This window comes from Christiangramia sabulilitoris, assembly GCF_007050985.1.
In the GTDB taxonomy this organism is placed as follows: Bacteria; Bacteroidota; Bacteroidia; order Flavobacteriales; family Flavobacteriaceae; genus Christiangramia; species Christiangramia sabulilitoris.
This window is the reverse complement of sequence record NZ_VHSF01000003.1, coordinates 171,718-229,388: the sequence shown is the minus strand read 5'-3', so window position 1 is coordinate 229,388 and position 57,671 is coordinate 171,718. Positions and strand designations below refer to the sequence as shown.

The 57,671-nt window shown below is 39.9% G+C and carries 37 protein-coding genes and 1 tRNA gene (2 of these 38 only partly in view); 15 read left to right on the top strand and 23 right to left on the bottom strand.

From position 1 onward, the window contains the following. Together rlmN and FGM01_RS11220 are read left to right on the top strand one after the other, a co-directional pair. Window positions 1-403, top strand: partial view of a dual-specificity RNA methyltransferase RlmN gene (rlmN, locus tag FGM01_RS11225; protein WP_143411268.1) — the 3' portion only. It extends 641 nt beyond the left edge of the window; the window shows 403 of its 1,044 coding nt (coding positions 642-1,044); its start codon lies off the left edge, out of view; it ends in the stop codon at window positions 401-403. Window positions 404-461: 58 nt separating this feature from the next. Next, the gene (locus tag FGM01_RS11220) at window positions 462-1,439 is read left to right on the top strand and encodes a polyprenyl synthetase family protein (protein ID WP_143411267.1); all 978 of its coding nucleotides are present in this window, start codon (window positions 462-464) and stop codon (window positions 1,437-1,439) included. 42 nt (window positions 1,440-1,481) lie between these two features. Here FGM01_RS11220 and FGM01_RS11215 read toward each other — a convergent pair whose 3' ends face one another. From FGM01_RS11215 to FGM01_RS11200, 4 genes are all read right to left on the bottom strand, one after another. Beyond that, entirely contained in the window at window positions 1,482-1,727 is a 246-nt protein-coding gene (locus FGM01_RS11215; RefSeq protein ID WP_143411266.1) for a hypothetical protein, read from the bottom strand. A gap of 77 nt (window positions 1,728-1,804) precedes the next feature. Further along, window positions 1,805-2,002 (bottom strand): hypothetical protein, encoded by a 198-nt coding sequence (locus tag FGM01_RS11210; protein WP_243735794.1) that lies wholly within the window; start codon window positions 2,000-2,002, stop codon window positions 1,805-1,807. Window positions 2,003-2,086: 84 nt separating this feature from the next. Beyond that, on the bottom strand, window positions 2,087-2,863 hold the full coding sequence (locus FGM01_RS11205) for a TIGR03915 family putative DNA repair protein (RefSeq protein WP_143411264.1): 777 nt from the start codon (window positions 2,861-2,863) through the stop codon (window positions 2,087-2,089). Next, window positions 2,863-4,122: a putative DNA modification/repair radical SAM protein gene (locus FGM01_RS11200; protein WP_143411263.1), complete on the bottom strand. Its 1,260-nt coding sequence runs from the start codon at window positions 4,120-4,122 to the stop codon at window positions 2,863-2,865. Before FGM01_RS11200 ends, FGM01_RS11205 begins: the two co-directional genes overlap by 1 nt. Window positions 4,123-4,393: 271 nt before the next feature. Between FGM01_RS11200 and FGM01_RS11195 the strand changes: the two genes are divergently transcribed. From FGM01_RS11195 to FGM01_RS11180, 4 genes are all read left to right on the top strand, one after another. Beyond that, window positions 4,394-4,843: a GatB/YqeY domain-containing protein gene (locus tag FGM01_RS11195; protein ID WP_143411262.1), complete on the top strand. Its 450-nt coding sequence runs from the start codon at window positions 4,394-4,396 to the stop codon at window positions 4,841-4,843. Window positions 4,844-4,892: 49 nt separating this feature from the next. Further along, a tRNA-Arg gene (locus FGM01_RS11190) sits at window positions 4,893-4,966 on the top strand. Between the two features lie 786 nt (window positions 4,967-5,752). Beyond that, entirely contained in the window at window positions 5,753-9,616 is a 3,864-nt protein-coding gene (locus FGM01_RS11185; protein WP_143411261.1) for a T9SS type A sorting domain-containing protein, read from the top strand. Window positions 9,617-9,805: 189 nt separating this feature from the next. After that, entirely contained in the window at window positions 9,806-10,168 is a 363-nt protein-coding gene (locus tag FGM01_RS11180; RefSeq protein ID WP_143411260.1) for a hypothetical protein, read from the top strand. 50 nt (window positions 10,169-10,218) lie between these two features. Here FGM01_RS11180 and FGM01_RS11175 read toward each other — a convergent pair whose 3' ends face one another. The 10 genes from FGM01_RS11175 to tamL form a co-directional block, all read right to left on the bottom strand. Then, the gene (locus FGM01_RS11175; RefSeq protein WP_143411259.1) at window positions 10,219-11,214 is read right to left on the bottom strand and encodes a YpdA family putative bacillithiol disulfide reductase; all 996 of its coding nucleotides are present in this window, start codon (window positions 11,212-11,214) and stop codon (window positions 10,219-10,221) included. Beyond that, window positions 11,201-11,863: a ribulose-phosphate 3-epimerase gene (gene rpe, locus FGM01_RS11170; RefSeq protein WP_143411258.1), complete on the bottom strand. Its 663-nt coding sequence runs from the start codon at window positions 11,861-11,863 to the stop codon at window positions 11,201-11,203. Before rpe ends, FGM01_RS11175 begins: the two co-directional genes overlap by 14 nt. Before the next feature lie 107 nt (window positions 11,864-11,970). After that, window positions 11,971-13,407 carry a phytoene desaturase family protein gene (locus FGM01_RS11165; RefSeq protein ID WP_143411257.1) on the bottom strand — a complete coding sequence of 479 codons (1,437 nt, stop codon included), beginning with the start codon at window positions 13,405-13,407 and terminating at the stop codon, window positions 11,971-11,973. After that, window positions 13,407-14,258 carry an SDR family oxidoreductase gene (locus FGM01_RS11160; RefSeq protein ID WP_143411256.1) on the bottom strand — a complete coding sequence of 284 codons (852 nt, stop codon included), beginning with the start codon at window positions 14,256-14,258 and terminating at the stop codon, window positions 13,407-13,409. The genes FGM01_RS11165 and FGM01_RS11160 overlap by 1 nt, the downstream gene beginning before the upstream one ends. 194 nt (window positions 14,259-14,452) lie before the next feature. Continuing rightward, window positions 14,453-15,316 carry a sigma-70 family RNA polymerase sigma factor gene (locus FGM01_RS11155; RefSeq protein WP_143411255.1) on the bottom strand — a complete coding sequence of 288 codons (864 nt, stop codon included), beginning with the start codon at window positions 15,314-15,316 and terminating at the stop codon, window positions 14,453-14,455. A gap of 325 nt (window positions 15,317-15,641) precedes the next feature. Next, window positions 15,642-17,879: a polyribonucleotide nucleotidyltransferase gene (locus tag FGM01_RS11150; protein ID WP_143411254.1), complete on the bottom strand. Its 2,238-nt coding sequence runs from the start codon at window positions 17,877-17,879 to the stop codon at window positions 15,642-15,644. A gap of 210 nt (window positions 17,880-18,089) precedes the next feature. Next, window positions 18,090-18,359 (bottom strand): 30S ribosomal protein S15, encoded by a 270-nt coding sequence (gene rpsO, locus FGM01_RS11145; protein WP_143411253.1) that lies wholly within the window; start codon window positions 18,357-18,359, stop codon window positions 18,090-18,092. 111 nt (window positions 18,360-18,470) lie between these two features. After that, window positions 18,471-19,328 carry an acetyl-CoA carboxylase, carboxyltransferase subunit beta gene (accD, locus tag FGM01_RS11140; protein WP_143411252.1) on the bottom strand — a complete coding sequence of 286 codons (858 nt, stop codon included), beginning with the start codon at window positions 19,326-19,328 and terminating at the stop codon, window positions 18,471-18,473. Window positions 19,329-19,409: 81 nt separating this feature from the next. After that, a complete protein-coding gene (gene fbaA / locus FGM01_RS11135) occupies window positions 19,410-20,477 on the bottom strand; it encodes a class II fructose-bisphosphate aldolase (protein WP_143411251.1) in 1,068 nt (355 codons plus the stop codon). Window positions 20,478-20,521: 44 nt separating this feature from the next. Further along, the gene (gene tamL / locus FGM01_RS11130) at window positions 20,522-23,086 is read right to left on the bottom strand and encodes a translocation and assembly module lipoprotein TamL (RefSeq protein ID WP_143411250.1); all 2,565 of its coding nucleotides are present in this window, start codon (window positions 23,084-23,086) and stop codon (window positions 20,522-20,524) included. Between the two features lie 37 nt (window positions 23,087-23,123). Here tamL and FGM01_RS11125 point away from each other — a divergent pair, with 37 nt between their 5' ends. Then, a complete protein-coding gene (locus FGM01_RS11125) occupies window positions 23,124-23,849 on the top strand; it encodes a TrmH family RNA methyltransferase (RefSeq protein ID WP_143411249.1) in 726 nt (241 codons plus the stop codon). A gap of 4 nt (window positions 23,850-23,853) precedes the next feature. Here FGM01_RS11125 and porT read toward each other — a convergent pair whose 3' ends face one another. Together porT and ubiE are read right to left on the bottom strand one after the other, a co-directional pair. Further along, entirely contained in the window at window positions 23,854-24,561 is a 708-nt protein-coding gene (gene porT, locus FGM01_RS11120; RefSeq protein WP_143411248.1) for a type IX secretion/gliding motility protein PorT/SprT, read from the bottom strand. Window positions 24,562-24,565: 4 nt separating this feature from the next. Then, the gene (gene ubiE, locus FGM01_RS11115; RefSeq protein WP_143411247.1) at window positions 24,566-25,294 is read right to left on the bottom strand and encodes a bifunctional demethylmenaquinone methyltransferase/2-methoxy-6-polyprenyl-1,4-benzoquinol methylase UbiE; all 729 of its coding nucleotides are present in this window, start codon (window positions 25,292-25,294) and stop codon (window positions 24,566-24,568) included. A 133-nt stretch (window positions 25,295-25,427) separates the two neighbouring features. Here ubiE and trkA point away from each other — a divergent pair, with 133 nt between their 5' ends. Both trkA and FGM01_RS11105 read left to right on the top strand, forming a co-directional pair. Next, window positions 25,428-26,777 carry a Trk system potassium transporter TrkA gene (trkA, locus tag FGM01_RS11110; protein WP_143411246.1) on the top strand — a complete coding sequence of 450 codons (1,350 nt, stop codon included), beginning with the start codon at window positions 25,428-25,430 and terminating at the stop codon, window positions 26,775-26,777. Then, the gene (locus FGM01_RS11105) at window positions 26,777-28,273 is read left to right on the top strand and encodes a TrkH family potassium uptake protein (RefSeq protein WP_143411245.1); all 1,497 of its coding nucleotides are present in this window, start codon (window positions 26,777-26,779) and stop codon (window positions 28,271-28,273) included. Before trkA ends, FGM01_RS11105 begins: the two co-directional genes overlap by 1 nt. A gap of 77 nt (window positions 28,274-28,350) precedes the next feature. Here FGM01_RS11105 and FGM01_RS11100 read toward each other — a convergent pair whose 3' ends face one another. Beyond that, window positions 28,351-29,538: a pyridoxal phosphate-dependent aminotransferase gene (locus tag FGM01_RS11100; protein ID WP_143411244.1), complete on the bottom strand. Its 1,188-nt coding sequence runs from the start codon at window positions 29,536-29,538 to the stop codon at window positions 28,351-28,353. Between the two features lie 158 nt (window positions 29,539-29,696). On the opposite strand from FGM01_RS11100, the gene rsmG reads away from it, so the two are divergent. Then, entirely contained in the window at window positions 29,697-30,326 is a 630-nt protein-coding gene (gene rsmG / locus FGM01_RS11095; protein WP_143411243.1) for a 16S rRNA (guanine(527)-N(7))-methyltransferase RsmG, read from the top strand. 1 nt (window position 30,327) lies between these two features. On the opposite strand, the gene FGM01_RS11090 is transcribed toward rsmG, so the two are convergent. The 3 genes from FGM01_RS11090 to pruA all read right to left on the bottom strand — a co-directional run bounded on the left by FGM01_RS11090 (window position 30,328) and on the right by pruA (window position 50,015). Further along, complete coding sequence (locus FGM01_RS11090; protein ID WP_143411242.1) at window positions 30,328-37,827, bottom strand: LamG-like jellyroll fold domain-containing protein; 7,500 nt, start codon at window positions 37,825-37,827, stop codon at window positions 30,328-30,330. A gap of 135 nt (window positions 37,828-37,962) precedes the next feature. After that, complete coding sequence (locus FGM01_RS11085; RefSeq protein ID WP_143411241.1) at window positions 37,963-48,072, bottom strand: Ig-like domain-containing protein; 10,110 nt, start codon at window positions 48,070-48,072, stop codon at window positions 37,963-37,965. 299 nt (window positions 48,073-48,371) lie between these two features. Next, a complete protein-coding gene (pruA, locus tag FGM01_RS11080; protein WP_143411240.1) occupies window positions 48,372-50,015 on the bottom strand; it encodes an L-glutamate gamma-semialdehyde dehydrogenase in 1,644 nt (547 codons plus the stop codon). Window positions 50,016-50,157: 142 nt separating this feature from the next. Here pruA and FGM01_RS11075 point away from each other — a divergent pair, with 142 nt between their 5' ends. Beyond that, window positions 50,158-50,877, top strand: a complete 720-nt coding sequence (locus FGM01_RS11075) for an NRDE family protein (RefSeq protein WP_143411239.1) — start codon at window positions 50,158-50,160, stop codon at window positions 50,875-50,877. Here FGM01_RS11075 and apaG read toward each other — a convergent pair. Genes apaG through FGM01_RS11060 form a run of 3 tightly spaced genes read right to left on the bottom strand, consistent with a single transcriptional unit; the run spans window position 50,862 to window position 53,635 of the window. After that, window positions 50,862-51,248 (bottom strand): Co2+/Mg2+ efflux protein ApaG, encoded by a 387-nt coding sequence (gene apaG / locus FGM01_RS11070; protein WP_143411238.1) that lies wholly within the window; start codon window positions 51,246-51,248, stop codon window positions 50,862-50,864. The two genes, FGM01_RS11075 and apaG, sit on opposite strands and share 16 nt — an antisense overlap. A 2-nt stretch (window positions 51,249-51,250) precedes the next feature. Then, the gene (locus tag FGM01_RS11065) at window positions 51,251-52,369 is read right to left on the bottom strand and encodes a DUF3667 domain-containing protein (RefSeq protein ID WP_143411237.1); all 1,119 of its coding nucleotides are present in this window, start codon (window positions 52,367-52,369) and stop codon (window positions 51,251-51,253) included. Between the two features lie 12 nt (window positions 52,370-52,381). Next, window positions 52,382-53,635 carry a type IX secretion system plug protein gene (locus FGM01_RS11060; protein WP_143411236.1) on the bottom strand — a complete coding sequence of 418 codons (1,254 nt, stop codon included), beginning with the start codon at window positions 53,633-53,635 and terminating at the stop codon, window positions 52,382-52,384. Between the two features lie 160 nt (window positions 53,636-53,795). On the opposite strand from FGM01_RS11060, the gene FGM01_RS11055 reads away from it, so the two are divergent. The 4 genes in view from FGM01_RS11055 to FGM01_RS11040 are tightly spaced (at most 14 nt apart) and all read left to right on the top strand, a layout consistent with a single transcriptional unit that may run on beyond the window. Then, window positions 53,796-55,139 (top strand): Na(+)-translocating NADH-quinone reductase subunit A, encoded by a 1,344-nt coding sequence (locus FGM01_RS11055; RefSeq protein WP_143411235.1) that lies wholly within the window; start codon window positions 53,796-53,798, stop codon window positions 55,137-55,139. A gap of 14 nt (window positions 55,140-55,153) precedes the next feature. Continuing rightward, window positions 55,154-56,344: an NADH:ubiquinone reductase (Na(+)-transporting) subunit B gene (locus FGM01_RS11050; protein WP_143411234.1), complete on the top strand. Its 1,191-nt coding sequence runs from the start codon at window positions 55,154-55,156 to the stop codon at window positions 56,342-56,344. 2 nt (window positions 56,345-56,346) lie between these two features. Then, entirely contained in the window at window positions 56,347-57,090 is a 744-nt protein-coding gene (locus tag FGM01_RS11045; RefSeq protein WP_143411233.1) for a Na(+)-translocating NADH-quinone reductase subunit C, read from the top strand. A 2-nt stretch (window positions 57,091-57,092) separates the two neighbouring features. Continuing rightward, window positions 57,093-57,671, top strand: the 5' portion of a protein-coding gene (locus FGM01_RS11040; protein ID WP_143411232.1) for an NADH:ubiquinone reductase (Na(+)-transporting) subunit D. The gene runs 168 nt beyond the window's last position; only the first 579 of its 747 coding nucleotides appear in the window; its start codon is at window positions 57,093-57,095; its stop codon lies off the right edge, out of view.

Genomic DNA, 57,671 nt, shown 5'->3' with positions numbered 1-57,671 from the left:
GATCAAACTGGCTGTTTCACTACATTCCGCAAGGAACGAGGTGAGAACCCAGATCATGCCCTTTAATGAAACCTTTCCCTTAGAGGATCTCAAAGAGTCCCTGGAATACTGGTATTCGAAAACTAAAAGCAGGATCACCTACGAGTATATCGTCTGGAAGGATATTAATGATACCCGGGAAGATGCACAAGCCCTGGTGAAATTCTGTAAATATGTGCCTTGCAAGGTGAATCTTATTGAATATAATCCTATTGATGACGGGAATTTTCAGCAGGCAGCCTCTGCTGCTACGAATATGTACCAGGATATGCTGGAAAGAAATGGTATCACGGTTACGGTAAGGCGATCCAGAGGCAAGGATATTGATGCAGCCTGCGGACAACTGGCGAATAAATCTGCCTGATTTCGATGATGCCAGATTGGACAAACCTTCGGTTTAAATATGTATATTTACGCCCTTTATGAAGGTTATTTCCCAAATAAAACTTCCGGTGGAAAAAGAGATGGAACTTTTCGAGAAAAAGTTCTTCGAATCCATGTCCTCGAAAGTCGCTCTTCTTAACAGGATCACCCATTATATAGTAAACCGTAAAGGCAAGCAAATGCGGCCCATGTTCGTTTTTCTGGTGGCCAAAATGGTTTCAGACGGAAAAGTGAATGAACGTACCTATCGCGGGGCTTCAGTGATCGAACTTATTCATACAGCTACTTTGGTGCATGATGATGTGGTGGATGACTCAAACCGCAGGAGAGGATTTTTCAGCATCAATGCTTTATGGAAAAATAAGATCGCAGTGCTGGTGGGAGATTATCTGCTTTCCAAAGGTTTATTACTTTCTATAGATCATAATGATTTTGACCTGCTGAAGATCATTTCGGTAGCGGTAAAAGAGATGAGTGAGGGGGAATTGCTACAGATCGAAAAGGCCAGGCGTCTTGATATTACAGAAGAGGTCTATTATGAGATCATAAGACAGAAAACTGCTACCTTAATAGCTGCCTGTTGCGGTCTGGGAGCAGCTTCGGTAAAACCAGAAAGCGATGAAGTACCTACTATGAGAAAATTTGGAGAACTCATAGGAATGGCATTTCAGATTAAAGATGACCTTTTTGATTATGGGACCGAAAAAATAGGAAAGCCTACGGGAATTGATATAAAGGAGCAAAAAATGACCCTTCCACTTATCTATACATTGAATAATGTTTCACAAAAAGATAAGGACTGGTTGATCAATTCAGTAAAAAATCACAATAAGGACCGGGGCAGGGTAAAGGAAGTTATTCGGTTTGTAAAGGATAACGGTGGATTGGATTATGCGGTTAAACGCATGAAACAATTTCAGCAGGAAGCTCTTGAGATCCTTAAACGATATCCTGAATCTGAATATCGTGATAGTCTTGAATTGATGGTTAATTATGTAATAGATCGAAAAAAATAAAAGCGAAGTAAAACTTCGCTTTATAATTACTTCGCCACCCGACTAAATAGCATCATCTGCAGCTTCTTCACCATTTACATCATCTGTCTGGTGAATTTCTTCATCGATCTCTTTCTCGAGCTTTTCAGCGCCTTTTTTAATTTTTTCTCCTGCTTCCCTGGCTCCAGATTCAATATCCTCGCCAATCGCTTTTGCAGCTTCTTCTGTTTTTTCCTGGGTAGTTTCCCGGCAGGAATAAATAGACATGCTCAAAATAGCAGACATACATAAAATCAACAATTTTCTCATTTTGATCAATTTATTAGGGTTATTAACTAAAAAAAGCCATTCAGAGAATGGCTTTTTTTTATTAAGAAAGGAAATGATTACATATCATCATCTTCGTTCATATCATCAGTTCCTTCTACTTCTTCTTCCATTTCAGTCTCTACTTCCTCACCGGCAGCTTCGATTTCGTTTTCAGCATCGTTAGCAGCTTCTTCTACGTTTTCTTCCATAGATTCTACAGTATCTTCTGCATTCTCTTCGGTAGTTTCTCTACAAGAATAGATTGAAAGGGACATTGTTGCAACAGCAAATAGTAAAAATAATTTTTTCATTGTTAAAATGTTTAATTAGTTGAAGACACAAAGTTAAACAAATTTTAATTATGCAAAAGGACTCTTTTCACTTAAATATTTCCAATATCTCTTAGGGACATGTTGCACGTGAAGGCGCATATTTACTCGGCTTTTGATATTTGTCGAGTCAAAATATTCTTTCCATAATTTCTGAAAATAAATTTCTCCTGCCTCAAAGTACTCCGGATTTCCGCCGGAAATGCCAATATCTTCCGGCAATTCCATCGATACATATTCTGTTTTATAGAGGTCGTAATAGAGTCCTATTTTCCTTTTTATATCATAGATCAGCCATTTCTGGTCTGCATACCGGCTTTTAAAATGTTTAAGGATGATAGGTAATACATTGAAATCTGGTTCTATAATGGCGAAATAGATATCATCTTTTGTTAACCTGAAACGTACGAAGGCTTCCATACGATGTTTTTCCCTGCCTACCTGCTTGGCGATATTTGAAATGTAAAGCACAGAAGGATGCGAATAATCTGTGTCCACCTTTTCTTTAGTAGAAAAAATATAACTGATCATATTATATAGCTTCATCTCGATGCCCGGGGCTTCGCTGAGGAATGCCCAATTGATCCTGGTCATGGTATTGGTGGAAACCTTAGCTTTTAAACCTTTTAATACCCTTAGCGCCTTCTGCTCGTCTGCTATGATGATCTGCGTTTCGCTAAATAGCTGTTGCTGGTCCTCACCTGCCGGGACGATCTCCACGACCTGCAGTTTCTGTTCATACCCTGTAAATATACAGGTGAGAAATCCCTGGAAACTTCCATCGTATTTAAGAACTGTTCCGGTCATTAGAATAAACTTAATTGCGGGCTAAGATCTGTTCTGAATTTGCTATGCGAGGTTTTTAAAATCAGCTGTTTTAAATGCTCACTCGATAAATCACGTAGCTCTTTCTCCCTTGAATCACAGGTAATGAAATATTTCGCCCGGTTCGTGGATATACCGATCTTTTGGAGGTGTTCCCAGTTTAATTTTCTGAATTTCCTGGCCTGTACGATCTTATTAGCAGATTTTAATCCAATTCCAGGCACTCTCAGTAATTGTTGCTTTTCTATCCGGTTAACATCCATCGGAAACAGGTGTCTGTTACGCAGGGCCCAGCTTAATTTGGGATCTATCTCCATATCCAGGTGCATATTCTGATCATTAAGTAATTCCCGGATATCAAAACCATAGAATCGCATTAGCCAATCTGTCTGATATAATCTGTTTTCCCTTAGCATGGGAACCTGTGTTCCGATAGCCGGCAACCTTGGATCTGTACTAATTGGAACGTATCCCGAATAGTAAACCCTTTTCATATTATAGTTTTTATAGAAGAATGCTGATGAGTACATGATATCTCGGTCACTTTCACCAGTAGCGCCTACGATCATTTGAGTACTTTGCCCTGCGGGCGCGTATTTAGGAGTGCTTTTGATAAGCTTTGATTCTGCTTTGTATTGAATGATCTCATTCTTTACCTTTTCCATAGGTTTCATGAAATCCTCATGTTTTTTATCTGGCGCAAGAAGTTTAAGGCCAGATTTTGTAGGGATCTCGATATTCACACTTAGCCTGTCTGCATATAATCCTGCTTCACGCATGAGCTCGTCGCTGGCTCCGGGAATGCTTTTCAGGTGAATATACCCATTGAAATTTTCCTCCAGCCTGAGTTTTTTTGCAACGCTTATCAATCTCTCCATGGTATGATCTGGACTTTTAAAAATTCCCGAACTTAGAAAAAGACCTTCAATATAATTACGACGGTAAAAGCTAATGGTAAGATCTACAACTTCCTGAACCTTGAAAGCCGCTCTCTTAATATCATTGCTTTTCCGGGTCACGCAATAGGCACAATCGAAGATACAGTGATTGGTAAGCAAGATCTTTAATAAAGAGACACAGCGACCATCCTGGGTATAGGAATGGCAAATACCCATCCCACTGGAATCTCCCAGGCCTTTTTTAGTGTTTGTTCTCTTGCTACCACTACTCGAGCAGGAAACATCGTATTTAGCGGCATCTGCAAGAATATTGAGTTTTTCTTTAATTCGATCGAAATCCATAAAATTGGAATTTTTCCAAAATTAGGAATAATTCCTATTTAATAATAAGTTTTAATCAAAAGGTTTTGATGCATTTCGAATTTTAAATAGCATTTTCAAATTTAAACTGTGCTCATTAATCTATTTGAAATGGAAATTCCTGGTTTTGTTATTAGGATTGGACCTATAAACGGTTATACTTCAGGAGGCCATAATTCCTTAATTATGCAATTAATAATTAGTAGTAAATTCGTCAGGAAAATTTTATCTTCGCACCAATAAATTTGCAACTATGAGTTTACAGGAAAAGGTAATGGTCGAAATGAAAGCGGCTATGCGAGCTAAAGATAGTATGAAACTTGAGGCTTTAAGAGCTGTTAAAAGTGCAATATTACTTGCTGCTACTGAAACTTCCTCTAAAGACGGTCTAACCGAAGATGAGGAAAATAAACTTCTGCAAAAACTGGTTAAACAGCGCAAGGATAGTGCTCAGATATATAAGGAGCAGGGTAGAGAGGATCTTGCTGAACCTGAATTGCAACAAGCTGCCGTAATTGAGCAATTTCTTCCTGAGCAATTGAGTGAGGCAGAAATCGAGGCAGAGGTTGAAGAGATCATTGCTGAAACCGGAGCCTCAGGAATGCAGGATATGGGCAAAGTAATGGGAATGGCCAGTGGAAAATTAGCCGGTAGAGCTGATGGAAAAACCATTTCTGGAATTGTACGAAAAAAATTAGCGTAAATAATTGTTATCACATTGAGCGCAGTCGAAATGTGAATTTTAAATAAAAGGCCCCGTGGCGCAACTGAATAGCGCATCAGATTTCGGCTCTGAGGGTTGCAGGTTTGAATCCTGCCGGGGTCACGAATAAATCAAAAAGCAAGCGAAATCATAAAGCTTGCTTTTTTGATTTTGTGGCTGTTTGATTTTCAAAGCGGAGCTTTGCAGGATGCGCGAAGCGAATCCTTAAGTTTGAGTTTCTTCGAAAACATCTTTTATTGAGAGCTGCTTTGCAGGATGCGCGCAGCGACTCCTGAAGTTTGAGTACTTTAGGACAAACCCATCGCCATATAGATTAAAAAGCAGACTAAATCAGAGCTTTTAAGACAGACAATGCTAGTTCTGCCTAAGATTATAATGACGAAAAATAGGGGAAAACCCTTATAAATTAATTTTATTCAGCGGCTTAATTTGGTAAGTCCTATTAACCAATAAGTTATGATTCAGGATTATAGTCATATTTACCGGAATATTATACTAGCTCTTAGTGTGGTTCTGGCCGTGTATATTGTGTTTAAATATCTTACCTGACCGGGCACTTTTTTCCGGAATACCTTCTTTACCACCCGAAAAAGGTGGTATATTCTTATAATATTAATCTAGGACCGCCCTTTAAATTTTTAAAATCATTTCAATTAGATGTTTTTTTACCTGGTTTACAATGGATTACGTTTTTTACCGATAAAAAATTACAATTCTTCGAAAAATCTTTTTTTTTACTTTAAACAAAACTATATAATTTGTTAATTGCCTAGTGGTCAATGTATTGAAATATATTGATTCAACTAACCAGATTTCTCGATACCTACACCCTGGATACCTTATCCCTACTGGTATTCGCAACAAGTTTTCAATTTAAACCAGTTTATTATGAAGAGTTTTTTACCTCTGACAGGTAAAACTGTAGGATTAGTTTTCCTTACATTTTCCCTGCTTTTTAATGTGAATTTAGGTGTTGCTCAGACTGTTACATCTGACAAGGATGATTATTCTCCCGGTGAAACTGCTATTGTAACAGGGGCCGGCTGGACCGGTGATACCACGGTTACTGTACATTTCTACGAAGATCCGGAGTATGATCATGACCACGATTATCATAATTATCCTGTGAATCCAGATGGTACTTGGGAAATCCAATTTCCAATTGAGGAAAGACACATTGGGGTAGAATTTACCGTTGAGGTGATTGGGGACCAGTCCGGCTCTACAGCGAGTACAATTTTTACGGATGGGAATATTAGGATTGATACAAATTCAGGTCAAGTAACTGTTAATTTTGTAAGATATAATTCTAATAATTGTACCGGTACAATACTCAATAGTGGTTCCGGAAATGCAAATCCTAGCACTACTAATAATAATTTTCAGTTTGTGGGAAATGGCGAGACTATTAAGTTGACAGCTCCTGCCACAAATTCGTTAGGACAGTCATTTCAAAATTGGGCATCTGCTAATGGTAGTGCGAGTTTTGTAATCGTTGGAGGTGATCCAAAAGTTATATGTGTGCAAGGAACAAATGGGCAGGGGGCGATTAAACTTGAAATAAATTATAATGTTTCCTGTACTCAACCTAATATTAATTCAGTAAACAGTTGTGTTGGTGGGGATATAACCTTTACGCAAACAGATGGGAATCCAGGAGGTACATGGTCGGTGACTGGAGGTGGAAGTATAAATTCCTCAACAGGTGTTTTCTCCCCCTCAACTCCAGGATGTTTCTCTGTGACTTATTCTACAACAGGAGGATGTTCTGATACCAAGTCTTTTGTAGTCTTTCCTTCGGCTCCGGCAGCCCCGGTAGTCTCAAATACCTGTAATTCTTCACTGTCGATTCCGGAACTACCCACCGTTTCCGGTTTCACAGCCCAGTATAGCTTTGATAATGGTTCTACTTGGAGTACCACTCGTACATCTACTTCAACCACTGCCAGTTGTTATTCGATGAAAACTCGCTTTGTGTTAACCAATGCTTGTGGGGCTAATGCCGCTAATACAGCAGCACCTTGTGCAGCATCCCCAACGGGTAATGCAATAATCTTCCCGGCAAAACCTGCTGTACCAGTAGTGGCCAATACCTGTAATTCAGTATTGACCATCCCTGCCCTGACTTCTGTAACGGGTTTTACACCTCAGTATAGTTTTAATGATGGATCTACCTGGAGTACTTCCAATACTTCCACTTCAACCACTCCTGGTTGCTATTCAATGAAAACCCGATACGTTTTTAATGGGTCTTGTGGGTCGACCAGTACATCTGCTCCGGCAGCCTGTAGTTCGTCAGATACCGGAAATGCTGTGATTTTTCCGAATGCGCCACCGGCGCCTACAGTTAATGAGGGTTGTGGAACCATTAGCGTAACTGCGCCAACCTCTGTTACTGGATTTAATATTCAATATTCTTTTGATAATGGTGTTAACTGGGGAGCCAATACTCCGCCAACCGACGATAATTGTAGCGGGTATAATATAAGAACTAGGTATGTTTTGGCATCAGCCTGTGGCTCTACCGCAGCCGGGGCTGTAAGCACTATTGCGTCGTGTGCTGCTTCTCCCGCTACCAATAGGGTGGTGGATAGCACGATTCCAACGGCAGATGTCTTAACGGATATCAATGTGGAGTGTTTTTCAGATATTCCTGATGCTGATATTAACGATGTAACCGGTGAGACCGATAACTGTGATGGACCTGTTACCGTCGCCTTTGTAGGGGATGATATTACCTCTGCTACCTGTGATGGAGATGCAGTGACCGTGATCAGGACTTATAGCCTGACCGATTGTAGCGGTAACACCACCAATATTACGCAAACGATCAATGTGGATAATGTGACCCCTCCAACGGCAGATGTCTTAACGGATATCAATGTGGAGTGTTTCTCAGATATTCCTGATGCTGATATTAACGATGTAACCGGTGAGACCGATAACTGTGATGGACCTGTTACCGTCGCCTTTGTAGGGGATGATATTACCTCTGCTACCTGTGATGGAGATGCAGTGACCGTGAYCAGGACTTATAGCCTGACCGATTGTAGCGGTAACACCACCAATATTACGCAAACGATCAATGTGGATGATGTGACCCCTCCAACGGCAGATGTCTTAACGGATATCAATGTGGAGTGTTTCTCAGATATTCCTGATGCTGATATTAACGATGTAACCGGTGAGACCGATAACTGTGATGGACCTGTTACCGTCGCCTTTGTAGGGGATGATATTACCTCTGCTACCTGTGATGGAGATGCAGTGACCGTGACCAGGACTTATAGCCTGACCGATTGTAGCGGTAACACCACCAATATTACGCAAACGATCAATGTGGATGATGTGACCCCTCCAACGGCCACTCCACCTGCAGATATAATAGGTCTTCAGTGTATCGCTGATATACCTGTTGCCGATATCGAAGCTATCACTGACGAAGCTGACAATTGTGGTGGCGCTGTTATTGTAACGGTCACCGCCACCAATAATGGAGGAGCTGGATGTAATGGTGATCCGTATGTTGTTACCAGAACTTATACTTTAAAGGATTGTAGTGGTTTGACCACAGATCTTGTTCAGACCATTACGGTCGAAGATTCTACAGCTCCAAATTTGGATCCCATAGAACCATTAAACCCTGTAGCAGTAAATACCCCTTTCACCATACAAGCTCCTTCCACCGGAGATAATTGTTCAGGGTTAACAGTGACATGGTATTTCGATTCAGATGGAGATATAACAGATCCATCAGACGCAGAATTTGATGAGCCAGGTAGTTTCAATGGTAGTTTTGTTCAGGGTAATTTTGATTCAAGTATTTTTGAAACTTTAGAAAATCCAACAGGAACAGGAGTGTATAGTGTAATGCTTGTTATTTCAGATGATTGTGGTAATGAAACTGTAGAATTTTACGATTATCTTGTTATCTACGATCCATCCGGAGGTTTTGTTACCGGAGGAGGATGGTTCTATTCCGATCCTGAATTTCTGATAAACAACCCTGATAATAAAGAAGGTAAGGCTAATTTCGGTTTCAATGCCAAGTATAAATCTGGTAGGAATAACACAACCGAGGTAGATGGACATACAAACTTCCAGTTTAAAGAAGGCGACTTCCATTTTAAAAGCTCGTCTCACGAAGATATGTCGTTAGTGATATCTGGAGATTTTAAAGCTACATATACCGGTGTTGGAACCATCAATAATGATCCTGAACTATTTAATTTTAGGGTAACCGTGATAGATGCTGAAAAAACACCTAATCATGATATTGATTTATTTAGGATAAAAATTTGGAATAATACCCAGGGAGTAGTATATGATAATAATATCAATACGAACGTTAGTGAAAATGCTGATCCTTCCACGGAAATTGACGGCGGTTCAATAGTTATCCATAAACCTAAAGGCGGTGGAAAAACTAAAACAATGGAATCAACAGAGAAAACACAGGCTCAAACTACTGAACCTGAGGTGGCAGATAATCTGAATTCCCTGGAAGTTGCACCGAACCCGATGGTTACTTATACTGATATAAGATTCAGTTTAAAAGCAAGAGTCAAGGCAGATCTGTTCATCTTCGATATGAATGGAAGACAGCTAAGCACCCTGCACTCGGCCATGGTGGATGCTAATGAAGTAATACAGGTGAGATTTGACCGGGGCAGCCTGCCAAGCGGAGTTTATATCTGCAAGCTGGTGACCGGAGATGGACAAAGTTATGAGAGACAAATCGTAATCGATTAAAATGAGTGAAAAGTCCGGGTAAATTAGCCCGGACTTTTTTATTTATCTTAATCTAAATTTAAAAGTCTTAACCGCGCTGGAGAATTTTATGTTTTTTTAAGCCTTAGCGTTAAAACTTTTACAAATAGTATGCGGAAGAGAGCGATACTTATAAATTAGCCAGATAAGTAATTAAACAATCTAACAACTATGGCAGCTTATTTTAATTCAAATCAGCTTAGAGATTCTTTGCAGCAATTAGTGAAGATGTATATAGACGAATGCAAGGAATGTAAGACCTTATCCCAGGATTGTATAGATCTTTTAAGGCACAATTTCCTGGCAGAATATGTTGTCTATAATAAATCAAATAACAGTATCGAAATCGGGATTAATAAGTCCGACAAATTTGATGGCTATCCCGAAATTGAAGCTTATAGCTTTCCATTAGAGGATGTAGGAAAGAAAGTAGATTACTCCTTTAAAAATAACCATGAAGACCTGGAATTTTATGGGAAACTTATTGGTAGAAGAAAAGGTATAGGATCTAATTCAGTAGTTTTGTTGGACTAAATAAATTAAGCATCAACAAAAAGCCGTTCTTTTTTATAGAACGGCTTTTTTTATGAATGCTTTACAGTTTTACAGGAACTAATATGTTCCATGATCAAACTGGCGTGAACTCTTGAGTTCTCAATAAACCACTTATGGGTTTCTACTCCGCCACAAATTACTCCAGCGAGATAAATTCCCGGGATATTCGTTTCCATGGTTTCTTCGTCATATTCCGGTATTTTCCTGCCATCATCAGATAGTTTGATCCCTATATCCTGGAGGAATCCGAAATTAGGACGGTAACCGGTTAATAATAATACGAAATCATTTGGAAGAATTTCTTCTCCCTCCGGAGTGTTTAATATCACTTCGTTTTCTTTGATTTCTTTTAGAGTGGAATTGAAGTATGCCTTAATACTACCTTCTTCGATACGATTTATAACATCTGGTCTTACCCAATATTTTACTCTTTCTCCAATTTCAGGTTTTCTAACGATCATGGTCACCTCACCACCTTTTCTATAGATCTCCAGTGCAGCATCTACTGCAGAATTACTCGCTCCAACTACTACAGTTTTTTGAGTCGCATAGTAATGTGGATCATCATAATAGTGAGAAACTTTTGGAAGATCTTCGCCCGGAACCTTGAGGTAATTAGGTATATCGTAAAATCCGGTGGCCACTATGACATTATTTGCAGTATATTCTGCTTTCGTGGTTTTCACCAGATGGATTTGCTCAGCTTTGGTCTCTACCGCTGTAACTTTTTCAAACAAATGAATGTTTACCTTATTATTCGTAGCAATTCTGCGGTAATATTCCAGTGCTTCACGTTTTCCCGGTTTTGGATTATTGCTGATAAATGGAATATTATCTAACTCCAACTTTTCTGAAGTAGAAAAGAAGGTCATATTAGTAGGATAGTGGTAAAGCGAATTCACCAGGCAGCCTTTCTCCAGTATAACATATGATAGACCTTTTTTCTCTGCTTGCAGCGCACAGGCAATCCCAATTGGTCCGCCACCTATAATTACAACTTCATATTTGTTATCAGGAGTTTGCAACTTGCTTCAGGTTTTTAATGGTTTTAAGCTGATCATCAGATTTAAATACAAAACTACCTGCTACCAGGGCATCAGCACCGGCATGAGCCAGTTCAGCCGCATTTTTATCGGTTACGCCGCCGTCTACTTCAATCAGGGTTTCGGCATTATTTTCAGTAATAATCTCTTTCAATCGCTTAACCTTATTATAGGTATTTTCAATAAAGCTCTGGCCTCCAAATCCAGGGTTTACACTCATGATCAGCACCAGGTCGATATCATTTATAACATCTTTTAAAAGCTCTACACTGGTATGTGGATTTAATGCGACACCAGCTTTCATACCTTCAGCTTTAATGGCTTGTATGGTACGGTGCAGGTGAGTGCAGGCTTCATAATGCACAGTAAGTATATCTGCACCTAAATTCGCGAAATCTTTTATATATCTGTCTGGATCGATGATCATTAAATGAACATCGATGGTCTTGGTTGCATGTTTGGTAATAGCCTGTAGAACCGGCATTCCGTAAGAAATATTCGGTACGAAAACCCCATCCATGATATCTATATGAAACCAGTCGGCTTCACTCTTATTTACCATTTCGGTGTCGCGTTGTAAATTTCCGAAATCGGAAGCCAGCATAGAAGGGGCAATTAGTGTTTTACTCATAGTTGTTTTGTTGTTATGCTGTAAAAATAGTAAGAAAAAAAGGTTTACCTGTTGCTTTCATTATAAATGGGAAGTATGATTCAATTGTAACTATTGATAAGCATGATTCAGATTCGTTTGGATTTATCCAGGAATTTGAAGGCAGATCTTGCTGCATGGTATCCACACATGCCATGCACTCCTCCGCCGGGTGGAGTGGAAGAGGAGCAAATAAAAATTTTGGGATTTGAAGTAGCATATGGATCTAACTTAGCCACTGGCCTCGTGAACAGTTGGGTAATATCCTGTTTGCCGCCATTTATATCTCCGCCTATTATATTTGGATTAAAGTGTTCTAACTGCCTGGTTGTATAAGTGTTTCTTGCAAGTATTATTTTCCTGAAACCCGGGGCAGCTTTTTCAATCTGGTCTTCTATTGCCGCAGTTTGATCTGCAATGTTACCATTAGGTACATGACAATATGCCCAGGCGGTTTGTTTTCCTACTGGTGCACGGGTTGTATCAAATACAGAATTTTGGGCCAGCAATACATACGGAATATTATTTAATCTGTTGGCGTGAATATCGCTTTCAGATTTTTCAATTTCCTCTGTACTGTACCCAATATGTACGGTGCCAGATCTGCGGCATTTATCATTTAACCAGGGAATAGGTTCTTCCAGTGCCCAGTCGATCTTAAAAACACCGGCACCGTAATTATATTTCTGCAGCCTTTTTTTATAGGTTGATGATAATTCTATATTCTTTATGCTGAGAATTTGCCGGGGTGTAAGGTCAAAGAGATAAGAATCTGATTCAGGGAGCTGTTTAAGGTCTGATATTTTTTCGTTCAACCTGATTTCCCCTCCCAAAGATTTGTAATACGAAATGAGGGCATTAGTTAAACCGGAGGCTCCGCCTTCTGGAAATGGCCATCCATATTTGTGAGCCATGATACTTAATACTAAACCAAAAGATGCTGAAGCAATATTTGTCAACGGCAATGTGGAGTGGGCTGCAGCTCCATAAAAGAATAATTTAGTTTTTTCTTTTTTAAAATTATGATTAGCGAAAAACCTGGCAGATGGAAAAGCCCTCAGGCCAAATTTCAGGAATTCAACCGGATCGTCTGGCCAGGTTAAGGGACCCAACAGGTCCTTTTCGATCTTTGGCCAGGACTTCGTAAGCGATTCAAATAAATGTATATACGATGCAGCATCCTCGCCTAACTGGTCTGCAGTAGCCTTTATATCCCGGTAGCACGCGACGGCACCTCCATCTGACAAAACCTGCGTATAGGGTATTTCCGGAAAGATCCATTTTAGTCCATGATCTTCCAGGGGTAATTTTCTCAGAAATGGTGAGGCATAAGCCATTGGATGAATCGCAGATCCAATATCATGTTTAAATCCTGCCAGGGTTAATTCTTCAGTTCTTACTGAACCGCCGGGAGTGGAGGCTTGCTCAAAAATGACTGTTTTCAGTCCCTTTTTTTGTAGATAAATAGCTGTTGAAATACCATTAGGCCCGCTACCTGTAATCACCGCATCAAATAGTTCAGACATCAGGGCAGATCTTTATTATCCAGTTCTTGCAGGTATTGCTTAAAATTCCGAGATCCATACTTTTCGCCGATCATATCGTGCGTGGTGATATATTTAAAGTTCTCCAATTTACTATGTATATCACCAGAAATCTTAGACATCGCAATTCCAATTTCGGCAAGGCTTTCCGGTAGTCTAATAATTTCAGCATTAAATCGATCTTTGATCATTTCTGCCATTTCCAAACGGGTATGAATTTCAGGACCGCCAATTTCAAGAATTTCCGGTCCATCAAAAAGATACTTCTTTGCTACTTCTGCAAGATCTGCCTGGTGTATACTGTTCGTTTTCGCAAGTCCATCACCAATAACCGGGATAAAATTTCTTTTAGCCATAATGGCCAGATCATGCAAGCCACTAAATAAACCAACCGGTCTTAAAATGGTATGATTAATTCCCGAATTCTGCAAAGACTTTTCAAATTGTCGGTTAGATCCCGGAATATTCAGGTTTGCCTTATCTCCAGCTCCCTTGATAGATACATAGATAAATCTTTGTACAGAATTCACCTTTGCGTCCTGCAGTATTCTTCTGTTTATTTCAAAATCTATCTCAAAAAAAGAATTTTCATTTTTCGTGAAGAGGCTTATACTATTGCCAAGGGCAGAAATTACGATATCAATATTTTTTGTAATATTCTTAAAACTATCCTTTTCTGTAGCAATGTGAATATCATCACTATAGAAGGATAGTTTTTTCCGTTTTTCTTCAGAACTGGTATGTAATCGCAAATGGTGGCCTTCCCGATATAAGGCTTTGGTGATCTCCATTCCCAATACCCCTGAGGCTCCGGCTATCAATATTTTTTTCATTGGCTTTTGAAAAATTCGATTAGAATTTACAGACAAATTATCGAATTCACCAAAAGCACATTTCGATTAACAAAAGTTTAGATATAAAAAAAACCCCGGTCATCACTCCGGGGTCATTCATCAATCAAAAAACGAACAGTTATCTTCATATCGGTTCATCACGCCGACACTAAACTGTTGTTACTTTAAATATCTTAGCCAAGATAAGTTTTTAAAATCTTACTTCTGGAAGTATGTTTTAATCTTCTAATAGCTTTTTCTTTAATTTGTCGTACTCTTTCTCTAGTTAGATCAAAAGTCTCGCCAATTTCTTCTAAGGTCATAGGGTGCTGGTCTCCCAGTCCAAAATAAAGTCTAATCACATCTGCTTCACGTGGCGTAAGTGTTTCCAGCGCACGTTCGATCTCTGTTCTAAGAGACTCATGTAAAAGCTCACGGTCTGGATTTGGTGATTCACCCGAACGTAAAACGTCATAAAGGTTAGAATCTTCACCCTCAACCAATGGAGCATCCATAGATACATGACGCCCGGAATTCTTCATAGATTCCTTAACGTCGTTAATGGTCATGTCTAATTCTTTTGCAATTTCCTCAGCACTTGGCGGACGCTCATGTGACTGCTCTAAAAAAGCAAAAGTTTTATTGATCTTGTTTATAGAACCAATTTTATTCAATGGTAAACGAACAATTCTCGATTGCTCGGCCAATGCCTGCAAAATGGACTGTCTAATCCACCATACGGCATATGAAATAAATTTAAATCCACGGGTTTCATCGAAACGTTTCGCGGCTTTAATCAATCCTAAGTTTCCTTCATTAATAAGGTCGGGAAGGGTTAAGCCCTGATTTTGATATTGTTTAGCTACAGAAACCACAAAACGAAGGTTCGCTTTGGTTAATTTCTCCAGGGCACGGTTATCACCCGCTTTAATTCTTTGTGCCAGTTCTACCTCTTCGTCAGCGGTGATTAGGTCTACTTTTCCAATTTCTTGCAAATACTTGTCTAACGAAGCGGTTTCACGATTGGTTACCTGCTTCGTAATCTTCAGTTGTCTCATCTATCTTCTACTTGGATTTTAATGGTGCATAGCTCTTCTATATGTTTATACGTACGAAGTACTCTTAATGTTACAAGAAGTTCAGTTTTTTTTTCGGGCGTTGCACTTCGTGCCGGGCTTTTCGCTGCAAGTCCTCGCTAACTTTCAGTTGCTGCGGGCTTTTCACTGCAATCCCTAATGCAGGATCTCTCCTTTAAAATGTTACTGTGTTCTCATAAGCGGAAAGATAGTCGGCAGATTTTGTTGAAAATTTCATGCTGATGAAAAAAAAATAAAAAAAAAGCCCTTGCGCAGGGCAAGGGCTTGATATTAAAAGATAAAAGAATTAATCTCTTTTTTCTCTCGGTTTTCTATCATCACGTCCACGATTATCACGAGAACCACGGTTATCTCTGGATCCTCTGTTATCGCGCTTGTCATCTCTGGGTGGTCTTGCCACATAACCTTCCGGTTTTTCCATCAACGCCTTACGTGAAACTTTATCCTTTCTGGTTTTTGGATCCAGACCAAAGTATTTCACATCGATCACATCACCAAGTTTAAGAACATCATTTACATCATTGGTACGTTCCCATGCCAGTTCAGAAATATGAAGAAGTACTTCGTTACCCGGAGCATCAACATATTCTACAACCGCTCCAAAATCAAGAATTTTTACAACTTTTACTTCGTAAACACTTCCTTTTTCAGGCTTAAAAGTTATAGATTCTATCTTCGCAAGAACCTTATCAATTCCTTCCTGCTGAGTTCCCAGGATTTCAACGATACCTTCTTCAGTTACCGGATCTTCATTGATCACGATTTCAGTTTTGGTCTCTTTCTGAAGTTCCTGGATCACTTTTCCACCAGGTCCAATAAGAGCTCCAATGAATTCATTAGGAATTCTTCTGGTAATGATCTTAGGAGAATGAGCTTTTACATCCTGGTTAGGTTGTGGAAGCGTTTCATTCAATTTATCAAGAATATGAAGTCTGCCTTCACGAGCCTGTTTCAGTGCATTTACAAGGATCTCATAAGAAAGTCCCTTGATCTTAATGTCCATCTGGCAGGCAGTGATACCATCAGCAGTACCGGTTACTTTAAAGTCCATATCACCAAGGTGATCTTCATCTCCTAATATATCAGAAAGTACAGCATAATTCTCACCATCAGAAATTAATCCCATAGCAATTCCAGAAACTGGTTTCTTAAGCTGAACTCCGGCATCCATTAAGGCCAGGGTTCCGGCACATACGGTAGCCATAGAAGAAGAACCGTTAGATTCCAAAACTTCAGATACCACACGCACGGTATAAGGACAATTATCGGGGATCATACCTTTTAATGCACGTTGTGCAAGGTTCCCGTGTCCAATCTCTCTTCTTGAAGTACCTCTAATCGGGTAAGCTTCACCGGTAGAGAAAGGAGGGAAGTTATAATGCAGGTAAAAAGTTTCCTCACCCTGCTGGGTTGGAAGGTCTACCTGGTTTGCTTCTCTGGATGTTCCAAGAGTCACGGTTGCCAGGGCCTGAGTTTCACCTCTTGTAAATAATGCAGAACCATGTGTAGAAGGCAGGTAATCAACCTCAGACCAGATTGGTCTTATTTCGTCAGTTTTTCTACCATCAAGTCTAACTCCTTCTTTAAGAGTTACGTCACGAACTGCTTTCTTCTGAGCATCGTTGAAGTATCCAGAGATCATTTTGCCTTTCTCTTCAAGTTCCTCTTCGGTGAACATAGCTTTCACTTCTTCCTTCAATTCTGCAAAGGCTTCGGTTCTTTCATTTTTACTGGTACCTGCTCTGGCAATATCATAAGCTTTCTGGTAAACAGCATCGTGAATTTTCTGCTCGATTTCCTCGTCTGTTTCAGCAACTTCATACTCACGGGTTTCTTTCTTTCCAAATGCTTCAGCAAGTTTTACCTGTGCTTCACACTGAACTTTAATTGCCTCATGAGCGAATTTAATGGCCTCGGCCATTTCCTCTTCAGAACATTCATCAAACTGTCCTTCTACCATCATTACAGAATCTGCAGAAGCACCAACCATGATATCCATGTCTGCCTCTTTCAAAGCTTCTCTGCTAGGGTTAAGAACGAATTCACCATTTATTCTCGCAACTCTGGCTTCAGAAATTGGAGTTTCAAAAGGAATATCAGATAATTGAATAGCCGCAGATGCTGCTAATCCTGCTAAAGCATCTGGCATAACGTCATCGTCATGAGACATTAGCTGGATCATTACCTGTGTTTCGAATTTGTAATCTTTTGGGAATAGTGGACGCAGTACACGGTCTACTAAACGCATTACTAAAATTTCTTCGCTGCTTGGTCTTGCTTCTCTCTTGAAGTATCCTCCAGGGAAAAGACCTGCCGCGGCAAATTTTTCGCGGTAATCCAATGTTAATGGAAAGAAATCCATGGTTGTAGGTTTGTACGAAGAAACTACCGTACATAATAACATGGCATTACCCATTTGAACAACAACCGACCCGTGAGCCTGTTTTGCCAGTTTTCCGGTTTCGAGAGAAATGGTTCTGCCATCTCCCAGATCGATAACCTCTTTAAAAGTTTGTGGAATCATAATAATTTCAAATTTGATCTGAATAACTTCAACCAGATCATTTAGTTAAACAAAGGTCTCCGCCATCCGGACGGCCGGGTTGTGTGTTGTGTGTAGTTGTAAGTTGACCAATGAAAAACTACCCCTTGGGCGACAATTTTTGAATGCCTGAAACGCGATCAGGACCTTCTAAATATAAATAAAAAAAGGGGGCATAAAGCCCCCTGAAAATTATTTTCTTAATCCTAGTTCCTTTACGATGGCACGATACCTCATGATATCCTTCTTCATTAAGTAGTCTAGTAAACTTCTTCTCTTACCTACCAGCATTACAAGTGAACGCTCTGAGTTGAAATCTTTACGATTTTTCTTCAGGTGCTCAGAAAGGTGTGCGATTCTGTAAGTGAACAATGCGATCTGTCCTTCAGCTGAACCGGTATCAGTTTTACTTTTACCGTGCTTGGCGAAGATCTCTTCTTTTTTTTCTTTTGCTAAATACATTCCAATATTATTTAAATGATTTTTATGTATTGACAGTTTTTCCGTCAGGCGGCAAAGGTACTATTAATTTAGAAATTACCTATTTAAACCTGATTTTTTATTCAAGTACAATTATGATCTTACAGGTTGATTCTGAATAAGATCCAGATAAAGGTTCACTTTATTTTTAAGTTCAGATCTCTTGGTTATAAAATCTAAAAATCCTTTTTCCTTTAAAAATTCGGCTGTTTGAAAGTCTTTAGGAAGATCTTTTCCCGTGGTATCCTTTACAACTCTTGGGCCGGCAAATCCAATAAGTGCTCCCGGTTCAGAAATATTAATATCTCCCAGCATAGCAAAAGAAGCGGTTGTTCCACCAGTTGTTGGATCTGTAGCCAGAGATATATAAGGTATTCTGGCATTGGCCAGCTGGGCTAGCTTTACCGAGGTTTTTGCAAGTTGCATTAATGATAGTGCCGCTTCCTGCATTCTAGCCCCGCCAGATTTTGATATGATCATTAAGGGAATCTTATTTTTTAAAGAATAATCTGCAGCCCTGGCAATTTTTTCACCAACTACAGAGCCCATACTACCACCAATAAATTTAAAATCCATACAGGCAATAACCAGGTCTTTTCCTTTAGATTTACCTACGGCACATCTAACCGCATCTTTTAACCCGGTCTTTTCCTGAGCAGCCTTAAGCCTCTCGGTATATTTTTTTGTGTCCTCAAAATTTAAAGGGTCCTTTGAGGTCATGCCCTTGTCCAGCTCCTTGAATTTATTATCATCAAAAAGGATTTTGAAATACTCGTCGCTTCCAATTCTAACATGATATCCATCCTCTGGGCTTACATAAAAATTGCTTTCCAGTTGCTCTGCATCAACAATTTTCCCTGTAGGAGATTTATACCACAAACCTTTAGGAACATCCTTCTTTTCCTCTGTAGGTGTTTGTATACCTTTTTGTGTTCTTTTAAACCAAGCCATTTTCTTCCAATTTTTATCTTTCGATGATCAACTTTATGGCAATAAAAAACAGCCTTCATTTAATAAGACTGTTATTTTATTTTATAATGTGTTTACGTTATTTAAATCTTCAAACGCCTTTTTTAAACGGGCTTTGAAAGTTAATTCTCCTTCACGAACCCATTTACGTGGGTCATAATATTTTTTGTTAGGTACATCTTCACCTTCAGGGTTACCTATTTGAGAGGCAAGATAATCCTTTTTACTTTTCATATAATCACGAACTCCTTCCAGGTAAGCATATTGCAGGTCTGTATCTATATTCATTTTTATCACCCCGTAACCAATAGCCTCGCGTATTTCCTCAACTGTAGATCCACTTCCACCATGGAAAACAAAATCAATATGATTTTTCTCAACACCATATTTCTCTGAAATATGTTCCTGAGAATTCTTAAGAATTTTTGGAGTCAATTTTACGTTTCCTGGTTTGTAAACCCCGTGAACATTTCCAAAAGCAGCTGCAATAGTGAACTGGTCGCTAATTTTGCTCAGTTCTTCATAAGCATAAGCTACTTCTTCTGGTTGAGTATATAATTTTGATGCATCAACATCTGTATTATCTACCCCGTCTTCTTCACCTCCGGTGATACCTAATTCAATTTCCAGCGTCATTCCCATTTTGGACATACGCTCCAAATATTTTTTACATATTTCCATATTTTCTTCCAGAGGTTCTTCCGAAAGGTCGATCATATGAGAACTATATAATGGCTTACCAAATTGCTCATAATGCTTTTCACTGGCATCAAGTAAACCGTCTATCCACGGAAGTAATTTTTTAGCACAATGGTCTGTATGCATAATAACGGGCACGCCATATAATTTTGCCATTTCATGAACATGCTTTGCTCCGGCAACACCACCGGCTATTGCTGCTCTTTCTCCTTCATTAGAAAGACCTTTACCTGCATTAAATTGTGCACCACCATTAGAAAACTGAATGATGACCGGAGAATTTAATTCAGCAGCTGTTTCAAGTACCGCATTTACACTACTCGAACCAATCACGTTTACAGCAGGTAGAGCAAAGCCCTTTTCCTTGGCATAATTAAATATTTCCTGAACTTCTTTTCCTGTGGCAACGCCTGGTTTGATATTGTGACTCATAACTTTTGTTGATTAGGCTTACAAAAATAAGAAAATAAACTGGCTTAGAAAGGATAATTGATTCCTACATTATATACGGCGTTGGAGAAGTTGTAGTCTCTAAACCATCGAGCTCCCTGAGGCTGTGCAGGATCATGAGTTTTGAATCCTATATCAAAACGCAAAACAAAGAAATTGAAGTCATATCTAAGGCCAAATCCGCTACCTACGGCAAGTTCCTTGAGGTCTTCCAATCCTTCAAATTTATAGGCAGGTACATTTACATTATCAAGAACATTCCAGATGTTACCTACATCAACGAATAGAGCGCCTTTAAATTCGTCTATAATTCCAAACCGGTATTCACCATTAAAAGCGAGCTTCATGTTTGCTTCATTGAATTCAAGAATACTTCCGCTGCTTCCGGGACCAAGGTCATATGCCTGCCAGGCTCTGTTGTCGTTTGGTCCGCCTCCAAAGAAGGTTTTGGTGATAGGGATGCTATTCGCATTTCCATACGGTATGGCTACCCCGCCAAAGGCTCTAACGGCAAAGATACGATCTCTTCCAAGATCCCAGTGTTTTATGAAATCTACCTCTGTTTTGGCATATTGGGAATAGGCAACTCCGGTTACTTTATTGTTACCCTGTTCGTTCTGTTCATAACTGACCACCCCTGATAAAAGCGAAAGCAGGTTGCCAGCAGTCTCAATTTTAAACCTGAATCTCGAGAATTCTTTATCATACAAACTTTCCCTGGTATTCCAGAGGTAAGTATAATTTGAGGCAAAGATCAGGTTGTTTTCGGTAAGTCTTAATTTACGTTCAGAGATATCCAGTACATTGAAAAACTCTTCCCTGGTAAGACCGGTGTCCGGGGTATTATCTGAAACAACGTAGTTTATAAATTCATCGGCTTCATTCGGAATTTCCAAAACTGGGTTTTCTGATAGATCGTCAAAATTAAAGTTGCTTTCCCTGGCCAGGTTATTCAGTTCTTCAAATGAATTACGGTATACATTGAAGTAATTTTCTGTATTCAAATTCCTTACATACTGAATATTTAAAAGATCAAGGCTGTTTGAAAGTTTCTTGGAAGGTTTCCATGCATAATTGAAAATACCGGCAAAGGTTTGCTTGTCCAGTCCAATATTCCGCTGGGTACTAAATCCAAGGCTAATATTGGTGAACGGGGACATGTATTTTGGGATGACCTTTTCAGTTTCAAGAGGAAAAAATATTCGCGGTAAACTCAATTTAAGATCGGCTCCAACTTCAGTAATATCAAAAAAGCGGTTTTTATCAGTGCTTGCAGCAGCATCGGTAGATGAAGCCACACTTCCTCTTCCTGAAACTTCAAGATTTTCAAGACCGCCAAAAATATTCCGAATTAAAAATGAGCCCCCAAATCCAATCCCAAATTCCTGAATATTACTTTGTGAGACGTCGAAATCAAAGCCAAGAGAATATTTAGGAAGTGGAGTAAGAAAGATATTTGAAATAAGATCTGTGGAGGTAGAATCCTCAGGGTCCAGAATATACTGAATGTCCGGATATTTGAACACTCTCAATGCATTTAGCCTGTTATAGGTTCTGGTACGATCTGTATCCCTGTAGATACTTCCCGGTTTAATGAATATAGCATCGCTTACGGCTTCAGGCTTATAACGCATTTCCTCGAAACTGTATAGATTATAGCCTTCAAATTGGGCGCTATCTTCTAATTTCTCATTTCGCTGGGAATAAGTATAATCTGTAAAGATATTAACCTTACTAATATTGTGGATTTTAAAAGGAGTTCGGGAGATACTATCGCCAATATTATTTCTTTGATCTTTAATAATTAAGGTAGTGTTAACCTTATGATTTGTATTTACGGTATCTGCATCAAAGCTTATATATTCCTGGTCAAAATTATAGACTCCATTATTCCGAAATAATTGAGAAAGGCGATCACGTTCTTCATTAAAATCCAGTGTGTTATACTGTATTCCTGATTTTATCTCGCTTGCAGATTTGTGTAATTCGTAAAGAGAATCCAGGGCCTGCGAAGATATTTCAGTATAGATGGAATCCAGGATATACGGCTGATGTGGATTTACGTAATACTCTACTCTGGCCCTTTTAGTTTTATCCTCGATAGGAACAATAGTATAATCTGCTTCAACGTTAAACCAGCCATTATTCCAGTACCAAGATTTTAATCTGTTTTCAGATTTTTTTGCTTCTTCCTCGCTTACAATTCCCGGTGCTTCTCCGGTACGCTTAATCCATTGATTGAATTCAACTTTAGAATGTATATATCTATCAAATTGCTTTTTAGATAACAGAGCTATGAGTCTGTTTTTCTTCTGTTCGTTATTTAAATATTTTTTGGAAAGTATGCTATCAATATTAGGTCTGGCGAGATTGTAAAATTGTAGTTTCAGAGGAAATCCTAAAATACGGGCATTAGGCTCCTGTGATAACCTATTATAGATCCTTGGATCTTTTACCTTTTCGCCATTGCTGAATATTTCATTTTTAACCAGAAGATTTTGATCTGGTTCGAGTCTTTTAACGGCATTACAGCTAATTATTAGGAGGAAGGTTAAAAAAAATAATAATATTTTTGCCAGAAGCCGTTTCAAACAGTAGTGTTTAGAGGCTCAAAAATACATTTTTTGAATGGTTAGCAAAAGCCAGATTAAGTTAATAAAAAGTCTTTCCCAGAAAAAGTTTAGAAATATTCATAAACTCTTTGTGGTAGAAGGAGTAAAAGGAATAAATGAATTCCTCTACTCTGATTACGAATTAGTTTCAATTTATTCTACCAGGCAAAAATTTGATGTTTCTGAAAAGTATCACCTGATGGTTGAGGAGCGTGATCTTAAAAAAATCAGTTTCCTAAAAACTCCTCAGGAGGCTCTGGCGGTATTTAAAATTCCAGAAGATGATTCCGTGAGTTTGAATGGGTTGACCGTTGCCCTGGATGGGGTTCGTGATCCCGGTAACCTTGGGACCATCATTCGGCTATGTGACTGGTTTGGGGTTGAGAACCTAATTTGTTCTAAAGATACCGTAGATTGTTACAATACAAAAGTGGTGCAGGCCAGTATGGGTTCTTTAACGCGGGTAAACGTGCAATATTCAGATCTAAAGTCGTTTCTGCTGGCAAACCGGGATTTTCCTATTGTTGGCACCTTGCTCGAGGGGGATAATATTTATAAAGCCAGTTTACCCGCTTCTGCAATAATTATAATGGGAAATGAAGCTAATGGAATTTCAGAAGAGATCAAAGACCTTATAAGCCTAAGTTTGAATATTCCACAATTTGGTAGCCTGCAGAAGACAGAAAGTCTTAATGTAGCCACTGCGACAGCGGTGGTATTAAGTGAATTCCGCAGAGGCTAAGCTTTTATTGAAAAGTAAAGTTGATAAACACAGCCCTGGAAGACATCTTTTCTACATTACCCGTATAAAGGCTGTTTGGATCGACATCACGAATTAATTCATCGTTAAGGGCAAAGACACCTCTTATAGATGGGGAAAGTTTGAAATAGTACAAATAAAGATCAATTCCAAAGCCTAGCTCGTAGTAATAGGTATTTGTAGTCATCCTGAACTGACCGGCACTGTTATCGTCAGGATTATTTTCATTACTGCTCAGGTTGATGGAAGTTGAAACTCCGCCAACCACAAAAGGCCTGAAATTATTCAGCCTGTTCGCATTAAATTTTAATAGTAATGGAATATGAACATAGGTAGAGCTAATTTCCCGGTAGGTATTGGCATCTGCTTTCAACGCCTGAAAGCCTCGGGTATTAAAATTAACTCCGGGTTCAATGCGTAAATCCAGGTTATTGTCGAGCTTTAAATTTCCTATCAGCCCAACATTAAAACCGGTTCTGGTTTCTACCCTAAAATCCTGTCCAGTCACTGGGCTAGGGTTGTAATTCTTATAGTCAAAATTAAAATCATAGCTATTTAGTCCAAGGAAATATCCCCAGGACCAACGCTGTTGATCAAAATTTTGTTGGTTAAGCACCCGTTCTCCAGAGAATAACTGAGCTTGTGCAGTATTCAGGCATAACAGCATTAGGGCAATGGCAATAATATTCTTCATGTTACTACTTTGAGGCAGTATAAATTGTGGATACGCCAAATGTTTGGGGTAAATCATTTACATTAATAAACCCTGTTTTCTTCAAAATATTGTTGAAAGCACTCCCGAATGGAAAATTAGCTGCGCTTTCGCTTAGATAGGAATACGCATCCTTATCTTTCGAAAATATCTTACCAATCACAGGCAATATTAAATTGGAATATAATCTGTAACCTTGTTTGTAGGGAAATTTGGTTGGTACAGAAGTCTCCAATACTACGAAAATGCCTCCGGGTTTCAAAACTCTGTAAATTTCTTCAAGTCCTTTCTGAAGATTTTCAAAATTTCTAACACCAAATGCAACAGTGATCGCATCAAAAGTATTTTCTTCAAAAGGAAGGTTTTCAGAATCACCCTGTACCATTTCGATATGTGGATCCAGGTTTTTTTCTGAGATCTTTCTTCTTCCTACTTTCAGCATTCCTTCAGAAAGGTCCAGACCTATTATTTTACTGGCTCCGGTCTTTACCATTTGAATAGCCAGATCTCCAGTACCCGTAGCAATATCCAAAATGCTTTCCGGTTTTGTTTCATCTACAAGAGCTACTACTTTTTTCCTCCATTTAACATCTGTACCCAAAGAAATCACCCTGTTCAAACCATCATAACTACCCGAAATGTTATCAAACATTTGCTCGACCTGCTTTTTCTTGGTGAGTTTAGAATCCTTATATGGTGTTACCTTTTTGCTCATAGCGAAAATTTGGTTCAAAGATAACGGATATGCTTAAAATCTAGGGAGATTCAATAAATATTTATCTTTTGTTTTGCGATTTTTGGTTTCTCTAAAATAACTTAACTTTGCCTTCTCAATTTGAAGCTTTTATATGAAAATAATTATCGCCGGTGCAGGTGAAGTAGGATTTCATTTAGCTAAATTACTTTCCTTCGAATCTCAGGATATCACGCTAATTGACCCCAATAGAGATAATCTTGCTTACGCAGATACTCATTTGGATATCAGGACAATAAAAGGCGATGCGAGCTCCATAAAAATTCTTAAAGACGCCCAGGTTAAATATACAGATATGGTAATAAGTGTAACCTCAAGTGAGGCGACCAATATTACAGTATGTGTGCTGGCAAAACAACTAGGGGCTAAAAGGACGATTGCCAGAATTTCTAATACTGAATTTCTTGAAAATCAGGGAGAACTGGGCTTTACCCGTTTCGGTATCGACGAATTGATTTCTCCTGAAGCTCTGGCATCCCGTGAAATAGAACTTCTGCTGAATCAGTCTGCATTCAATGATAGTTATGAATTTGAAGAAGGTGCATTGACCATGATTGGGGTCAGCCTTTCGCGAACAGCTACCTTTGTGGGCAAAACAGTAAAAGAGGCTGCGAAAATATTTCCCGAACTTAATTTCGTGCCCATAGCTATTCAAAGGTTTGGAACTCAATATACGCTCATACCAAGAGGGGATACTCAGTTTAAGGATGGAGATCAGGTATATTTCATCACCCTTAAGAATGGAGTAGAAGAGTTGTATAAACTTACCGGAAAGATCAGACAGGAAATTAAGAACGTGATGATCCTTGGAGGTAGTAAAATTGGCAGAAAAACTGCAGAGGATCTTTGCCGGAATAATTTCCATGTAAAGCTTGTGGAAAAGGACCGGGAAAAGGCCTATGAACTGGCAGACGAATTACCAAATACTTTAATTATTAATGGAGATGGTAGAAATGTAGAGCTTCTTGAAGAGGAGAATATACATGATATGGATGCATTTATCGCGGTAACGGGAAACTCTGAAACCAATATCATGTCCTGCCTGGTGGCAAAATCTAAAAGCGTTAAGAAAACCATCTCTCTGGTTGAGAATATGGACTATTTTCAGTTAAGTCATTCAATAGGGATCGATACACTTATCAATAAAAAACTTCTTGCGGCGAATAATATATTCAGGTTTGTACGCAAAGGAGAGGTTGTTGCCATGACCAAGTTGAACAACATGAATGCCGAATTACTGGAGTTTATCGTAAAGCCCAAATCTCAGGTAAGCAATAAAAAGATCAAAGACCTGGATTTTCCAAGATCTGCCATCATTGGTGGAATCATTAGAAATGGAAAAGGTCTTATCGCCCTGGGCGATTTTCTTATAAAACCAGGTGACAGAATTGTAGTTTGCTGCCTGCCGCGATCTATTAATAAAGTAGAAAAACTTTTTCTGTAATGCCCAGGCTGAATTATCAAATAATTCTTCATGTAATGGGTTTACTGTTGCTTTGCAACGGTGGCTTTATGTTACTGGCAACTGTGGTTAGCTGGTTTTACCAGGATGGTGTAACCCTCGAAATTTCTACTGCGGCATTAATCACTCTTTTTATTGGGACTTTGTTCATGTTTACTACCCGTGGCCACAGTAAAGAGGTGAAAATAAGGGAAGGGTATATCATCGTAACCTTTGGATGGATTTTTATGGCGCTAAGTGGCTCTTTGCCCTATGTGATAAGTGAATCTATACCCGATTTTACAAATGCATTTTTTGAAACCATGTCGGGGTATACTACCACAGGTGCTTCTATATTAAATGATATCGAGGCGATACCTAAGGGGATTTTATTCTGGCGAAGTCTAACCCATTGGATTGGAGGGATGGGGATCATCGTATTGGCTATTGCCATACTTCCGCTTTTAGGAATAGGAGGGATGCAGCTATTTACTGCGGAATCGCCCGGACCTAGTGCAGATAAGTTAAAGCCAAGGATCAGAGATACGGCTAAGCGGTTATGGTTAATTTATGTCTCCTATACCCTGGCTGAAACTTTATTATTATGGGCGGCGGGCATGACCTTTTTTGACGCCATAAATCATGCGTTTAGTACCCTGTCCACAGGTGGTTTTTCTACGAAAAATGCCAGCCTCGCCTACTGGAATAACAATCCTCTAATTCAATATATCGTAATATTATTCATGCTGCTTGCTGGAAGCAATTTTGTTCTCAGTTATTTTGCTTTTAAAGGGAAGGTTAGCAAAATTCTTCATGATGACGAATTCAAATGGTATATCATTTTCATTTTTGGTTTTACTGCAATTTCGGCATTGATCGTTTACTTTCAGGCAGATGTGAGCTTATCTTCCATAGATCATCCCATGGTTTGGGGTGAGGGTGAAAGTGCTTTCAGGCATGCTCTCTTTCAGGTTCTAAGTGTCATAACCACTACGGGATTTGTTTCTGCAGATTTTACGATGTGGACGCCATTTTTAACAATTTTGTTTTTTGGTCTGTTCTTTCTTGGGGGCTCAGCGGGATCTACCGCAGGGGGAGTGAAGGTAATGCGTCATATTATAATGATTAAGAATGGTACAACCGAGTTTAAGCGGACTCTTCATCCAAACGCTATTTTACCGGTGCGTTTTAACGGTAAATCTATTAGTAAGGAGATTGTATTCAATATACTGGGGTTCTTTATCTTATATATGTTGTCTTTTATTATTGGGGCAGTGGTATTGGCTTCATTAGGTTTGGATTTTGAAACAGCTATTGGTGGAGCAGCCTCTTCTTTAGGGAATATTGGCCCCGCTTTCGGTGGCCTTAGTCCGGTGAATAATTTCGATATGCTTCCTGATTTTGGTAAATGGTGGACTGCTTTTCTAATGCTTATAGGAAGGCTGGAATTATTTACAGTATTAATTCTATTAACGCCATTTTTCTGGAGAAACCGCTAATTAAATTTCTGAAGCTTTAAAGCTATAAAAATAAAAAACCGGCTACAGGCCGGTTTTTTTATTAGAGATTTTATGCTTTACGAAAGCGCATTTTTTATTCTTTTCAAAGCTTCCTCAATTTGACTTTCACTGGCAGCGTATGAAATCCTTATACATTCCGGATTACCAAAAGCATCGCCTGTAACCGTAGCGACGTTCGCCTCTTCAAGTAAAAATAGACTGAAGTCTGTTGCATTCAGAATTTTGTGGCCTTTGATCGTTTTTCCAAAAAATGCAGACACATTAGGAAATACATAAAAAGCACCTTGAGGTTCGGTAGTTACGAATCCGTCGATTTCGCCTAAAAGGTCTATGATAAGTTTTCGGCGTTCCTTAAAGGTATCGATCATATGACTAATCTTGCTCACGGGAGCTTCAAGGGCCGTAATTACGGCACGCTGCGCAATACAATTGGCACCGCTGGTGATTTGTCCCTGCATTTTGTTGCATGCTCTGGCGATATATGACGGAGCACCTATATAACCAATTCTCCATCCGGTCATGGCAAATGCTTTTGAAACCCCGTTTACAGTGACCGTACGCTCATACATATCATCAAATTCTGCCATGGACGCATGATCTCCTACAAAATTGATATGCTCATATATTTCATCACTAACTATAATGATTTCGGGATATTTCTTAAGTACATCGGCCAGGGCTCGTAATTCCTCCTTACTATATACCATACCGCTAGGGTTGCAGGGAGAACTATACCAGATCATTTTGGTTTTAGGAGTGATCGCAGCTTCAAGCTGGGCGGGAGTGATCTTAAAATCTGTTTCCACAGTAGTTGGAATCTCTACCGGGACTCCTTCTGCCAACTTTACAATTTCGGCATAACTTACCCAGTAGGGGCAGGGTAAAAGCACTTCATCACCCGGATTTAAAACGACCATAGCAACATTGGCCAGTGATTGCTTGGCCCCGGTAGATACAACTATTTGTGACCTGTCATAAGTAAGATTATTGTCCCTTTTAAATTTGTTGATTACCGCATCCTTTAATTCAACATATCCATCAACAGGAGTGTAAGAATTATAGTTCTCATTAATAGCAGTTATTGCCGCTTCTTTGATGAAATCTGGAGTATTAAAATCTGGTTCTCCCAGGCTTAGCCCAATAATATCTTTTCCTTCAGCTTTAAGTTCACGCGCTTTAGCTGCCATAGCAAGAGTTTGTGAGGTTGCCATTGAGTTTATACGATTCGATAGTTTTTCCTGCATAATGATAAATTTTAATTTGCCTGAGGCAACTGTTATTTGCGCGTATCTTCCAAATTAACGAAGACAGCATCAAAGTTAAAATTTTAAAAATTCCACTGTTCCCAATTTGAAAAAATTTAGCAATAAAAATTAATTACTTTTGCAGAAAATATTCGGCTTTGGAATTAATAAGAAAATACTTTCCGCATCTAACAGAAGATCAGATCTCAAAATTTGAAAAACTCGAAGAGCTTTATAAAGACTGGAATCTCAAGATCAACGTAGTTTCAAGAAAAGATATTGATGAACTGTACCTGCGGCACGTTGTTCATTCTTTAGGAATTTCAAAGGTTCAGGAATTCAGGCCTGGGTCGAAAATTCTTGATGTGGGTACCGGCGGAGGATTTCCTGGAATTCCATTAGCAATAATGTTTCCTGAAAGTACATTCCATCTGGTAGATTCTATAGGAAAAAAAATAAAGGTGGTAGACGAAGTTTCTGAAGGTCTGGGCCTGGAAAATGTAACTTCCTTCAATCATAGAGTTGAGGAAATCTCGGGAAACTACGATTTTATAGTGAGCAGGGCGGTGGCAATTATGCCCACGTTTGTTAGATGGGTGAAGGGGAAAATAGCGAAAGAAAGCCTGCACGAAAGGAAAAATGGGATTCTATATTTAAAAGGTGGAGATCTAAGTGAAGAGCTCAAAGATTACCGCACTGCAGAAATCTTTGAACTTTCAACTTTTTTTGAGGAAGAATTTTTCGATACTAAAAAGGTGGTTTATCTGCCTATGAAGTATCGTGGATAATTTATTTAGTGATAATGATCTTTTTAGTGATGATCTTATCCTCAGAAAATAACTTCACGATATAAACTGCCGCACTTAGCTGCTGTCTTATTCTCAGCCTTACCACTTGCTCTGAGGGAATGTTTTCAAAGCTCATAATTCTTTGTCCCGAAACGCTGTATATTTCTACCCGTTCGATGTTCAGTAGATCCGGATTTTCCAGTGAGATCTCATCTGTATCCTTATAATAGTCCAGGCTAAGAAATTCGTCCTTAGGTTCCAGGTCAGGGTTTTCAGGTTGAACAGGATTTTCCTTCTCAGGCTCTTCAGACTCATTTTCCTCGGTTTCTTCTACAGAATTCTTATTTCTGAAAACAACTTCAAACCTATCATTGAACGATCCGGTCTCTTCGATTGTGGTTGTAAAGTCTTCTTCAGATATTTTATAATATTCGTCATTCGAATTATCCTTAAGGAAGATCTCGAAACTTGATTTCAAATTCTCAGTTTCATCTACCCTAATGGTAAATTCTCCGGCTTCAGCAACTTTAATACCTAAGGGTAAAACACGTTCGGGCTCAAAATCAGGAACTGCCTGGATAACGAATTCGGTATCACTAATCATCCAGTACATATCTTCAACATTATTCTCAATAAGCGGTGCGTCATAACCAAGGTCAAAACCTCCTGTTGCATTTTCATCTGCTGTTACCAGGATCTGCCTGTGATATCCTTTAGGAGATTCAAATTTAAGTCTAATCTTATAGCGTTCATCCAGGTTGGCCTTGTCCTGGTCAGCTTTAGGATTATCCTTTTCCTGACTGTGAAATTGAGAAAGATCATTTCCATTATTATCTTTTTCAGATTCCAGTATGAAAGCACGATATTTATTTTTGTAGGTAATCGTGATTGGATTATCTACTCCCTTAGTATTGATAAAGAAAGCCTGTCCCACCGGTATAAATTGACCTGGAGGATCTTTTTGACTGGAATCTTCATTATTGTTTATCCTTGAATCTACAGATGAAGCCGAAGAAATTCCACCGGAAAGGTTATAGACGGCATATCCGCCGACATATTCTTCCAGGTAATGAGAATCTTCCTTTCCAAAATGGTCCCAGAAATAAAGGGCTCCGTTAAAATCACTAATATTTTCATTAATAAATTGCAGGGCATCAATAGCTGATGGATATGGATTTCCCGTCAAGAGATTCTGGTCTACTCCAACGCTAACGCTAATATCCCCATTGTGCGGCTTACCCCGGAAAGTATAATTCTGCCTGGTGCTAATCGGGACGTATCCCCTGGTACCCTTCATCGTATAACCTATACCCGGGGGCAAAGATTCTGTTTGGTCAAACTGGCTCCATGAGAAATAATCATCTGCCTCCCCGTTAAAATCATCTTCTGGATCACCAAAATTATAGAGCCAATAGGTACTTATACGGGCATTTCCGGTATAGTTGCCATCTGCCCAATGATATTGATTATTAAAATCTATAGTTGCCGGAGCATCGGGATCTGAACCATCTAAAAGAATATCTTCTATAGTGTAACCCGAATTGTTGGGATTACCGGTAGTAGAAACCGGGGAAGACCAGTAGTTGTAATTAAAGCTGTTCGCTGTTCCCTGCTGATCAATATCTATATAGCCAGAACTGGCTTCTTCCAGAATACTCCCTTCTGTTTGTATAAGCTGAGAGTTACCTTCAAGATTAATACTGCCATCTAATCTTAGATAATGCGTGACTGTTAATCCCTGGCCGGATTCATCTTCAACATTACCATCGATTAATAATTCTCCCAATTTGGAAAAAAGCCCCAATACCTGAATGTCCTGTGCTGTAGAGAATATATTGTTATTAACTTCGACAATATTCCAATTAATAGGATTGTCGTTTATACCCTTCCCGTTGGGTACATTCCATACATCTGGTCTTAGCCAGGTAGATTTATCTCTCCAGGAGCCATCCTGGTTTGAAATATACGGAAGGGGAGCTGTATTTTCCTGTTCCGTTTCAATATTGATTAATTTACCATCTGCTTTAGTAAGAGCTAAATCTGGAGTAAGACCGGCAGAAGGCTTCAAAGAAATATCGTGAGAAATTAAATTTTCTGCAGGGTCAGGATCATTAGAGATTAATCGATAATAACCCTGGAGATCTCCCCAATTAAGATCATACCAGCGTTTATTATTTTGATCTAAGTTATAGTTTTGGTTGTCCTGATGATAACTACCTGTGTTTCGATGTTGTATAAGTTCGCCATCTATTGGCGTTGCAGAATTAGGACTGGAGATTAGATCTAATCGCTGATTCATCATAAATCTAATTTGCTCTGGTATCAAAGCCTTATTCCAGATACGGAATTCTTCCATCCATCCTGAGAAATAATTCTTTGGGCTCCAGGGACTGGCAGAATCATAAATTGCGCCCATTAGAAAAGGAGCGACAGTTGTTGATGGATTCGATGTGCCACTCGTATTGCCAACCTCTATTCCATCTACATATAATCTAGCTGTATTATTCTGAAAAACAACAGCGAGGTGATACCATCGGCTGGTGTTTATAATTTTGGAGGTGGTAGCAGATTTATTCCCCCATCTGAAAGTAGGTGAACCATTATTTATAATAAGATCATATCCGCCTGCGGTAGGATTGGATTTATCCTTTTTAGAGAAAATTGTCTTTAGGCCGGAGGTTGATTCAGGTTTAACCCAGATCTCAAATGTGAATGCCCCAGAGGTGAAACCATAATTATCTCCCATTGAGATGTGGTCATCCTCACCATCAAAGTCCAAGGCATTACAATCTCCTGCAAATTCAATGGTAACAGTATCTGTTTGCGAACAAGATCCATCTGCATTCGCTATTGTCCAGTTAAGGGTATAAGTCCCTGGGTTTCCAGTGAATCCTGAGTTTGGATCATCGGTATCGATAATAGTACCTCCCATAGCGGAATTTCCAGTATCAATAGACCATTCTCCATTCCCTTCTGTTGGTGTATTAGCATTTAAAGTTGTTTCAAAAATTCCACAACCCAGAGACTGAGGCTCTCCGGCATCGGGAACGGTTAGTTCTACTGGCTCAACAATAGTAACACTTTCAATTTCCTGGCATCCATTGGCATCGGTTACAGTAACAGTATAGGTTCCTGCAGTAAGATTGGTTGCGGTAGCAGTAGTTTGTTCATTTGGATCATTCCATAGGTATTCGTACGCATTGCCAGATAAAGGTGTACCTCCAGAGGCGGTAGCTGTCGCAGACCCTAGATCTCCAAAACAATCGGGGTTATCTGGTACAATATTTAAAGTGATTACCGTTGCCGGTTCTTCAATAACCACAGAATCTGAATTTCTATTACCTCTTGAATCTTCAATGTAAACGGTATAGGTGCCTGCAGCAAGATTGTTAAAAGTATTTGAGCTAGAGTATACATCATTCGCACCAGTAATATTGAATCTGTAAGGTGCAAAACCACCGGTTCCTCTGGCATTGATTATTCCCGTGGATTCACCTTTACACAAAATATCTGTAGGAGTTGCTTCTACATATACCGGAGTGGGTACCGTTACGGGCTCGTTTATGGAATAACAAAATCCTTTATTATTGCTAAAACAATCTTTTTTGGAAACATTGGTGTAGGTGATATAAAAGCCTTCTATTTCTAAAGCATCGTTACAATTATATTCTATAGGTTCATTAGTTAGCCTGATGAAATCACCTACTTTGTTTACCTTACCCTGGTTTTCTGATGCCGGGATTTCATCGATTTCATCTTCATCTTTACAGCCTGTATCAGATTGAGTTTCAAAAAAATCTGTTATTCCATTGGTAGTTTTAAATGTAACTTCTGTATATGGATTATACATATTCACATTTTTAGATACAGGAAGGAATAGATATTTATTTACTGAGGGATTACATACCGTTGGATCATCAAGATCTAATTCTACGCCATTTATATCTCCTATATAAATCGCATCAACATCAAACTGAGCATTTTGAGCCTGTCCACAAGGTTCATGGCAAAGACCCACATATTGCTGGTAGTTGAGAGTAAGAGTTTGAAAAACATTACCAGAATTATCCCGGTCTGTAATTGTAAGCGTGATCGATTTATTTCCGGGTGTATTATAATTTACAGAATGTTCCCCAGGTCCGGTTCTAACCGGTCCTCCATCAGCGAAATTCCACGAGTATTCGTAATTACCGTAACCGCCAAGTGCCGTTAAATTAGCGGTTCTAAAAAAGCCTGTTCTTATCTGGCCATCCTCAATATTGTCTCCCTCACACTGAGTCGCAGATTCTATTTCAGCAAATAAGGCGTCGCGAACGGTAATTGATGTAATTGAAGATATACAACCTTTCGCGTCTATTACAGTAACTTCATAAGTACCGGCAGCAAGATTATTAGCAGTTTTAGTGGTTTTAATTACAGCATTATTCCCCTCCAAACGCCATTCATAAGTATATCCAGGAGTTCCTCCGGTTGGGTTCGCAGTTGCAGAACCTGTTGAACTTCCAAATGAGGTGGTAGGATTGGATGTCGCGGTTACACTTAAAGGAGCTGAAGGTTGCGTGATAACTACCTCGTTATCCAGGAGTCTTGAACACCCGGGGTAATCTGCATCTCTCATAAATACAGAATATGTACCTGCTACCAGACCTGTAAATTCTGAATCCCCTTGCCAGGTTACCTCATCCAGAGAAAATTCGTAATTATTGTGACCTCCTTCTACATTCGTAAGATTTATTTTTCCTGTAGCATCTCCATAGCAATTGACATTAGTTTTAGAGATATCGGCGTCTAATTGTTCTGGCTCAGTAATTTCAATAAAATCCTGAAGGGAACAACCATTATCATCTACTATAAAAACGGTGTATTCAGCTGCGGGTAAATTTTCAAAGGCCGGTGAGCTTTGAAAATTTGCATTGTCCAGGGAGTAGAGATATGGAGAAGTCCCACCGGTTACAGTCCCAACATTTATACTTCCATCATTACCTCCATTACAGGAAACAGCAGAGGTTGAAGTGCCTGAAATATTTAGTTGATCGGGTTCAGTGACAGTCACGGTTTCTGTGTCTTCACAGTTTTTATCATCCCGAACGGTGATGGTATAATTTCCGGCGGAAAGGTCATTAAAGGTTTTCGAGCTTTGGAAATTGCTTCCGTCAATGCTGTATTGAAAGGTGGAGTTTCCACCGGTAATGGTTCCAGCAGTTACCGTTCCATCGTTACCCCCGTTGCAGGAGACTGGTGTGGTCGTGGAATTGGCGATGATGAGCTCGTCGGGTTCAGTGACAGTCACGGTTTCTGTGTCTTCACAGTTTTTATCATCCCGAACGGTGATGGTATAATTTCCGGCGGAAAGGTCATTAAAGGTTTTCGAGCTTTGGAAATTGCTTCCGTCAATGCTGAATTGAAAGTTGGAGTTTCCACCCGAGATGGTTCCAGCAGTTACCGTTCCATCGTTGCCTCCGTTGCAGGAAACAGGTGTGGTCGTGGAATTGGCGATGATGAGCTCGTCGGGTTGAGCAACGGTTACAGTTTCTGTGTCCTGGCAACCTTTATCATCCCGAACGGTAATGGTATAATTTCCGGCGGCAAGGTCATTAAAGGTTTTCGAGCTTTGAAAATTGGTTCCGTCAATGCTGTATTGAAAGGTGATATTTCCACCCGAGATGGTTCCAGCGGTTACCGTTCCATCGTTGCCTCCGTTACAGGAGACTGGTGTGGTCGTGGAATTGGCGATGATGAGCTCGTCGGGTTCAGTGACAGTCACGGTTTCTGTGTCTTCACAGTTTTTATCATCCCGAACGGTGATGGTATAATTTCCGGCGGCAAGGTCATTAAAGACTTTCGAGCTTTGGAAATTGGTTCCGTCAATGCTGTATTGAAAGGTGGTATTTCCACCGGTAATGGTTCCAGCAGTTACCGAACCATCGTTGCCCCCGTTGCAGGAGACTGGTGTGGTCGTGGAATTGGCGATGATGAGCTCGTCGGGTTCAGTGACAGTCACGGTTTCTGTGTCTTCACAGTTTTTATCATCCCGAACGGTGATGGTATAATTTCCGGCGGAAAGGTCATTAAAGACTTTCGAGCTTTGGAAATTGGTTCCGTCAATGCTGAATTGAAAGGTGGTATTTCCACCCGAGATGGTTCCAGCAGTTACCGAACCATCGTTGCCCCCGTTGCAGGAGACTGGTGTGGTCGTGGAATTGGCGATGATGAGCTCGTCGGGTTCAGTGACAGTCACGGTTTCTGTGTCTTCACAGTTTTTATCATCCCGAACGGTGATGGTATAATTTCCGGCGGAAAGGTCATTAAAGACTTTCGAGCTTTGGAAATTGCTTCCGTCAATGCTGAATTGAAAGGTGGTATTTCCACCCGAGATGGTTCCAGCAGTTACCGAACCATCGTTGCCCCCGTTGCAGGAGACTGGTGTGGTCGTGGAATTGGCGATGATGAGCTCGTCGGGTTCAGTGACAGTCACGGTTTCTGTGTCTTCACAGTTTTTATCATCCCGAACGGTGATGGTATAATTTCCGGCGGAAAGGTCATTAAAGACTTTCGAGCTTTGGAAATTGCTTCCGTCAATGCTGTATTGAAAGGTGGTATTTCCACCGGTAATGGTTCCAGCAGTTACCGTTCCATCGTTGCCTCCGTTACAGGAGACTGGTGTGGTCGTGGAATTGTCGATGATCAGCTCGTCGGGTTGAGCAACGGTTACAGTTTCTGTGTCCTGGCAACCTTTATCATCCCGAACGGTAATGGTATAATTTCCGGCGGAAAGGTCATTAAAGATTTTCGAGCTTTGGAAATTGGTTCCGTCAATGCTGTATTCAAAGGTGGTGTTTCCACCCGAGATGGTTCCTGCGGTTACTGAACCATCGGTACCTCCGTTACAGGAGACAGGGGCGGTAGTAGAACCAGTAATGATTAGTTCGTTGGGTTCAGCGATGGTAACTGTTTCAGTATCTTCACAGCCTTTCTCATCCCGAACGGTGATGGTATAATTTCCGGCGGAAAGGTCATTAAAGGTTTTCGAGCTTTGGAAATTGCTTCCGTCAATGCTGTATTGAAAGGTGGTATTTCCACCCGAGATGGTTCCAGCGGTTACCGTTCCATCGTTGCCCCCGTTGCAGGAGACTGGTGTGGTCGTGGAATTGGCGATGATGAGCTCGTCGGGTTCAGCGACAATAATTGTTTCACTATTTTCACCATCAGATTCATCGGTTACAGTTACAGTATAAGAGCCTGGTGACAGATTAGAAATATCTTTCGATGTCGCTGTGAAACCATTAGGCCCAGTCCAATGATAATTATAATTACCATCTCCACCAGTAACATTTATGGCTATACTCCCATCATTGGAAGAATTACATGAAGAATTAGTATGATCAGATGTTATATTTAAAATAAAATCGCCATCAACCCCACTTATTGATGTAATAGAAATAAGTAGCGTTAAAGCAATAAGTAAATAGCGGATTTGGGATCCTCGGGTAATTTTATGCATAGGCACCAATGTAAATTACATCGGTAAAAATACTATATTGAAGATAAAATGCGCTATAAAACTTAAAAAATTAACATTAAGGGCCTAAAAATCAGTGTTTAATATCCGATTTGTAGGTGTTTTCTTTAAAAAAGATTATTTCACGATAATCTTTTTATTACAAATACCGGTCTCGCAGAATACTTTTACTATATAAACACCAGATCTAACTGGTCTCATACCAAGAAGTATTTCTTCTTCGGTTGGTAATTCATCAAACTCCTGGATCAATTTACCTCCCATATCAAAGATCATCACCTTATCAACTTTTAAGAGATCGAAATTACTGATCTTAACCTGTTTGCTAAACGTACTGTAGCTAATGCCTACCAGGTCATCTATTATTGGCAGATTAGGATCTATAACATCATCTGGATCGGGATCTGGGATCACCGGATCCTGGGCTTGTTCTTTAAAGAATACTAATTCAAACCGGTCGGTTATTTCTCCGGTTACCTCGGTATTACCTACATAGGCTTGTTTCAGGATATCGTGTATACTATCGGTTAATTTATCTTTTAGATATAGTTCTTTCTCTGAAGGCCAGTTCTCAGTTTCATCGATCCTGATCTTGAATTCACCGCCGGCATTCGTTTTCACAGCCAGGGGAAGTATTTGCTCTTTTTCAAAATCGGGAACACCCTGAATAACAAATCTATTTTCTTCGAACCACCAGTACATGTCTTCGATATTGTTCTCGATAAGTGGAGCGTCGTAACCCACATCAAAGCCATTCGAAGTATTTTCATCCCGGGTAACTAATATTTGCCGGTGATAGCCTTTCGGGGACTCGAATTTCAGTCTGATTTTCATTCGCTGATCTTGGTTGGAGGTTTGCTGCTCGCCTTTTACGATATCATCTTCCTGTTGTAAAAATATTGAAGGATCTACAGATTCTCTTTTATATATTCTTTGAGTGTTATCAAAAATGATATCCCCCGCAAAATTTTGTCCGGCGACAGGTGCACTATTCAAAAAGAATCCCTGAGCCACTGGTATATATCTTTCCGGAACTATGTTATTCGATCCGCCACCACTGTTAATTCTCCAGTCATTTGAAATAGCCGGGGCAGATCCAGATAAAGTATAGGTAGCATATCCTCCTATGTATTCCTCTAGAATATGCGTGCTGCCAGCGAAATGATCCCAATAATATAAGGTGCCATTGAACACATTCTGATTATTTTGGTTGTTTCCAGATCCTGTTCCAACATTTACCAGGTTGTCCCTTAAAAATTCTTCCGCATCTATAGCAGAAGGGTAAGGATTACCTACCAAATAGTTTTGATTGTTTTGTAAATAAAGTTCAGTGGTAGGGATATTACCATTATTGGGTTTGCCTTCGAAAATATAATTCTGTTGTTGTGTATTTGGTGCTACAGTTCCATCTGTACCTTTCATAGAGAATCCGGCTCCAACTATCTCGGTATAATCTGATCCCAAATGAAGCCAGTCTCCATAAATGTCAGCGTTACCACCCCTGAAGTCCCAGATCCATTCATTACTTATGGTGATGGGGCTGGTCTTCGCTCCATCAGCAGAAAAATAACCATTAGACCAATTTATAGGTTGAGGGGAGGCAGGATTTGTACCATCATACATTACCTGGTTCAATATAAAGCCAGAATTGTTGTTAGCTCCCTGATTACTTACAGGACTTGTTAAATAATTATAATTAAAACTACTCATTCTTCCCTGTTGATCGATCTGCGCCCATCCGGCACTGGTATTATCCAGAATACTTCCATGGTCCTGTAGTAATTGAGATTCTCCTTCAAGATCCATATTTCCATGAAGCAATAGATAATGGGAAATACGAATAAAATGGTCATCTGGAATTGATTCAATGGTCAATTCTTTGTCAACAGTTTCAGAAAGTAATCCAAGCATGGTGATATGCTTATCTCCAGAACTAATATTATGATTTATACGGGCAATATTCCAGTCAATTGGTGAACCGCCCGAAGTGCTGTTCGGATGATCCCAGACTGCCGGTCTCGCCCAGGTATTAATATCTTCCCAGTTTCCACCTTGTTTAGAGAAATAAGGAGTGGGAGAGGTGTTTTCCTGATCTGTGGTAATATTATAAAGTCTACCTGGAACTTTGTTTACAGCATGATCTGGGGTATTTCCTCCAGATGGTTCCAGGGCGGGATCAAAATAACCGGGTATTAAATTAGCAGGATCAGGGATGTCTGAATATAACCTGTAATAGCCGGCGAGGTCGTTTATAGTTAAATTATAGAAAGGAGTGTCGTCCTGATCTAAATTATAGGTTCCATTAGTATGATAGCTGCTAAGGCCTCCATCTGCAATTACCAGGTTAGGAACAACTTCTCCCTGAAGTGGAGATACGACGGTTCCCGTAGCATCCAGTTTAAGGCGTTGATTCATCATAAACCTGATTTGCTTCTCCGTGGGTTGAGTGTTCCAGATCCTCAATTCCTCGATCCAGCCTGAGAAATGATTGGAAGTAGTTTTAGTGCTGGCATTGAATCTTGCGCCAATACTCGTATTGTTAATGCCAGATCCACTTATATCGATATTCCCGGAAGCGACTCCATCAACCCAAAGGTCTCCGTTATTTGCTACGGCAATATGATGCCATCTTCCATTTTTTGAAACTCCATTAAGATCTTCCATTCTAATCTCCATTCCAGAACTGCTAAATATAACGCCTGTTGAAGCCTCTGTTGTACCTCCACTATCAATAGGCCTGTCAAAAGGTCTAATCCAGGCTTCTATAAAATAATTTCCGTTATAGTTGTTACCTAAATCGATATAATCATCATCTCCGTCGAAATCCAGCGTGGTACAGTCGATGTACTCAAATGATGTATCAAAATGGGTCATTGGACACGGATTAGCTGAAATATCCTGGGTGACCATAGTACCCTGAATATCCCGTGTGGTTTGAGACTCATTAGGCGTGATAGCAAATCTCAAGGTATAATTTCCTTCAACTGTTGGTTGGAATATCGCCTGTGGATCATTGATCGCAGCCAGATTATCGTCTGTATTAACGAAATGATCTTCAGAGAAATTATATCCCGCGGGTGCTTCAATAACTTCCCAGGCCACTGTAGAACCTTCACCTTCGGGAAATTCCGTGATGTCACCCTGGAATACCCCTGTGATTGTGGCTGAAAGCTGCACATCTGTTTCACCACAGGCTCCTACCTGAGAAATTGCTGTGGAGGTGTAATTATCAAATACATAGACGCTGGCTACGGCTGAATTCTCCGCGCTCTCGCAAGGATCACCATTTGTATCAAATACTAATGCAGTCTGGACCTCAAAATCATTCCAGCCAATCTTCGGCCATTGTGCCCCATCTTGTGGGTACGTAACTGTACTTTGATTGATCTCTCCTATTTGTTCCAGGTTATTATTTGGATCATTAATATCATCATCATAATACCAGATCAACTGTACGTTTTGCGGATCTTCTGGAAGTCCAATATCGTCAATGGTATATATACCACCCGTTGTACCATCATATAACCATCTAACGCGAAGGTTACTTAATCCTGCGTATGGACTCAGGTCTATTTCCATATTATTTGGTGGGCCTAAATGATCATCCCCGAATAGAGCATAATTACCACTTACTACAGGGCCTTGAATTTCCATCAAAACTATGTTGTATGTATTACCTCCATCCATGGAGAGCTCCACACGAATTAAATCGTCTGAGGTGAGGTTGTATGCCTGATCGAAAGTAAGAGTAGGATTATCCATTGTATAAAGGTTGAAAACAGGAGTTTCCAGGGTGGATGGATTGTTTCCAGAAACAATTGCGAATCCCTTATTTCCTTCATCACAGGAACATGAATCAAACCTTTGCCAAATAATACTGCCTGGATCATTAGGATCATTCATTTGGTAATCATGCGGATTTGTTCTCATCCACCTTTCTGGCCGGGTGTTATCGGCGGCCGATTCAAAAGTATATTCCGTATAATCACTACTTCCAAATCTCATTACTCTCCAGCCATGGTTGGCTATGGAAGAATTATCAAATGCGCCGCCCTGGAATGTCCCACTTCCGCCATAACCTGTAGATGAGCTCAAGGTCACGATCTCTCCAAGACATACTTCTCCCGGCGTAATCTGTACCGGGCTTGGTGCAATGTCTGACGGGATAATACTCAAGGTGGCATAATCTGAATAAACGTTTGGTTCACAAGCTCCGCTCTGGACTTCAACTCGAAATAAGGTGGATTCGTTCATTGCAGCTGTATTCACCTGGGCTCCGGTAAGGCTATTTCCCGTAAAGTTTTCTCCATTCTCTTGAATGTTAGTCCATCCAGATTGAGAATTTCTGCGATATTGCCATGCTACGATTTCGCCCACTAATGGACCGGTATATTGCAGGGGTACCAGATAATCTTCTGTTGGAAATTCACACATCATAAAGACCCTGTCTGTTCCTCTGAATAAAACTCCGCCCGCCTGGGGTTCTTGATCTACTGATACCGAAGTTTCGGTAGAGGCCTCTTCGCCACAAACACCATTTTTTACAATTGCCCTGAAACTGGTAGGGCCTGGAATATCCTGAAACGCCAGAGTGTCAGAAGTTTCAGAAATTGTTGTCCAGTTAATGCCATCGGTAGAACTTTCCCACCTCAAAATTTCCCCCAAATAATCGGCCAGGGTAATGGTGCCTGCATTCTGAGTAACACATACCGAAGCCGGTCCGGTTGTTATTCCGCCATCGGAGGGTTCCTCAACGTTAATAGTTATAACATCTGTATTTACGCAACCCAAATCATCTGTTCCGGTAACTTCATAATTAAAACTTCCTGAATTATCACCGGTAATGGTAATTTCATTACCTGTTCCTATCTCTGCACCTTCAAAATACCATTTATAGGTTGTAGCACCAGTGGCCATTAATCTGGTTTCAGTACCTATACAAATATCAGATGAGAATCCATCTATAATATTGATTTGAATTTCAGGAAGAGGGTTAATGATGATATCCACCTTGGTGCGATCACTTTCACAACCAGTACTGTTCAGGGTCTGACTAGCCCAGTAAGAAGTTATCTGTACTGTACCTGTATTAGGTATGGGAGCGGAGCCCAGTGGGGTTGCAGCATTTTCAGAATCGTACCAGTTAATTGTGGAACCGGCATCAGGAGTAATAGAAATTGGATCGGTCACGGTTTGATTGAAACAATAATTGAATTCGATAGTTTCAGTTGCTAATGGACCTGGTTTATCATTAATAATAACCTTTAATTCTGCAGGATCACTTTCACATCCGTTGGGTTGCCTTTGAGACACCCAGTAGGAAGTTTCTCCTACTGCATCTGTTAATGGAGTTATAGAGGTTCCCAAATAGGTGAATTCTGTAGTTGTAGAATCATAACTATACCACAAAAGCTCGTTATCACTACTGTCTTTTGTGGCGGTTAACTCTACGGCCGGGTCATTTAGGCAATAGACGATATCTGAGGTTACGGGAGGAGCTGGTCTTGGATTTACCCTGAAGGTAAATGTTTTCGAAGTTGCCGCAGCACAGGTGAAATAATCAGGCCCGTCGATTTCTACCCAATATACACCGTCATCATTTGTATTTATATTTTCAATAGTTAGTGTTCCGGTGTATACCCCCTCCGTACCAGTAGGACCTGTGGCATTCATTGAATATTTCCCCGAGTTTGGATTGATAGGATTACCATCTTTTATCCACTGAAAGTTTAATGGAGCTCCATTGGCGTGCGCTTCATATTCAAAGGACAGGCTTTCGTAGTCATCCTCACAAATGGTAACGTCTTCTGCTGGTTTTGTAATTTCAATATCCTCATCAATATTTAAGGTTACAGGATCTGAAGTAACAGAGGTGCAAACAGGGTTTGTGCTGCTTACAACTACATGATATTCCCCGTGATTGGCGTCATAAGTAACGTTGGAAAAGGATAAAATGGAACTTGTCTCTCCATTGATTTGTACAAAATTTCCATTAACATCTTTTTTATACCATTGATAAGTTACATCGCTAGGAGTGGCGACGACTTCAAAGGAGGCGGGATTGCTTGAGCAGGTACCAAAGTTCTCAGGTTGAGTGGTGATTAACACCTGCTCATAAATCTGTATATCTGTTGTCGTCTCCACAACAGGGCAGCCATCGTCATTTGTGTCTTTGCTATAAGTGATCGTATGAGTTCCCGGGGTACTGCCTGAAGGATTTATATCCCCGGAGTTTGCATCAATATCCAGGCCTTCTGTTCCATAGAAACTTCCTCCGGTATAATCTCCTGCAGTACTGCTATAATTTACGCTGTAAACTGTATTGTCTGAAGTACAAAAAGGAGCATCATAGCTTATAGAAACCTGTGGTAGCTGGGTAATGGTTACCTGTGTTTCTACAATTACTTCATTACATCCGCTGGTTGCTGGGATTGTATAATAAACAGTATAAGGATTGGAATTGGGACTGCTTGTTTGCGGACTGATCTCTCCAGTATTGGCATCTATATCAAGACCTCCTGGTGTAGAAGAGAATGTGCCATTTTCGTAAGCTCCAATTCCATTGGTGAAAGTAACCGTTTGTGCGGTACCATCTGAAGTACAGAATGGATCTTCGTAACTTATTTCAACAAAGGGCAGTTCATTGATGGTTACCGTAGTTTGTGCTGTAAAAGTTACACAGCCTGATGTTGTATCATAGCTAACAGTATAGGTGCTTGGGGAACTTGTTCCAGGAGTTATTTCACCTGTAGTGGAATCAAGACTAAGTCCTGCCGGACTGGAATAAAAATCACCATTTTCGAAGGCTCCGGTTCCGGTAAGGGTTACAGCAACAGTACCTGACTGAGAGGTACAGAATTCTCCATCATACGAAATGGCAGCGGTTGGATCAGGGTTAACAATGATCTGTCCGGTTTGCGAAACATTATTGCAGGCACTAATGGTTGTTACTGTATAATCAAAAACTCCATCTTCGCTGGGAGTACCAGTTAAAGTGTAGATACCATTATTGAAACTTCCGGAAATTCCGGATGGGAGTCCGGTTACGGTAGCATCGGTCCCTGGAGATGTTATGTTGAATGGAATGTCAGCTATCGCGGTATTGATGCAAATTTCCTGATTTTTATTAGTGGGAGAATCTATAATGGGATCAGGTAATACAGTGATTATGCCATCCTGGGTTGTATTTAAACAATCCCCATTAGTAGTTACAGTATAATTAAAGGTGCCTGCCTCGCTTGCAGTACCGCTAATCGTAAAGTTTCCTGTGGTGAAATTTCCAATAAGTCCTGCTGGAAGACCCGATACACTGGCATTTGTGACTGTTAAATTAGTGCTGAAGATAATATCTGTTATAGCATTGTTTATGCAAATTTCCTGATCTTTATTCGCAGGATCGGAAATTGTCTGATCTGGGTTGACGGTTATATTTCCGGTTTGTGAAGTTTGCTGAGAAGAGCAGTTACCCGTGGTATTAACAGTATAATCAAAACTGCCGGATTCAGTAGGTGTTCCGGAAATGGTGAAAACTCCGGCGTTATAGTTACCGATAAGACCTGCAGGTAAGCCTGTCACATTTGCCCCAGTTCCGGCATCTGTAATATTGAATAAAATATCTGCAATAGGGTTATCAATACATACCGTCTGATCTTTTTCAGCGGGATTACTAATTACTGCGTCGCTGAGCACTGTTATTAACATTTCATCTACCTTAGGGTCTGGACATTGCCCACTTGGGCTTACCGAGGTAATGGTAATAGTGACTGTTCCGCCGTTATCCCTGATATTTGCTGGAATAATATAATCTGAATCCAGTTTATTCGGGTTTGAGAAACTTCCTCCAGAGATGCTTGCACTCCAATCCCAATCCTGATTTTTCTTGATAACTCCGCCTATTTCACCTGCTAAAGTAATTGAAGAAGTTCCCATGCAAACTGTTTGATCTGGTCCGGCGTTAACATAGGCCACAGTTCCTGTGGTCACTTCCATACTCACAGGTTGACTATTGCCACATTCATTAACACCTACCACAGTAATATTTCCTGAATTGGCATTAGCTTGTGCGGTTACCGTTATTTCATTGGTATTAACACCGTTGGTTACGGTCCATCCCCCGGTATTTGGGAAGGTCCATAAATAGGAAGTTGCACCTGGAATGGGATTTACTCTATAAACCAGACCAGGGGCTACCGGGCAAATTGCTGTCGGGTTATGTGCCGGATTCGTATTGTCAAAAGAAGGTGTAATTGCTGATAGGGAATCGTCAACTTGAATATTTATTTCATTGCTCTCTGCTGTTGCAGTAGCCAGGCATTCCTCATCTGAGGTCATTATTACCTTTACAGTTTGTCCATTAGTCAAACTTGAAGTAGTAAAAGATGCTCCTCCAGATCCTGCTGGACTTCCGTCAACATACCACTGGTAAGTTGGACTGGCTCCACCATTAACAGGTGTCGCGGTAAAAGTGATGGAAGAGCCTGAACATATAATATTATTCGTGTCATTAGAAACTATAGATACCTCAGGTGTAAGATTAGGATTTACAGTTACACTTACCGGGTCGCTGGTGGCGGTTGTAGTTGCCAAACAGGTTTCATTCGAAGTAAGCACCACGGTAACGTTTTGTCCGGCACTTAAATTAGTGGTAGTATAGGTAGGACTATTTGTTCCTACATTGGTGCCATCAAGTTTCCATTGATAAGAAGGTGCTGTTCCCCCATTAGTTGGCGTAGCGGTAAATGTGATACTGTCACCATCGCATATATCACTATCGCTGGCAGTAATTGTTACATCGGGTGTAAGGTTGGGATTAACAGTAGTAACTATAGAATTACTGGTCGCTGTTGGCTGAGCCAGACAGGTTTCATTAGATGTAATAATTACGCTAACAGATTGATCTCCCACAGCAAGAGAATTTGTAATGAAAGTGTTACTGTCGCTTCCAACATTACTTGTGCCCACCTTCCATTGGTAGGAAGGGCTCGAGCCGCCATTTGTTGGAGTAGCTGTGAAAGTAACTTCTGTACCTTCACATATTATATTATCTGTGTCTGAAGAAGATATGGATACCGAAGGAGAAAGATTTTCATTTATAATTATTGAGCCGGTAAGATTTCCGGAATCTCCACAGGTTCCCGTTGCGTTAATAGTGAAATTATGAGTACCTGTGACCGAACTTGATCCACTGATAGTATATACTCCACCTGAAAAGTTTCCCGAAATACCCGTAGGCAATCCTGTAACCGTCGCTCCGGTTCCGGTTTCACCAATATCATATATGATATTAGTTATGACTTCATCCTGACAAACTTCCTGATCATTATTTCCTGAAGTCAGACTTATTGTTGCATCTTCTAAAACAGTTATTGTGCCTGACTCAGTAGCTGAATCACAGGGGCCGGAAGCTGTAACTGTGTAGGGAAAAGTACCAGCTATGGATGGTGAGCCGCTAATTGTAAAATTCCCACTGCTATAGTTTCCCGAAACACCTGTAGGAAGACCAGAAACAGTAGCGTTGTTACCGCTTCCACTTATCGTAAAAACTATCGGGTCTATGCCTGTATTAATACATACGTTCGTTTGATCTTTATTCGAAGGGGAATTAATTGTTGCATCATCTGTGATGGTAATTGTGGAGGTGGTAGATGCATTTGCACTGGTTACACAGGCCAATGTACTGGTTAATTCTACGCTAATATCATGATCCCCCGGTGAAAGAGTAGTGGTTGAATACGTACTGGAAGATGAAGATTGAACGGAAGTCCCATCAACGAACCATTCATAATTTGGGTTTGTCCCGCCATTAGTATTAGACGCTGTAAAGGTAACTGAAGAGCCAACACATTTTAAAGATGGAGATGCTGAAAAAGCTACAGTTGGAGTTTTATTTTGATTCACAGTCATGGTGATCTGACTGCTGTTTGTAGAGCAGGTTGCATCATCTGATGAAGTAACGATAACTCTAACTCTTTCTCCATTTGCTAAAGTAGAAGAGGTAAAGGTATTGTCTGTAGTAGCTGCTCCCTGGTCCACTCCATCGATTTGCCATTGGTATGAAAAAGTGCCAGTACCTCCATTAGCTGTAGCTGTAAATGTTACAGAGGTGTCCGCACATATATTATTGCCAGGACTTGCCGAAATAGAAACACTGCCGGGACATTGCCCCCAGATAAGGGCCGGCAGAAATAAAAGGAGCAATAAGAATTTACCATGTAATTTTATCCCCATAGTAACTACGGTTTTTACAATACTTAATACTGTAGGGCTTTAACGTGGGGCTGTTAAACGTGGGGCAATTAAAATGTGGGGCGGTAAGCTGCTATCGTCACAAAACACTGAATGCAAGTGAAATAGCTCATAAATTTAAAGTAAAAATATCAATATATCCTAATTATTCGTCCAAGATCTTCAATTCTCGTTGAAATAAAACAATTAAGATTGCGTTAGGTATGGTTTTGATCGTGAGTAAAATACAAAAAAAAGCCATCCTCATGGGATGGCTTTCTAATAATATGACTACGGTTTAATTATTCACCCAAGAAAGGGTATCTGTAATCTGTAGCCGGAACAAATGTTTCCTTGATCAATCTTGCAGAAACCCAGCGCATAAGATTCATTTTAGACCCTGCCTTATCATTGGTTCCACTGGCTCTGGCTCCACCAAATGGTTGCTGGCCTACCACCGCACCGGTTGGTTTATCATTGATATAGAAGTTACCGGCGGCATTCTGCAACAAGTCGGTAGCCTGGGCAGCCGCATAACGATCCCCGGATAAAATTGCCCCGGTTAACGCATAAATACTTGTGTTATCTACAAGCTCGCATATATCTGCCCATTTCTGTGCATCGAAATTCTTATCGTCATATACATAAATGGTTACTACCGGCCCGAATAACTCAGTTTCCATAGTAGTGTAATGAGGATCTGTGGTAAGAATAACCGTAGGCTCAATAAAATATCCCTTAGATTTATCATAATTACCACCCACGATGATCTCTGCGTTCTTATCTTTTTTAGCTTTATCTATATAACTAGCCAGTTTATTGAAAGACCCTTCGTGAATAACCGCATTGACAAAATTGGTCATATCTTCCGGAGTACCCATTTTAAAGGATTTTACATCCTGTACTACAAAATCTTTGATTTGTGACCATAAACTTTTTGGAAGATAAACCCTGGACGCAGCACTACATTTTTGTCCCTGGTACTCAAAAGCACCCCTGGAAATTGCGGTAGCTACCTGCTTAGGATTGGCGGTAGGGTGGGCCAGAATGAAATCCTTTCCACCTGTTTCACCTACAATTCTTGGGTAGGTCTTATACTTTTGAATGTTAGATCCAATTTTTGACCAGATTCCTTTAAATACATCGGTACTACCGGTAAAATGGATTCCGGCGAAATCAGGGCTGGCCAAGACGGTATCGGTTACCATTTCAGGATCTCCGTTCACCATGTTTATAACTCCATCGGGAAGACCGGCTTCTCTGAATACCTCCATGATTATTTGAGCTGAAAGCATCTGGCTGTCACTTGGTTTCCAAACCGCAACATTCCCCATTAGGGCAGCACTGGAAGGTAAGTTACCCGCGATCGCGGTAAAGTTGAAAGGGGTGATTGCATATACAAAACCTTCCAGGGGTCTGTATTCAACACGATTCCAAACCCCTTCAGAAGATTCTGGTTGTTCGTTGTAGATCTGGGCCATATATTCTACGTTAAATCGTAGAAAATCACAGATCTCACAGGCGGCATCAATCTCTGCCTGGTATATGTTTTTAGACTGACCGATCATGGTAGCAGCATTCATTTTTTGCCTGTAAGGACCGGCAATAAGGTCTGCCGCTTTCAGGAAAATGGCCGCACGTTGTTCCCACTCCAGTTTAGACCAGCTTTTTCTTGCTTCCAGTGCTTCAGAAATAGCTTTTTCAACATGCTTTTTCTTCGCTATATGATATGTCCCTACTACATGTTGATGATCATGTGGAGGATTGATCGTTCTCGTATCACCTGTCTTTACCTGCTCAGATCCAATATAAAGAGGAACTTCGGTATTAGCGTTCCATAGATCTTTATAAGTAAGTAATACTTCTTCTCTTTCTGGGGTTCCGGGCGCGTATGATTTTACTGGTTCATTAACAGCTTCCGGAACGTGAAAAAATCCTTTTCCCATAAATATAATTTTTTGCTTATTTCTATTGTAAATTAATTCGGCTAAAGGTAAAAAAATTAAGTGGTTTAGAAATGGAAGTAGGGCCCCTTCACGAAAGCTTAACTTTTTTTGTAATTTTCCTTTAACTTTTTGAATTCAACCTATGTGTACGATCACTTTAGTGCCTCATCCGGAATCCATGAATGGGTTTATTCTGACTTCTAACCGGGATGAAGCGATTAGCAGGGAAACCCTACCTCCGCAGAAGGAATCCTACAAGGGGGCGAAACTCTATTTTCCGAAGGATAAGGAGGCCGGAGGTACCTGGCTTGGCATTACAGATCTGAAAAGATGTGTCTGCCTTATGAATGGAGCAGATAAACCTCATGTCCGGAAATCTGAATACAGAAAAAGCAGGGGAGTAGTGGTAAAGGATTTTTTAAGTACTAAAAATTTAAAAAGGTCTTTTGAAGAATATAATCTCCGGGATATCGAGCCTTTTACCATGATCATCGTCGATTGGAATAACGGGCTGGTCTTTTATGAACTTCTATGGGATGGAAAAAACCGGAAGATCACAAAATTACCCCTAAAGGAGCATATCTGGTCTTCCTCGCCTTTGTATTCTGAAGAAATGAAGGGATTAAGAAGAACATGGTTTCAGGATTTGAAACAAAGCGATGGATTGGGCGCAAATGCTCTTTGGGATTTTCATCACCATGCCGGTGAAGGCAGTAAGGAGTATGATCTTGTTATAGACCGGGGTTTTTTAAAAACACAAAGTATAAGCCAGGTGGTAAATTCTGCAGAAGATTTAAAGTTTACCTATGAGAATTTAGAGAATAAAGAGATTGAGGTTGAGCGGTTTCAATTTAACGCGTAAGGAGCGCTTAATTTGAAAGAAGGGATATTCACCTTAAACTTCTTTCCGGTGGTGAAATTCATCATATTATAGTGACCTCGCATAGAGCCAAAAGGCCCTGTTAAAAGGCAGCCACTTTGATATGTATGGCTATGGCCTGGTTCCAGAACAGGTTTACGTCCCACAACTCCTTCCCCTGATACAGTTTTGGTTTCATTCAACACATCTCTGATCTCCCAGAACCTGGAGTCCAGTTGCACAGAATCATTGCTTTGGTTTTCTATAGTGATCTGGTATCCAAACGCATAGTGCATCTTATATTCCTTATAGAACATTCCTTCGAAATGAGTTTCGACGGAAATTCTAATGCCTTTGGTAACCTGTTGGGTCATTTTTAAAAAATTGAAAATGAAATAATTAATGCTATAATGGTAGCAATTGTTGCTAATGTAAAAAATATAATGTTCAGTATTATGAACTTTAAAATCGTTTTAACACGGCTCTGTTCATAGAAATTACGCATGGATTTATATAAATAGAAAACGAAAACGAAATTGGCCAGAGTATAACCCCATTCAGACTGAAGAAAATAATCTATAGTGTATCCTATGATATATAGTATAAAGAGGGTGGTTTGAACATGAAAAGCAAAGATGAGGTGCTCCATGTAATTAAACGACCGCCGTATATATAACAACCAGATAAACAAGGCGAAGACGGGCAAATAGAAGAATATTATAAATGGAAGCTTATTAACAAAATAATCAATGAATAATTGGGGGTTATTATCAAAAAGATCATACCTCATTGCTTTTTGGTAAAGCCACTTGTTCCAGCCCGTATTTTCGTACTCTAATTCAGTAATAGCATCATCGGGATTTATAGTATTTGTTTCCTTGTAATACCTGTAGAATATATTTAGTTTTTTCGCAGTTCGCGCCACTATATTTATTGTGTCCAGTTCTTTCTGGGACAGGTAAATATCCTTATAGGTCTTTTTTGCTTCCGGTTCTGAGGGCCCTATTTTATTTAAAAGGGAATCCATTTGAATATTATTTTTCTTTAAGGCCGGAATTTCATTCAGTTCATTTTTTAAAAGGCTGTCCTGCTTTATGGCAGCAACCCCTTCCCTTATTCCGGTTTCAGGATTTACAAACTGAGCTCCCTCAAATTTGTCAGAAATTCCGGAAATCAGAAAGAAAATTATGGAAGCACTTAGATAGAAACGAAAAGGATTTGCATAGCGCATCCTTTTCCCATTTACGTAGTCTTTTGAGATCTTTCCAGGGCTAAACAGCATCACTCTTATTGTTCTTTGGAACCTGGAGTCATAAGAAAACATTCCTGAAAAAAACTCTACGAAGAAATCACCAAAATTCAACTTTTTAGTTGAGTTCTTTTGGCCACAGTTTGGGCAGAAATGATCGCTTTTTTCCAGCGGAAGTTGGCAATTCAGGCAGGTAGTGCCGCGGTATTCATAAAGATTATCTCTTTTCAGATATTTTTCCAGCATGGGGAAAAGGTATTAATTTCGAATATTAATGGAATTCGCATATCCTACACCAATCATCCTGTCATATCTGGCCCCGGGAGTTCGGTAATACACAAGAATACTATAAAGGTTTTCCGTTTCATCAAAATTTCCGCTGATATATCCATCATCTATGCTGCCGTCTTCATTGAGTACGATATATCTATAGTTGTAATATCCCTGTTTAAACAATCTTGCTCCCTCATAATAACCGGTTTCTTCATTGTAGGCCATCAAAGTACTTTGGTCAAGTTCAAAATTATTAAAACCGCCATAGAGATGAATTTCTTTATTCTCTAGCACATCGTAGTTCTTTAATCTGAAATGTACCCAGATATAATCTGCTTCTATATCTGAATTTTGTGCCAGGATACTCCTAACCACGAATCCGCCGTTTATATCAGGGTTATAGGTATAAGGCTGGTCATTTCGGGTAAAATCCAGAAATAGATAATGATGGTAGAGTTCGTTGAGTTCTACACTGGCAATATCTGCGGTAGTGACCCTGAGATCTTTATTGTCAAACTGAAGAAATTCATTGCCACCCCAGAATGAAGATTGCTCATCATAGCGATAGATTAGCTCATTAGCGATCGTATACTGGGGTTCAAGGTTGTGAATGGCCCGCTTGAGATCATTATTCTGCACCAGGCTTACTTTGACGTTTTGCGCCGGATTCTTTAATAAAAGGTCGGGTGAATCTATACTGAAATTTACGGTTTGCTTTTCATCAATATAGGTAAGGTCCCGGCTGCGTCTCACTTCTGCACTTACTCTGGCCAGAGGTTCATACACCATGAATTTCCTGGAAAAAACCAGCTCACGGTTGCTGTTATAAATACTCAGGAGGTAATTGCCGGAAACTTTAAGGCCCTTAACATTATTGTTGGGGATAGAAAGTTCATAATGGGTATAAGGTTGCAGGGTGTTCAGGGCATTTGTATAGTTAATGATCCTCACATTATCGAAGCCTTCCAGGAATTCATTTTTACTCAGCTGGCTGGGTGTCCAGTCGAAATTATAGTGATCTATGGTATAATAATAATCGGCTTCATCACCGATAATATCATCAAAACTAAGCCTGAGATAACTCCCCAGTCTGGTAACCGGATTCGTCTGATTTTCGGGGGTATCTCCCTGGAAAATTATAGTGCGGATAAATGCCGGAGCCGGAGTTTCCTGTGCCGTCTGGCATCTGCTCTGTATAGTTAATCCTCCAATGATCAAAAATAAAAGAAACGCTCTCATATAATTTATAATAAACAAAGTTAATAGAAATAAGCGTTTTGCAGGAATTTATTTTAACAGTTGACCAAACTAAAATTCTAATAATTCTTGGGATATATGGAGTGAAAATTCATAAATTTGCACGACTTTAAACTAAAAATTTTAACATACACTCCATCCTATGTCAAAAGACATTCGAATTAAAAGAGGATTATCTCTGCGATTAGAAGGGGCGGCGGAAAAAGAGCTTGTTAAAGCTCCCAGATCAAAAACTTATGCGATCAAACCGCCAGATTTTCACACTGTAGTACCAAAAATGGTTGTTAAAGAAGGAGCAAAACTTCTTGCCGGTGATGAATTATTCTATTCAAAATATACAGATCAAATTCGCTTTACTACACCCGTAAGCGGTGTGCTTAAAGAAATTAAAAGAGGAGATAAAAGAAGGATCCTTGAAATCATCATCGAAGCAGATGTCGAAGATACTTACCGTGATTTTGGTAAGATGGACGCTTCTAAAGCAGATGCCAAGGATGTAAAGGAAAGAATCCTCGAAAGCGGTTGTGGTGCCTTTATTATTCAGCGGCCTTATGATATTGTGGCTGATCCTAAGGATACTCCAAAAGCAATCTTTATTTCGGCGGTGACTACAGCGCCTCTGGCTGCAGATAAAGGTTTTATCATTAAAGATAAGATCGAAGCATTTCAGGAAGGAATAAACGCTCTTAGAAAGCTTACTCCCGGAAAAGTGCATGTTTCTGTAGATGATAGTTCTGCTGAGTACCTGAAGAATATTCAGGGTGTGGAGCTACATCACGTTAAAGGAGCTCATCCTGCCGGAAATGTTGGTGTTCAGATTCATAAGATCGATCCTTTAAACAGGGGAGAAAGAGTATGGACCGTGGGTGTGGAAGATGTTGCGATTATTGGAAATGTATTCCTTACCGGTCAATATCGTGCTGAGCGCACTATAGCTGTAACAGGTAGTGAAGCTAAAGATAGAAAGTACTACCACGGGATTATTGGAGGTAATGTGGCAGATCTTATTGGCCAGACATCAGAAGATGTTAGAATTATCTCTGGTACTGTGTTGACAGGAACTAAGCTGTCTAATAACCAGTATTTAGGTTTTTACCCCAATGAAGTGACCCTGATACCTGAAGGTAATAACTACCGCATGTTTGGTTGGTTGCCTTTTACTTATAATAATATTCACTCAAATTCGCATACCTCGTTATCGTGGTTGTTTCCAAAAAGGAAATATACACCTACTACGAACCTTAATGTTGAAGAGCGTGCTTTAGTGGTGACAGGAGAGATGGAAGAGGTTTTACCTATGGATGTTTATCCTATGCAGCTCATTAAAGCCTGTATGGCCGGCGATATCGAAAAAATGGAAAATCTTGGTATTTACGAGGTTGCCCCGGAAGATTTTGCCCTGGTTGAATATGTGAACACCTCTAAAATTGAAATCCAGGAAGTAATAAGACTTGGTCTGGATTTAATGATCACTGAAGTAGGTTAAAAAGCTGAAGAACTATGGAATGGATTAGACAAAGATTAGATAAAATAAAGGAGCCTTTTAGCAAGGGTCAGAAACTGGAAAAGTATGCCCCGGCGATCAACGCTTTGGATACTTTCCTTTTTACTCCTAATCATACAACTCAAAAAGGAGCTCACATACGTGATGCGGTAGACTTAAAAAGAACCATGATCACTGTGGTTCTTGCTCTTGTACCGGCACTTATCTTCGGGATGTGGAATGGCGGATATCAATATTTACATCAATTACCAGAATATGCAGATGGTGTTCCTTTTATGGATGCTTTCCTGCACGGAGCCTGGAAAATATTACCGATGATCGCTGTTTCTTATGGTGTGGGTCTGGGAATAGAATTCGCCTTCGCGATCTTTAGAGGTCACGAAGTAAATGAAGGATACCTGGTTACAGGTTTATTAATCCCTATGATCATGCCAATAGATATTCCACTATGGATGGTGGCTTTATCTGTTGTTTTTGCAGTATTAATTGGTAAAGAGGCCTTTGGAGGTACGGGAATGAACATTCTTAACCCTGCACTTACAGCCAGAGCTTTTGCTTTCTTCGCATATCCAACTTACATGTCTGGTAACACCGTATGGGTAAGTAACGCCGGTGAAGTAGATGCGGTTTCTGGTGAAACTATCCTTGGTAAACTTGCGGCAGGAAACGATGTAGGATACTCTGCTATGGATATGTTCTCTGGAATGATCCCGGGATCTATTGCAGAAACATCTGCAATCTGTATTCTGGCAGGTGCGCTGATATTGATACTTACTAAGGTTGGAAGCTGGAGAATTATATTAAGTGCCTTTATTGGTGCTGCTGTAATGGGATTCATTTTCAACTCATTGCCTGCATTAGGTGTAGAAGGAAATGAACTTACTAACTTTCCCTGGTATCTTCACCTTATTGTTGGTGGACTTGCCTTTGGTATCGTATTTATGGCTACAGACCCCGTTTCTGCTGCCCAAACCTACAAGGGTAAATGGATCTACGGTTTCCTGATTGGATTTCTTTCAGTAATGATCAGGATCTTTAACCCCGCATATCCTGAAGGAGTAATGCTTGGAATTTTGTTGATGAATGTTTTTGCGCCAACTATAGATCACTATGTGATTCAGTCTAACATCAACAGAAGAAAGAAAAGACTTAAAAATGCTAACCCTCAAGTAGAAACAGCAGTTTAGTTATGGAAGAGAAATCAGTAAATAAAACAAACAGTAACGGCTATACTTTTATGTTTGCCGTGATCATGGTGGTCGTGGTAGCCGCAGTACTTGCGTTTGCTGCAACTTCCCTTCAGCCTACTCAGCAGGAAAATGTGCGTAAAGAAAAAATGCAGAATATTCTTGCTACCGTTGGGATAGAAACCGACCGAGACGGAGCGAAAGAATTATACGACCAGTATATCGTTGAAGAGATCGCTCTGAGAGAAGATGGGACTGCAGATGAATCTATAGATGCCTTTAAAGTTGATTTAGCCAAAGAGCTGAAGAAGCCGGTAGAGGAGCAGGTGTTTCCATTATATATTGCCGAAGTTGAGGGCTCCAGATATTATATCGTGCCGTTAAGAGGTAATGGACTTTGGAATGCGATTTTCGGGTATATCTCTCTTAAAGATGATGTAAATACTATCAAGGGGGCAACCTTTGATCACCTTGGTGAAACTCCTGGACTTGGAGCAGAGATCACTAAAGAATGGTTCAAAAAGAAATTTGAGAACGAAAGAATATTCGATTCAAGTGGTAACCTTGTAGGTGTATCTGTGGTTAAAGGTGATATTGATCCTTCGAATAAAGAGGATAATAAGGTTGATGCTATTTCTGGTGCGACCATTACCGGAGATGGAGTTTCTGATATGATCTCTGAAAGGTTGAAACGTTATTTGCCTTACTTCAGGACACAAACCGATATTAAAGTAGCAATAAAATAATTATGGCTAAAGAGACAAAATTCAACTCTGCTAAAGAGGAAGAGAAAAAGCAGGAAATGATCCTTTTTCTATCAGATTCTGAAGAAAAAGAGCATTTTCTTTCGAAGGGAAACAGAAAATTATTATCAGATCCTTTAGATGATAATAACCCGATCACGGTACAGGTACTGGGAATTTGTTCAGCTTTGGCGATTACAGTTCAGCTGGAGCCGGCCATAGTTATGGCGATCGCGGTAATGGTGGTAATGGCTTTTAGTAACATGATCATTTCTATGTTACGTAATCTAATTCCAAGCCGTATTCGTATTATCGTGCAGTTAGTGGTGGTAGCATCACTGGTGATCCTGGTAAGTGAGGTTTTGAAAGCTTATGCATTTGATGTAAGTAAACAGCTTTCTGTATTTGTTGGTCTTATTATAACCAACTGTATTGTAATGGGACGTCTGGAAGCTTTTGCCTTAGGTAATGGTGTTTATAAATCATTTCTTGATGGTATAGGAAATGCTGCGGGATATGGATTGATCCTTATCATCGTAGCCTTTTTCAGAGAGCTGCTTGGATCAGGTAAATTATTTGGATTT

Coding starts and splice junctions, on each gene's coding strand:
- FGM01_RS11220 (WP_143411267.1), top strand. CDS start 462: ATGAAGGTTATTTCCCAAATAAAACTTCCGGTGGAAAAAGAGATGGAA.
- porT (WP_143411248.1), bottom strand. CDS start 24,561: ATGAAGAATATTATTGCCATTGCCCTAATGCTGTTATGCCTGAATACT.
- ubiE (WP_143411247.1), bottom strand. CDS start 25,294: ATGAGCAAAAAGGTAACACCATATAAGGATTCTAAACTCACCAAGAAA.
- apaG (WP_143411238.1), bottom strand. CDS start 51,248: ATGACCCAACAGGTTACCAAAGGCATTAGAATTTCCGTCGAAACTCAT.
- FGM01_RS11180 (WP_143411260.1), top strand. CDS start 9,806: ATGGCAGCTTATTTTAATTCAAATCAGCTTAGAGATTCTTTGCAGCAA.
- rpe (WP_143411258.1), bottom strand. CDS start 11,863: ATGAGTAAAACACTAATTGCCCCTTCTATGCTGGCTTCCGATTTCGGA.
- FGM01_RS11100 (WP_143411244.1), bottom strand. CDS start 29,538: ATGCAGGAAAAACTATCGAATCGTATAAACTCAATGGCAACCTCACAA.
- FGM01_RS11075 (WP_143411239.1), top strand. CDS start 50,158: ATGTGTACGATCACTTTAGTGCCTCATCCGGAATCCATGAATGGGTTT.
- FGM01_RS11165 (WP_143411257.1), bottom strand. CDS start 13,407: ATGTCTGAACTATTTGATGCGGTGATTACAGGTAGCGGGCCTAATGGT.
- accD (WP_143411252.1), bottom strand. CDS start 19,328: ATGGCTTGGTTTAAAAGAACACAAAAAGGTATACAAACACCTACAGAG.
- FGM01_RS11195 (WP_143411262.1), top strand. CDS start 4,394: ATGAGTTTACAGGAAAAGGTAATGGTCGAAATGAAAGCGGCTATGCGA.
- rpsO (WP_143411253.1), bottom strand. CDS start 18,359: ATGTATTTAGCAAAAGAAAAAAAAGAAGAGATCTTCGCCAAGCACGGT.
- FGM01_RS11150 (WP_143411254.1), bottom strand. CDS start 17,879: ATGATTCCACAAACTTTTAAAGAGGTTATCGATCTGGGAGATGGCAGA.
- FGM01_RS11125 (WP_143411249.1), top strand. CDS start 23,124: ATGGTTAGCAAAAGCCAGATTAAGTTAATAAAAAGTCTTTCCCAGAAA.
- trkA (WP_143411246.1), top strand. CDS start 25,428: ATGAAAATAATTATCGCCGGTGCAGGTGAAGTAGGATTTCATTTAGCT.
- FGM01_RS11105 (WP_143411245.1), top strand. CDS start 26,777: ATGCCCAGGCTGAATTATCAAATAATTCTTCATGTAATGGGTTTACTG.
- FGM01_RS11205 (WP_143411264.1), bottom strand. CDS start 2,863: ATGACCGGAACAGTTCTTAAATACGATGGAAGTTTCCAGGGATTTCTC.
- FGM01_RS11155 (WP_143411255.1), bottom strand. CDS start 15,316: ATGAGACAACTGAAGATTACGAAGCAGGTAACCAATCGTGAAACCGCT.
- fbaA (WP_143411251.1), bottom strand. CDS start 20,477: ATGAGTCACAATATCAAACCAGGCGTTGCCACAGGAAAAGAAGTTCAG.
- FGM01_RS11055 (WP_143411235.1), top strand. CDS start 53,796: ATGTCAAAAGACATTCGAATTAAAAGAGGATTATCTCTGCGATTAGAA.
- FGM01_RS11200 (WP_143411263.1), bottom strand. CDS start 4,122: ATGGATTTCGATCGAATTAAAGAAAAACTCAATATTCTTGCAGATGCC.
- FGM01_RS11050 (WP_143411234.1), top strand. CDS start 55,154: ATGGAATGGATTAGACAAAGATTAGATAAAATAAAGGAGCCTTTTAGC.
- pruA (WP_143411240.1), bottom strand. CDS start 50,015: ATGGGAAAAGGATTTTTTCACGTTCCGGAAGCTGTTAATGAACCAGTA.
- FGM01_RS11090 (WP_143411242.1), bottom strand. CDS start 37,827: ATGCATAAAATTACCCGAGGATCCCAAATCCGCTATTTACTTATTGCT.
- FGM01_RS11085 (WP_143411241.1), bottom strand. CDS start 48,072: ATGGGGATAAAATTACATGGTAAATTCTTATTGCTCCTTTTATTTCTG.
- FGM01_RS11065 (WP_143411237.1), bottom strand. CDS start 52,369: ATGCTGGAAAAATATCTGAAAAGAGATAATCTTTATGAATACCGCGGC.
- FGM01_RS11160 (WP_143411256.1), bottom strand. CDS start 14,258: ATGAAAAAAATATTGATAGCCGGAGCCTCAGGGGTATTGGGAATGGAG.
- FGM01_RS11210 (WP_243735794.1), bottom strand. CDS start 2,002: ATGTCCCTTTCAATCTATTCTTGTAGAGAAACTACCGAAGAGAATGCA.
- FGM01_RS11060 (WP_143411236.1), bottom strand. CDS start 53,635: ATGAGAGCGTTTCTTTTATTTTTGATCATTGGAGGATTAACTATACAG.
- FGM01_RS11215 (WP_143411266.1), bottom strand. CDS start 1,727: ATGAGAAAATTGTTGATTTTATGTATGTCTGCTATTTTGAGCATGTCT.
- FGM01_RS11045 (WP_143411233.1), top strand. CDS start 56,347: ATGGAAGAGAAATCAGTAAATAAAACAAACAGTAACGGCTATACTTTT.